Below are 57671 nucleotides of genomic sequence, written 5' to 3' on the forward strand. Positions count from 1 at the left end.
GTGAAAAAGGCCACCGAGAAGGTGAATGCCATCGCACAGGAAGTGGAGGCGTTTGAATGGACCAAGTTCCCGCGCCCTGCGGGCAAGCCACTCACCGAATCCGACGCGATCAAGCTGCCAGGCAACCTGCCGAGCTACATCGCGAAGACGGAGCCGAAGAATCGAGGCGTCGATCCACTGCTGGAAGCGGTGAGTTACTTCAAGGAAAAGGACGCTGAATACTCGAAGCTGCTGCAAAAGCTGCTGGCGGCAGTGCGGGGCAGGGTTTCCGCGAGCAACAATGTCACCAAGGTCATGGTGATGGACACGCTACCGAAGCCGCGGGAGACCTTCCTGCTGGAAAAGGGCGCGTATGACAAGCCGACGACCACGAAGGTCAGTTTTGCGGTTCCAGCGAGTCTGCCGCCGATGGCCCAAAATGCGCCGAAGAACCGGCTCGGCCTCGCGCAATGGATCGTGAGCCGTGACAACCCGCTTACGGCACGGGTGACGGTGAATCGCTTCTGGCAGGCATTTTTTGGCGTGGGACTGGTCAAAACGGCGGAGGATTTCGGTGTGCAGGGCGAGGTGCCGCCGCATCGCGAGCTGCTCGACTGGCTGGCGGCGGAATTCATCGAGAGCGGCTGGGATGTGAAGGCGCTGATGCGCTTGATCGTGACGAGCGAGACCTACCAACAGAGTTCGCGGTTCGCGGTTCACGGTTCTCCGTTGGCGGAGGTTGATCCCGAGAATCGTTATCTTTCACGCGGGCCGCGTTTTCGCATGCCAGCGTGGATGATTCGTGATCAGGCGTTGTTTGTGTCCGGTTTGATGAAGGAGCAACTCGGTGGGCCGTCGGTGAAACCGTATCAACCCGAGGGCATCTGGGAGGAGGCGACTTTTGGCAAGAAGAGCTACATGCAGGATCACGGTGATGCACTTTATCGCCGCACGCTTTACACGTTCTGGAGGCGGATCGTGGGGCCGACGATGCTCTTCGACAACGCGGCGAGGCAGGTCTGCGCGGTGAAGACGACGCGCACGAACACGCCGCTGCACGCGCTGGTGACTTTGAACGACATCACCTTCGTCGAAGCGGCGCGTGCGCTGGCGCAGCGTGTGCTCCTGGCGAATCGTGGCAACGAGGACGCGGCGCTGGAGCAGGCGTTTCGGATGTCGATCTGCCGAAAACCCGATCAAAGCGAGATCATGCTGCTCAGGCAGCAATTGCAGAAACTGAAGTCTCAATATGCCTCGAATCAAGAGGCCGCGACGAAGTTTCTCGCCGTAGGCGAGTCCAAACGTGATGAATCCATCCATCCAACAACGCATGCCGCGCTGGCCGGGGTGTGTCTCACGCTCTTCAACCTTGACGAGGTCATGACGAAGGAGTGAGCCGTTTTTCCGGCGGCCGCGGTTGAATCAACCCGCAACGCCTCAATTTCGATTGGCTTGGGTTTTGCATCATGCTATCAACAGCCGGAAATTAGTCAGAACGACGGTCGCCGCCGTTGACCAATTTCCACACACAAACTCAGCACCCAAATCAACACATCCATGAAAACATCCACACAGCGCCTCCTCCTCGTGCTCGCCGCCGCCACCGTCTGGACCTTGTTCGGCACCAGCTGCCGCACCATTCGTGGCCTTGGGCAGGACATTCAGGCCGCAGCCAGCGGCGAGTAATCACACGAACAGGTTAATCTTTTCCATTTTGGGCGTTGTCTGCGTTTGATCCGCGACAACGCCTTTTTTCTATGCCGTGGCGCGAAAGCGGGCACCCAAAGGCGCTGACTAAAAGCTGATGTAGCTGGACGGCACGTCCGAGGCGGGCTTGAGCTTGAAGTCCCGGTCAACGACACAAGGCACCTGTTCGAGAGCGTCGATCTCCTTGGTGAACTTTGAAGTGCTGTCCGGGCTTGACTCCACGAACAGCACATTGCCGGCGCTGTCACGAATGATCAGGACGTAGCCATAACTTTTCACACCATATGCCGGGGTGCCTTGATAGTAGGTGAGGCGGACAGGGGTGGTGGAATGCACCATCTTCGACTGGGCGGGTATGTTCACGTCGAAAATCTCCTTTTGCAGCACGATCAAATCGTTTCCGGTATCTCTGGTGTTCTTGGCAAGTGTGACGACGATGCCCGTGGCCTTCTCCAGGTCGCGGCGAACCTCGCGGTTGCTGAGGTTGAACTTGTAGGAAAGCTCGACAACGCGTTCTCCTCCGTCAGGAGGTCCGCGGTTGCTTTTGGATGGGAGCGTCTGGCAGGCGAGGCTGAACTTCTGGATTGGGGCTGGAGTTGAGGCCGGCATGGCTTCTGGGGCGAGGGCCTTTTCCGGATTTTGCTCGATCCAGCGAGTGATGAAGGCGTTGTCCTCCTTGCAGAGGGTTTTGCGGCTCACGACGAGAGGCTGCTCATCGCTCACTCGCTTCAATGTGACATTATCCCCGGCCACGGCGGTAATTTCCGCCTCCAGCAGCGTTCCGGCGAGGCTGACAAAGATGCGTGTCTCCGCCCGGGCCGTGCCGGTGATCAAAAGAATGGAGAGCAGCAAAGGCAGGAAACGCATGGGGGATGCAGGAAGGATACGAGCCTGGGCCGGTGAAGTTGCAGTCGGGATGGCAGATGTTCAAGCCTCGCGCAGCAGGATCGCATCGACATTGACGCCGTCGTAGAGAGCGTCGCTGAGGATGACGAGGGGATCGCCGGCTTTGATGAGGTTTTCATCGCGCAGGAGGTCGAGCGCCTTGCGAATGCTGTCCTCGGGCTGGCCTTCGGTGAACTGGAGCACGAAGGGATGCACGCCGCGTGCCGTGACAAGCGTTCGGGAGACGTGCAGGTTTGGCGTGAAGGCGAAGATGGGCGCGAATTCAGGCCGCTGGTGGGCGAGGAGATGCGCCATCACGCCGCGAATGGTGAAGACGAGCAGTTTGGAGCCGGGGATGCTGTTGGCGAGCAGGATGGCGGCCTTGACGGTCTTGTGCTTGTTTGTTTTCAGCGGGGCGTCGCTGGCGAATCGGCCGGAGGGATACTTTTGCTCGATGCGGCTGATGACGGTGTTGAGCACCTCCACGCATTTGTCGGGATAACGGCCCACGCTGGTTTCGCCGCTGAGCATGACGCAATCCACCTGCTCGATGACGGCGTTGAAGATGTCCGTGACCTCGGCGCGGGTGGGCACGGGGTTTTCGATCATGCTTTCGAGCATCTGCGTGGCGACGATGACCTTGCGGCCATGGTAGGAGCAGCGCTCGACGATCTGGCGCTGGATGAGCGGCAGGTCTTCAATGGGGCATTCGCTGCCGAGGTCGCCGCGGGCGATCATGATGCCGCCGCTGGCTTCAACAAGGGCGTCGAGGTTGTTGATGGCCTGCTGGTTTTCGATCTTGGCGATGACGCGTGCCTTGCTGCGTTTCTGCTCAAGGAGAAGCTGCAGATGCTGGATGTGACCGGGCTCGCGGGCGAAGCTGAGGGCGAAGAAATCGACGCCGAGTTCGACGCCGAGGTCGAGGTCTGCGTAGTCTTTCTGCGTCAGCGGCGGCAGGCGGACAGGGACGCCAGGAAGATTGATGTGGCGGCGGGACTTCATCTCGCCCTTCGTCATGACGTTGCCGATGACGCGGGTGGTGGAGACTTCGGTGGCCTTGATTTGGATCATGCCCCCATCGACCATGATGGTGTCGCCGGCCTTGAGATCCTTGCCAAGCTCCGGGTAGTTCACGCCGACGGAGTATTGCGTGCTGGCGGTGATCTCAGGTTTGCAACGGAACTCGACCACATCGCCGACCTGAAGCTGCCAGGGCTGCTCGACATCGCCGGTGCGTATGCTGGGGCCGGTGAGGTCCATGAGCACGGCGATCTCGCGCTTTGAGGCGGCGGCGGCCTCGCGCACGCGGGCATAGACGGCGCGGACCCAGTCATGCGAGGCGTGGCTCATGTTCAGGCGGATGACGTCGGCGCCTTTGGCGATGAGGGAGGAAATGACTTCAGGACTCTCCGTGGCGGGGCCGAGAGTGCAGAGGATTTTGGTTTTGCGCATGGAAGGCATGTCTGTGGAGCAAATGGCGGGCCAGAGCGGGGACGCAAGCCGGGAATGGAGCAATGACGAAACCGGAATGGCGAATGAGGAATGATCTCAAGGGCCGAACAGGGTTCGATAATTCGTGGCGACGGCCATTTGCAGCTCATGCGGCGGCATTTCGCGAATCTTTGCGAGCAAGGCGTAGCTCACCGTGAGATTGGCGGGATGGTTCAAGGAGCCGCCATCGGGTGTTTTGAGCGGATGCGTGTTCAAATCATCCGGCGGCCACATGTCCGGCGCGTCAGTCTCGGCGAGGAGGCGTTCCAGCGGGACGTGCTTGAAGACGGCGAGCTGCGCGGCCTTGCGCGGGTGGCCGAAATACGGGCTGAGGGAAAAATACGCGCCCATGGCAGCGAACGACGGAATCATCTCCGCAGGACCGCCATACGAGTGCAGTAGAAAGCCGCGCCGTGGCAGCGTGATGGAGTGCAAGGTTTCCTCCAGCAGCCCGAAGGCGCGCAGACAGTGAATGGTGGCTGGCCGGTCGAGCTCCACGGCGAGTGCGATCTGATCTCGAAAGCACTCGATCTGGGCGTCGATGTCGGGATTTTCGATCCAGCGGTCGAGGCCGATTTCACCAACGACTGCGCTTGGATGGGCTTCGAGGTGTTTACGCAGCGTATCGAGCCAGTTCGTTGCGCGCTCTTTGACATACCATGGGTGCAGGCCGAACGCTGGCCGAACCCAGGCATGCTCAAGAGCTAGCGCGGCGACCTGCGGCCAGTCTTCCTCGCACGATCCATTCACGATCATCTCCGCGAGGCCGGTCTGAGGCATCGTGGCAATGATTTGATCGCGCCAAGGGTCGAGGCGCTCGTCCTGGAGGTGATTGTGGGCGTCGAAGAGCATGGGTGGAATGACGAAAGCAGAATGGCCAATGACGGATGAGGCTCAAATGCCGGAATGACCGGGAGGATTTTCATCACTCAGGCTTCGTCATTGATTCGTCATTCTGGTTTCTGATTTCGTCATTTGCACGTCTTCATCGGTACAAAAAAACCCGCGCACACCACTTGGCATGCGCGGGCTGAAGAAGCTTACGTCCGTCAGTTGTTTCCGATCATGAGCAGCATGGTGTCCCCTTTGCGCCAGACGCGCAGGAGCACGGTCTTGTCGCTTTCTTTGGCGAGTGTGCGGGCCTCGGCGGCGGTGGTGACGGGCTTGCGGTTCACATGGGAGATCACGTCGCCTTCCTCGACGCCCATGGCGGCGGCACGGCTGTTGGGATCGACCTTCGTGACAATGACGCCGTTGACGTTCTCCGGCACATCGTGGCGCTCACGCAGGGCTTTGGAGAGGTTCTGGACGGTGACACCGGTAACGAGATCGGAGACATTTTCCTGCTGTTTCGGCGCTCCGGGGCGGGGGATGGCACGGGAACCGGCGCCGGTCTCCGCGAGCGCCTCTTCCGGCAGTGTTTCGAGCGTGGCGGTGACGGTCATGGGCTTGCCGTTGCGCAGCAGCTCGATCGGGATCGCGGTGCCCGGCTTGGTGCCGCTGACGATGAGGCGCAGACGGCTGCTGCTGTCCACTTTTTGACCATTGATGGATGTGATGACGTCTTCGAGTTGGATGCCGGCTTTCTCGGCCGGAGAGTCAGCGCCGACCATCATGACGACCGCGCCGCCCTGCTCCTTCATCTTGAGGCGCTCAGCCATGTTCGCATCAAGGTCGGCGATTTGAACGCCGAGGAAACCACGCTGCACGGCACCGTCATCGAGGAGGTCTTCCACGATGCCGAGGGCCATGTTGACCGGGATGGCGAAGCCGATTCCGGCGTTCATGCCTGAGCGGGAGAGGATGGCGGTGCTGATGCCGATGACACGGCCCATGCCATCGACGAGCGGGCCGCCGGAGTTGCCGGGATTGATCGAGGCGTCGGTCTGAATGAAGTCTTCGTAGCCTTTCACGCGGCCTTTACCGACGATGCCTTCGTCGCTGCGACCGAGGGCGCTGACGATGCCCTGCGTCACGGAGCGGCTGAGTTCCATCGGCGCGCCGGCGGCGAGGACGATGTCGCCGACACGGATTTTAGCGCTGTCACCGAGGGTGGCGGGCTTGAGGCCGGTGGCGTTGATTTTGATCAGGGCGACGTCGGTGAGCGGATCGGCGCCGATGACCTCGGCGGTATAGTTTTTCTTGCTGCCGTCCACATCGACGGAGACCTCGATTTTCTTCGCGTCGGCGATGACGTGGTTGTTGGTCATGATGTAGCCGTCCGCGGAAATGATGAAGCCGGAGCCGACCCCGCGCTGCTGGTTCTGCTCGTCTTCCGGTGGTGTCTGCGGACGCTGTGGCTGGCCCCGACGGCCGCGGGGATTGAACGGGGGCTCGTCGTCCTCGTTCATGCCGCCGAAGTCATCCGGCGCGCCGAAGAAACGGTAGAAGAAAGGGCGGAGCTGCGGCGGGATCTGGTCGATCTCAGGGGTTTTGATCGGCGCGGAGGAGTAGATGGTGACGACGCTGGGGAGGATCTTGTCCACCACGGTGGCGTAGCTCATCTGGAGCTGGCCGTTGTTCGGCAGCGGCGTGCCGTCCTTGACGATCTTGGCCTGGAAGTCAGCCGCCGAGGTCTTCGGAGGCGCTGTTTCGGCCAGGATGGTGCTCTGCTGGAATCCTGCGGCCAGCATGTTGGCGCAGACGAGTGCGGTGCTGAGGCGGGCGGGAGTTTTCATGTCGGTGTTGGGTTGGGTTTTGTTTGCATGTCCCGCACACAGGTCGGGACATGCGCTGACAGACGTATGCACGGGAGGAATGTTGAATGAATTTCCCGCGCTGCATAGCGCATGTGTGGAATAATTTACGCCGCACACAAAACTCCGGAGGCGCGGCGTTTAGCGCGGTCACTTCCGTGCCTCGGCCAGCGCCTTGACCATGACCTCCTTCAGCGTCACTTCGGCCCCGCCACGGCGTTTGCTCTCGTCGGCGGCTTCCATGAAGGCATAGATTTCGAGCGTTTCCTCGGGCGTGACGGGCGCGATGCCGGTGCGGAAGAAATGCACAATGGAGAAGAGCAGCGGGTCGTAGCCCTCGTATTTGCCGACGGTGTCGTCCGCACCTTTGTCCCCCACGGCCTTGCCGCCATAGCCTTTGCCCTCGGTGTAGGTGCCGGTGCGCGCGCCTTCCCACGTGCCGGTGACGGTGATTTTTCCGTCGGCGGTGGTGCCGCGTTTCACGCCCTGGCAGCCGGTGCCCATGAGGGTGAAGAGCGACTCAACGCCATGGATGCCATACCAAAATAGATCGGGATGATGCGGCTCCAGGCTGGCAGGGCTGGTGGTCTCCGCGCTGCTGACGCGGCCGATGCTGCCTTTGCGCACGGCGAGGGTGCTCTTGCCGAAGCGCAGGGATGATGAGGAGAAGACAGGAATGCCGGTTTTCTTTGAGGCGTCGAACATCTTGATCGCATCGACCAGCGTTCCCGCGATGGGCTTGTCGATGAACACGGGCTTGTGCGCCTCCAGGCACTCCAAAAGCTGCTCCAGGTGCGGGCGGCCGTCGTTGGTTTCGAGGAAGACGACGTCCACTTTGTCGAGCAAGGCGTCGATCGATGGCACGATCTCGACGCCGAGGGCTTTGACGGTCTCGGTGTATTCGGGCACGCGTTTGGTGCTCGACTCGATGTCTTTCGAGCCCTGGGGATAAGCGGCGACGACACGCAGGCCCATGACTTCCGGCTTCTGCGGCGTGGTGTTCAGCGTCTTCGTGAATGCGACGGCGTGCGAGGTGTCGAGGCCGATGATGCCGGCGCGGATGTTTTGCGCGGAGGCGTGAGTGGAAAACAGCGCCAGGGCGCCGGCGGCGAGAAGCAGGGAGCGAATCATGAGGCGATGACTACGCTACCTGCGGCACGGCCTTTCGCTGCATGAACGAACTTACTTCGTGCCGATGCAGTAAACGGCCTTCTCGCTGCGCAGGAGCAACTGGTCGCCGCTGACCGCAGGCGTGGCGTTAAACTGCGAATTGTCGAGCGAGAGCACGTTGTGGCCGATGAGCTCAAACTTTGGCTTCGCGGCGATGATGTAGGCGCCGTTTTTGCGCGAGACGCAGACCAGCTTGTCGCCGATGAGCACGGGCGAGGCATAAAACGGCTTCCCACCGCCGCCACGACGTCCGCCTCCCGCTCCACCGCCGCCGCCTTCGATCACGCGCTCACGGAACACATCCTGTCCTGTCTTCGCGTCGATGCAGGTGGCGAAGCCCTGGTCGTTCACGACGTAAAGATGGCCGTCCTTGAGGATCGGCGTCGGCACATACGAGCTGGTGTTGCTGCTCCACAGGATCGCATTGGCGGTGATGTCGCCCTTGCCGCCGAGTTTGATCGCCGTGCTGCGCGTGGCGGGGTAGCCGCCGAAAACGTAGGCTGTGTCGCCGCCGGGGATCACGCTGGGGGAGACATTGCCGCTGAGGCCATGCACGGCATACCAGCGCAGCTTGCCGGTTTCTGGATTCAGACCCCACAATTCCTGCGGCACGGCGATGACGAGGTCGGTCACACCATCGCGCTGAAACACGTTCGGCGTGCCGTAGGCCATGCCGAACTCGCCCTCGGCCTTCCAAACGATTTTGCCGGTCTTTTTGTCGAGGCCGATGATCGCCTGAGCCTCGTCGCTTGCGTTTACCACAAGCACATCGCCAGCCAGAATGGGGCTTGCCGCCGACCCCCAGCGCATGCGGCCGGAGCCTGTGCCGCAGGAGGTCTGCCACAGTTGTTTGCCCTGCATGTCAAAGGCCAGCGCGCCGCTCTTGCCAAAAAACACATAAACGCGCTCGCCATCCGTCACCGGCGTGTGCGTGGCGTAGCCGTGCTCGGTGATGAAACCCTGCCACGGATCTTCCGCGGCGGCGGAGGGCACCGGGGCGTCCCAGAGCACCTTTCCATCGGCTCGATTGAGGCAGATGAGATGTCGCGTGAGCTTGCTCATGTCATTCGCACCCTCCTTGTCGGCGTAGCCCGTCCAGCAGGTCACGAAAACCTTGTCGCCATGCACGATCGGGCTGGAGGAACCGGGGCCGGGCATCTCCGCCTTCCACACGATGTTCTCCGAGTCGCTCCATTTCAGCGGCACCTTCGATTCCGTGACGATGGCCGCACCTGTGGGGCCGAGAAAGCGCGGCCAGTCGGTCGAATTGGCGGCGTGGACTGTGACTGAGGCGAAAGCGAGGGCGAGAAGCGATTTCATGACCGCCGAGAAACCCCGCGCGTCGGGAAAAGTTACGCCGTGCGCTTCCACCACAGCACATAGCCGCTGAAAATCTGCAGGAGCAGTGCCGCGCAGACGAAGAACGCGATCCATCGCGTGGCCGTGCCACCGACGGCGCCGATGTGGAGCGAGAGCTGGAGATTGTTGTAGCGTTGCAGCCATCCGCCTTCGCGGGCGCTATGAACGGCGAGCGCTTTGCCGCTCCACTGATCGACAAACACCACGCTGCGGCCCGCGGGCGATCCGTCCTCGGGAAACGCGAGTTAGATGCGATAGGTCGCATGCGGGTTCGGCGGCGGTATTTCCACGGCGGCGGCCCTGGCTCCGGGCAGAGCGGCTTCGGCAGCGTGAACCGCCGCATCGACGCTGATTCGTCGTGCTCCGGCCTGCGGAGCGTGCGATCCGGGCGAATGCGGATGCTCAAGATGCAGATGCCGCATGGTGAGGCCGGTGATGCAGACGATGATGAGGAACAACGACGAATAAAGGCCCGCTACACTGTGCAGATCGAGATTGAAGCGGCGGAAGTTTGCGCCTTTGCGGAAACCGAAGATGCGAAGTGGCCACCACAGCCACAAACCGGTGAGTGCGAGGCCTAGCGTTGTCCAAGTGGCGATTTCGACGATCAATCCGCCCGTCGTGCCAAGCATGAGGTTCACATGCAGCTTTACCAACGTCTGCCACCACAGGCCCATGCGCGGGCGGATGCCCAGAATCGCGCCGGAACTCGGATCGCAGTGAATCATGCGGTTTCCGCCCATCAGGACCAGCGCGTCGTGCTTGTCCCGTGGCAGCCTGATGCCCTGGACGCGCATGTCCGGGTGCTTCCGGGCCACCTCCTCCAAAGCCTTGCTCACAGGCGCATGATTTCCCGTCTGATGCGGAAACAACCCTGGATTCAACCAGCGGTCCTGCGTGTGCTGGAAGACCAGCATTCCGCCGGTGATGGCGAGAAACAAGATGACCAGACCGGCAACGACACCCACCCAGCGGTGCAACCAGAGAAGAGTGCGGCGGATTTTCACGAAGAATGATTTTCATCCTTCAACAGGGCAAGCCGCGCATCGTTGCGGAGAAACCCGCACTCAAGCCGTCACCGGGGCCGTCTGGAAGCGCTCCATGCTGAAACGTTTCATCAACGAACCGGCGGCCACATAGCCGAAGCCGCCGAAGAAGAGCAGCAGGAAGGGGATCGAGCCCCACTGGCCGCGCTGGGCGGCAAGGGCGATCATCCAGGCGAAGTAGCCGGTGAGCGCGACCTCGATCCACAACGCGATGGACTTGCCGGCCTTGTAGTGCGTTTTTTTCTTCGCCGCCTGCGCCTGTGTGGCGATGCCATACTTCGGCGTGCGCACAAACTCGCTGTCCTGGTTGAGCAGCGCCTCGAGAACCGCCCTGCCATTGTTGATGCTCATCCCGATGCCGAGAGCGAGCAGCATGGGCACGTAGGGGAGAGTTTTCAGCCAGCCCCATTTGCTCTGCGAGCCCTGGGCGGTCATGTAGAAGACAATGACGCTGAGCGAGGCGAAGAAGAACACCGGCACATCGACGAAGACCGCCTTGTGCCACGAACTGCCCATCACGAAATTCGCCGGATACATGAGCACCAGCGTGCAGAGCGTGAGCAGGTAGGCGAAGTTCGAGGTGAGGTGAGCGGTGGCCTCCAGCTTCAGCGCCAGCGGGATGTCGCTGCGCCAGATGTCACCGAGGATTTTTTTGCACACCTGGATGGAGCCCTTCGTCCAGCGGTGCTGCTGGCTCTTGAAGCCGTCCATGTCCGGCGGCAGTTCGGCAGGAACGACGACATCCTTCAAGTAGATGAACTTCCAGCCCTTCAACTGGGCGCGGTAGCTGAGGTCGAGGTCTTCCGTGAGCGTGTCATGCTGCCAGCCGCCGCCATCCTCGATGGCCTTGCGCCGCCAGATGCCGGCGGTGCCGTTGAAGTTCAAAAACTCGCCGTGGCGGCTGCGGGCGGTCTGCTCCAGCACGAGATGGCCGTCCAGAAAGAGGGCCTGCAGGCGGGTGAGCAGGGAGAAGTCCTTGTTCGCATGCCCCCAGCGCGCCTGGACCATGCCGACCTTCTCGTCGGTGAAGTGGTGGATGAGTTTCTTGAGGTAGTCCGGCTGCGGCTGGAAGTCGGCGTCGAAAATGCAGATGAACTCGCCCTTCGCGGAGGCCATCGCCTCGTCGAGCGCCCCGGCCTTGAAGCCATGGCGGTTCGTGCGGTGGCGGTATTCGATGTCGAGTCCCTGCGCGGCGTGCCCTGCGGCCAGTTTCTCGGCAAAGGCGGCGGTTTCATCGGTGGAGTCGTCCAGCAGTTGGATTTGCAGCTTCTCACGCGGATAATCCAGGGCGCTGACGCAGCGCAGGAGGTTTTCCACCACGTCGTATTCGTTGAAGATCGGCAGTTGGACGGTGACGACCGGCAGTTCGTCAAACTCACGCGCCGGACTCGGCACGTCGGAGCGATGCTTCCAAAAATGGTATAGCACTTTGATCCTGTGGGCTCCAAAGCCAGACAGGGCGGTGAAAACAAGGATGTAGCTGGCAAGCCAGAAAAAATTGTCCCAGGCGAACATACGGGGAGCCGTCCAAGGGAAACGGGCGGCATTCATCGCCGCCAGAACGCAGGATTCAAGAGCAAATACTGGGCCTGTTTGTGGCTAAATTTCAGGGCAGGCTGCCACCTTTTCGGAGGCGCGCCGGATTCGTGGTCAACCGGCTCTCCTAACTCAAGCAGGATTTCACGAGGCTGACGAGCGCACCCGCATCCAGCAAAATGGCCGCGATAAGGGCGAGCCAGAAGAGGCGCTTCAGGAGCGGTGCCTTCCCGCGCCAGAAGACGCGCAGTCCGAGCGGAACGCCTGCGGCTCCGCCGAGCCAGAGGCCCAGGGTGAGCAGGCCGGCCCACACGGACTTGTCACTGTTGATGATGATCTCGCGGGATTCACCGGGGAACAAAATGGATCGTGCGATGCCCAGAAAAAGCTCCAGCAAAAAGCTGCTCACGAAGACGAGGTAGAACAACATCACATGAGCGAGAGCCCAGACGGCGATGAGGCTGAGGCCCGCCAGGATGCGGCCAAGACCAGGAGAAGATGATTCGGGCACGGCGGGCGGGTTCATGGGCGGATCAATCGGAGTGTTGCTCAGTGCCGCTCCACTTGAGCTTGGGAGCGCCGCCGTTTTCATCGGGGATGAGTTTGAAGGTGATGGTGGTGTCAAAGTAAGCGCCGTCTTGATCGCTCTTCGGGATCTGGCCGCTGGCTTCAACGACCACAACCGTCGAGGCGCCGCGCTGGGCGATGTTCACATCGTGCAGGGTGACGGTGAAGGCGTCCTTGTCGAACTTCTTGAAGAATCCGCCATTCTCCAAGTGCTCAAAAGCGGCCTTCTTCGCGGGTTCAAGCAGGTCCGCCGCTTCGGACAGGCCGTTCCCGTCCGGCGTGAGTTGATAGACGGCGGCGGTGTAGGTGGCCCACTTGCCGCTGCATACCTGAACAAAAGCCGTGTCAGCGGAACCCCAGGCGACCTCGTGGGTGTAGTGGCCAAAGTCAGGGCGGTCACCGGCATGCTGGCCGGTCGTTTTGCCAAGAATGGCTCCGCTGCGGAGATCGATGGCGTAATTGGTGATTCCCTTGGCTTCCGGGTCCGCGGCGGAGAGCGTGCCGTCCTCGTCGGCTTCACCATCGGGCGTGGATTTGCCCTGCATGCCCCAGGCGAGGGCGAAACGGCCGTCGCGGGACTGTGAGCCGCGGATGAGGCGCCAGCCCTCGCCGACGGTGGCCGCACCTGCTTCCGCCACGCCGCCGCCAGGGGCCTCGTCGGAGGCGATCTGCCGGGCCTTGGCGATGATGGCCCTGACTTCCTGCTCGAGTTCGCCGAAGAGCTCTCCAGCGCCTTGGACTTCATCAATGGGGATGTCCTTGTTCTTGAGGGCGGTGGTGTCCGTGGGCTTGCCTGCGGCGAATTTGCCTTCCTTGGTGAGCATGCGGATGAGGCTGCCGTTGGCGAAGTAGAGACGCTTTTCGACGACGCTCGTGGCCGCCTTCTCCTGCATCGGCGTCATCTCGGAGCGGTCGAGCACAAAGAGCAGCTCGTCGCCCTGGATGAAGAACTGCTTCTTTCCCTCGCCGTGATCGTCATAGGTGAGCGATTCGACGCGGTAGAGAGGCGGCTCGTCCTCGCTCTTCCAAACGTGGTGCTCGAAGGAGAATCCGCCCTCGAGTCCCTGTGCGCTGTAGCCGAGGCAGGGCCAGCTTTCATAGTTCTGCTCCACGGACTCAAAGACGGTGGAGATGCGCTTCAGCGCCGCTTTGTCCTGGGCGAGGAGCGAGGTGGCCGTGAGCAGCACGGCGAGCAGCAGCGGTGTTTTCATGGGAGCTCGGGGTTTGCAGGTCACCACACCGGCTCAAAGAGCGGCCAGGGCGCCTTGGGGTGGTTTTCGCGGGCTTCCTCCATGACGCTGGTGTCTCCGGCAAAGCCCCAGTGGAGCGTCTGCCAGTTTCCTTCGGCGTCCTTTTGGAGCAGCGCGGCGAAATCGAGCTCCATCGTGGCGGCGATGTCCTCGTTTCGCGGTTTTTTGCCATCAGCGGGAGCCACGCTGCCGGTAAAGCTGGCCCAGTTTCCCACCTGGCGCACGGTGCCGGTGAACTGCACCGCCTTGCCCGCATACCCGGTGACGGGCACTCGCATGGAATCCATGATGGCCTTCCGCTCCGGGCTGCCGGCCTTCGGCTCGGTATAAGGCACTTTTTTGAGCGAGGTGGTGAAGGCCACCTTGTTCGGCTCCTTGAGGTTCATGCGGCCGTTGCCGCCTTCGACGAGCTCGCCCTCGCCGATCATGAGCTGCCCGCCATCGAGTTTGAGCACCATTTCCTCGCTCTGCTCGCTGCCCTCGATCTCAAAGGTCCACAGCACTTGGATCACATCGCCATTCACGATGCCATCGAGGTGGCCGCGGGCCCCGTGCCCGTCCTTCGGCAGCCAGGCTTTGGTCCCGCTGACCTTTTCACCGTTCTCGATGCTCAGGGCGATGCGAGTGGAGTCCGTCTTGGTCTCCCTGGCAAAGAAGACCACCTGCGTGTCCGCACGGCCCTCCGCCACGGGAAGCAGGAAGGCGAGCGCGAGCAGGGCGGTCTTGTTCATGGGCGGAAGATGGAGCCAGTCTGATCTCAGATCTTCTTGAGGGACTTCAGCAGCGCGTCGATGGCCGCGCCGTGCATCTCCGAGCCCTTTGGCGATGCGGCGATGAAGACCATGAAGAGCTTGTCGTTGTCACCATTGGTCACCATGATCGCGTTGATGTTTGCCATGCCCTGATCGTCCTGGCCCTTGCCATTGAGAATGTAGATGCCGACGTTGTTGCTGCCGCCTTCCTGCATCGGCTTCCACTCCACGTTCTTGAAAGCATCCTGCACCACGGTCTTCATCTCCTCCAGCGCCTTGGCCCCTTCCTGTTTCGTGGCCTTCAAGGCGGAGACTTCGACGACCACGTTGTCATCATCATCGGCGCGGAGGTAGAGCAGGTCGTCCTCCCATTCCGTCTCCCAGGCCTCCGGCACGGACAGGGAGATCATGGGCTCCGCCTTGGGGTAGGTCATGTCTTTGGAGAAGGCATTGAGGGAAAGGGCGAAACAGGCCAGAAGGATGTGGAGGCAGCTTTTCATGGGGTGTGTTGAGTTGTTTGTGGTAACCCGCGGGCTTTCCGGCCGATAACCCTTCTTGTCAAATGTGCCCGACTGGAATGTTGGGCTTCAAACAGTGGGGGCAGGCTGGCTGCGGCTCCTCACGTTCCTTGCCCTCTCCCTGGCATGCGGCGCAAGTCCGGCATCCGCTTTCCTTGCACATCATCGTCCCGTCCGCATCATGCCCGCATGCCCACCGAACAGCGCGACTGGTATGACACGCCTCTTTATTACGACATCGTCTTCGACGACGGCACGCGGCAGGAGGCCGACTTTCTCGAAGGGGCCTTCGTGAAACATGGAGACGGGCAGGGGAGAAGGCTGCTCGAACCGGCCTGCGGCAGCGGCCGTCTGGCGTTGGAGATGGCCCGCCGCGGCTGGGACGTGAGCGGATTTGACGGAAACGCGAACATGATCGAGTTCGCGCTGGAGCGCATGGCTTCCGCCGGCCTCAAGGCGCGGTTGTGGGAGGACTGGATGCAGAGCTTCACGTTGCCCAAGGGCGTGAAGGGCGGCTTTGATCTCGCCCACTGCCTGGTGAGCACCTTCAAATACCTGCATACGGAAAAAGACGCCGCCGAGTGCCTGCGGCGGGTCGCGGCGGCTCTGCGGCCCGGCGGATTCTTCTTCCTCGGCCTGCATTTGACGGATTACGACCGCGGCGGCCCCGAGCATGAGCGCTGGGTGGCGAAGCGCGGCAAGGTTGAGGTCGTGTGCAACACCCACACCTGGCCTGCGGACCGCAAAACGCGCCTGGAACAGCTCCGCACCCGTCTGCGCATCACCGACTCCGGCCGCACGCACATGCAGGAGACGCGCTGGCAGTTCCGAACCTATGACGCGGCCCAGTTGAAGGCACTGCTGCGCAAGGTGCCGGAACTGGAGTTCGTCGAGTGCTACGATTTCACCTACGACCTCGCCGAGCCGCTCCGTTTGGACGACAGTTACGCGGATGTGCTGCTGGTGCTGCGCAAACGCGCCTGAGCCCGCTTTGCACGCTGGACAATTCCCGCCGCCTCCGCTCCAATACATCCCGCATGAATCTTCGCCTCCTCGCCGGTCTCATCGCGCTCAGCAGCGCGGCTTCCCTTTGCGCCCAGACGACAGACGCGCCCGCCGCGCCGTCCCAGCCCGCCACGTTCGAGTTCAAGGATGGCGACCGTGTGGTTCTGCTCGGCAACACCGTCTTCGAGCGCGAGCAGCGCTATGGTGCCTTCGAGCCGAGGCTCGCCCTCGCCCTCGGCGACACGAAGGTCAGCGTGCGCAATCTCGCGTGGAGCGGCGACACGGTCTTCGGTCATGCGCGCTCGTATTTCGGCCCGCCGGAGGAGGGCTTGCAGCGTCTCTCCGGCCATCTGGAAATGCTCAAGCCCACCGTCGTCATGCTCTGCTACGGCTCCGAGCTCGCCTTCGAGCGTCTCGGCGGCCTGCCGGACTTTTTGAGCGGCTACCGCAGCCTCATCGAGCTCATCCGCGCGAAATCTCCCGGCGTGCGCATCATCATCGTCTCGCCTCCGCCGCTGGAAACACTCGCCCCGCCGCTGCCGGACCTCTCCGAGCAGAACGCGAACCTTTCCAGCCTGCGCGACGCGCTGCGGAAGTTCGCCGGCATGCAGAACGCCTACTTCATCGACTGGTTCGAGCTCATGGGCGGCCTGCCGAAGCCCGGCCGCACCGCGAAGCCGCTCACGGAGAACGGCGTCCACTATACGCAGGAAGGCTACGAAAAGCTCGCCGCGAAACTCGTCGAAGGCCTCGGCCTGAAGATGCCTGACGCGCCCTCTCCCGCGCTTGAGAACCTCCGCCGCGCCGTCATCGCCAAGGACACGCTTTTCTTCAACCGCTGGCGTCCGCAGAACGAGACCTACCTCTTCGGCTTCCGCAAACACGAGCAGGGCCAGAACGCGAAGGAGATCCCCATGTTCGACCCGCTCATCGCTCAGGGCGACGAGGCCATCCAGAAGATCAAAAGCGAGGTGCTTGCGCAGTCCCGGCGGCCGTGAGGGGCGTCTCAGGTGGGGCCCCAAGATCGTTCTCGCCTTTCGCCGCCGTATTTGGGACACTCCGCCCATGAACTCGCCCCTCCTCTCCACCGCCGGGAAACTCACCAGCCGTCGTGACATCCTCCGCACGCTTGGTTCCGCCGCCTTCGCCGCGTTTCCATCGCTGCGCGCCGCCCCCGCCGCCGGCGCGTCGAAGGACTCGCTGGCCATGCAGTTCTACAAGAGTCTCACGGAGGAGCAGCGGGCGAAGATCGTCCTGCCGCGCGACCACGCGAAGCGCGGCTTCGTCAGCAACTGGTGGTACATCTGCCCCGAGCAGCGCCTGCACACCTTCTACACGCCGGACCAGCAGGACCTCGTGAAGCAGATCTTCGAGTCCCTGCATCACCCCGACCATCGCGAAAAGATGAACTGGCAGGTGCAGAAGGACCTCATGGGCCAGATCAAGAACACGCCCTCCGTCGGCTTCTTCGGCACGCCGGAGGATGACGACTTCGAGTTCCTCTACACCGGCCACCACGTCACCCGCCGCACCTTCGTGCATCCCGCCCACGCCGCGGGCTTCGGCGGCCGGCCCATCTTCTACGGGAACTTCGCCAAAGCCTTCCGGGAGGAGAAGGACCACGCCGGGAACCCCTTCTGGTATCAGGGCCTCGCCTTCAACGAGTTCGTCAGCGCCCTCGACGGCAAGCAGCGCGAGAAAATCCTCGTCGCCCGCGAACCGCGTTCGGAGAAGCCCGCCGAGGTCATCGCCCGCCGTGCGAACGACCTCCCCGGCCTTGCCGGAGCCGACCTCACGAAGGACCAGCAGGCGAAGCTGCTCGAAACCATGCGCCGCATGCTCGTCTGCTTCCGTCCTGCCGATGTCGAGGCCACGCTGAAGACCATCGAGGAAAAGAAAATCATCGAGCGCCTCTTCATCTCCTGCTACGGCGGCGAATACGACATCGGCGGCGACCAGGTGTGGGACACCTGGCAGATCGAAGGCCCCGACATGGTCTGGTACTTCCGCGGCTTCCCGCACATCCACGGGTATTTCCATCTCGCGGCGTGACGGCGTCAGCCCAATCGTCCTCGTCCTCCCACTCGAACTCGTCCTCGACTCTGCCGCCTGGGATGCTGGAGTGATGGAGTGGTGGAGTCTTGGAAGGGGAGCCCGGCCGCCCTCCCATTCTTCGAAGCCTCTGCGAAGGATGAAGCGTTCGCTTCCTCAGGGCTTCAGATGCCGGGCGATGAACTCCTCCGGTCTCATCGGCTGGGGTTTATAGCCGGCGTTTCGCAGCGTTTGATAATCGCCGTCATCCGTCAGGATGAAATAGGCATGCGCGGCGATGGCGCAGTCCGCAAAGGCGTTGTCATCAGGGACGGATGGAATGGTTTGAAAGCGGAAGGCCGGGTTCGTGTGTATGATCGTCCCGTGCGCGTTCGAGACGAGCGTGAAGAGCTTTTGCAGCTTCTCCCAGTGCCCCGGGCTCCGCAGCTCCTGGCACACCTCCTCATACTCCAGCCAGATGGCGGGCGACAGCGCCACGCTGATCTCCCCATAGCTGACGGCCTCCATCAGCCGCCGCAGCGTGCTTTGCCGTCCGAACATGCGGATCACCACATTCGTGTCGAGGACGATGGTCACGTCCCGGCGGCATGACGTTCCCGCACCTCGTGGATGATCCCGGGCAGCCTCTCCATCAGGCCGTTCGCGCGCAGGTCGTCGGTCAGGTCGTCCAGCTCGGCCACCGTCCGGTTGATCTCCAGTTGCGTGAGCACGCGTTCGATCACCGCCATGTCCTCCGGGGACAGGCGTTGCAGACGGTCCATGACCTCGGGCATTGAAACAGCCGTGCTCATGACCGGATTATGCCCGTTTGGTCATGCTGGTGCAAGAGCCTGTTGAGCGGCGGCGGCTTGGAGACAGGGAGAGGGCGAGACTTGGAGACAGGGAGAAGGGGAGACTGGGAGACTGGGAGACTGGGAGAAAAGGAGCGCGGAGATTCGCTTCGCGGCTCCGCCGCTTCTCCGCCTCTGGAGTGGCGACGAGTCTTCACCATGGAGTCGCGCTTCACGTCTTGAAGGCCTTCTCAGACTAGGGCGGTAGTTTGTATTTTAGAGTTGAGGCATCACTTTGGCTGCGAGCGCTGCCCTGTTGGCTCGCTTCGTGGTTCATACGCAGCTGTTTTTTAATATACATCCGTTCATCACCTCAACTTGCTCGCTATGAAGTTGTGAAAGTTCACTGGTGAGCGGAAGGCTTGCAGCCATGGTAAGGTCTTCTCCCGTCTTAGCTCAGACTTCAGTATTCTAAATTTCCGAGGTCGTTTGGTGCAGGCAGCAAAAAGTAATATTCAATTAGTTCGGCAACTAATCGCTGAAGGTACTGGCGACTAATAGGGTTAACCCATTAATCAAAAATGGGTTACCACTAACGCTGGTTACCATTTCAGTCAGATGATTGTGAAATTTAGCATCTGTGAAATACAGATGGAGTTATTATTTCAAATGGCGGCCAGCAATCATGGCCATGCTTATTGCTACCCCAGCACTTTCACAGATGGCTTCTACTGAAGCTTTACGCCTTTCCCATCATCATGCTACAGAGGCCGTGCGTGCGGCGCAATGGGTCAGTTATTATTCAGATGTCGCGGCGCGTAATCCGCAGCATCAATCAGCAGTGTCGCTCGCCTGGCAGTGGAAACATTATGAGACACAGCAGCAGCAGTGGTCGAATTATTATCAACAGTTTGCTCCTTACGAGGTTAAGGCGATTTCAGAGCCGCCAAAGCAGACTTTATACTCCATGGCGGAGACATCCCGTTTGACGCCTATCATCATTCGTGGAGGCTGTGCATACGGTCTGAGCACTTTGCCAGCTGCGGTGCATCGAATTATAGACGCCGGAAATGTGCTCCAAGATAAGCCTTATATGCTTGGCGGTGGGCATCGAAGACTCGAGGATGTGGGTTACGATTGTTCCAGTTCAACCTCTTACATGCTCATCAAGGCGGGTTTGCTACAAAAGGTGCTTAATTCAACGCTTTTAGCATCATATGGCGAGGCCGGGCAGGGGCGTTACATCACTCTGTGGGTGAAACCTGGCCATCATGTTTTCATCACCATCTGTGGGTTGCGTCTTGACACCTCAGGCGGGCGAGTGGCCGAGGGGCCCCGCTGGCGGACAAGCTCCCGCAATGTCACAGGATTCATGCCGCGTCATCCAAGGGGACTTTGATGCCGTATCCAGATAGCTGGTTTGCCCTTTCATGCGCCGTCCCACAAAAACACACTCTCTGCTCTCCGTATCTTTGTGTCATCACATAGGCCTGTTGATTCTGCGCTTGGGTTTTGGTCTCACGATGCTTTTGAATCATGGTTTGCCTTATCTTGCCCATTACGAGCAGGAGGCGTCCCATTTTCTGCCTCTCTTTGGCCTGGATGCCCGACAAACATTGGCGCTCGCAGTTTTTGTCGAAGTGGTGGCCTCTTTACTCGTGATCGTGGGGCTTTTCACTAGGCTGGCTGCTGCTGCTCTGTCCTTCACTATGGCGGTGGCTTTTGTGATGGTGCATGGAGCTAGCTTTGTGGGGGAGCAGTCGGGAGAACTTGCGTTCCTCTACTTTATTGGCGCTTTCGCCATATCCATTATGGGCCCCGGACGGTTTGCATGGGACCGACAGGACACCGTTTGACGGCGGTTTGCCTGCGCCGACAGTGGCCAGGATCTCTCTGAGACCAGTGAACCTAGGATACCATGCATAACCAGCATCTCATGTAGATGGACGATTCGAAGCGACCGTCGTCAGAATCCAAGAACCGAAGCTCTGAATCTCATTCGAAATCGTAATGGCCCCGTCCCGCATATCGTTGCTGTTACCTCCGAGCCGATGCCCAAACGTATTGCTTCGATCGCCCGAGAAAGCAGTGATCTGGACTGTGTTTATCACATTGCGCTGCCGGAGCTTCGAGGAGCTGTGAGCGAAAGCATGGAGGGACGGCGGAGCGAGCAGGATCAAGATTTGGAAATGCTAATTTCCGCCAAGAGGCTGCGTTAAATTGCGGATTTGCCATTGGATCTCGCGATTTGAAGACTGGGGCCGGTTTTGGGCAGCGCGGCAGTGATTTTTTGAGTCCCCGAAGCCTTTCATTTTCAATGGCCGACGAAACACGGCCGGTGCGGACGAAAAATAGGCTGGAGTCAAACCTTCATTCCGGGTATAAACGCTTAAATTCATTCATGGAACGGATGAAAACATGCAAGAATGAATGCTGTGACCTCCAGTATGACTTTGCTCCCGCCAAACCTTTTTGGCGCTTTATTCGGCCTAAGCTGATGGCAGTATAAAGACCGGGTCAAAGGCTCGGAACGTGGTTTTGCCCGAGTGGTGGGGTGGGGCCGGGCCTCGGGAAAGGGGATTTCCTGGGCTGAGGAGCGGCGGGAGGGCTCAGGTGACCGTTTTTCTTGGGATGCGGGAGGTTCCTTGGGGTCAGGTGGCGGCTTTTCTTGCGGTGTGGAGAGGCCGGGAGCCTCGGGATTTTGTTTTTCCGGGGCAGTGGAGGCGCTCAGGGCCTCAGGATTTTTTTTCCGGCCTCTGGAGTCGCTCCTGGCCGGAAGATTTTCTTTTTCCCGGGCCGGGGAGACGTCCTGCCCGCCAAGTTTTTCCTTTTCCTGCGGTGCCGATGGGCGGCGCACGGCGGGAGAAGGCCAACCAACCGCTGGCCATGCGAGTCCTGCGCTGGGATGACGCCATTGGTTTGGACGATCCCAATGCTCGTTGGGGGGGATTCTTCCTACGTGCTGGAGCCGGGCGATCCGGGCTACGTGGGGCCGGCATCGCCCCAACCTGCCGCCCCTCTGTCATTGAAGAAAGGAAAACGCATCATGAACTCGAATGCCACCCCTGACAATCTGTAGGTCCTGCGCTCACTGGCGCATGATCTGGCCGACGGCCTGCACCACATCGAAACGACGATCGGGATGAAACAGAACAAGGAGGCGGATGTGCGGGCGGCGCTGCTGCCGCTGGAGGTGGACCCGGCCGCCGCGGCGGGGAGCGCGGAGATTCGCTTCACGGCTCCGCAGCTTCTCCGCCTCGGGAGTGGCGACGACTCGTCGCCATGCGGATCGAGCCGCCCGCTTCAAGCCGCGCACGTTTCGGAGACTTCCTCTGGAACTGGCACTGACTGGACACTGCCCGCCGCCTGTGCCGGGCCTGGACTTGACTCATCGTCCCTAGACTCATCGTCCAAGGTGGCGGCATGTCCTCCCGCCACCGTGCCCTTGATCATTTCGGGCAGAACGTCCGCAAACACCGAACTGAAAAGGGCCTCTCTCAAGAAGCCCTCGCCGAAAAGGCCGATCTCGATCCCACTTACATCAGCGGTATTGAGCGAGGGGTGCGGAACCCCAGCCTTCTGAGCATCGTGCGCATCGCCAAGGCGCTTGGAATGAACAGCGGCAGCCTTTTTGAGGGGGTGAAAGCGTGAAGCTAAGCGCTGTCGAAATATGTGCGGGCGGTGGCGGTCAGGCTCTCGGGCTTGAAATGGCCGGTTTTGATCACGAAGCGGTGGTTGAATACGAAGCTCGGTTTTGTGAGACCTTACAGAAAAATCGCCCGCAATGGCATCCTATTCATAAAGATATTCGCGATTTTAACGGCACTCCATATCGAGAAGTGGATTTGCTCGCAGGTGGTGTGCCGTGTCCGCCTTTTAGCATCGCGGGCAAACAACGTGGAGCAAATGATGAACGGGACATGTTTCCGACCGCTCTCTCACTTGTGGAACAGATCAAGCCACGTGCAGTCATGTTGGAGAACGTGCCAGGGTTCGCCTCGGCGAAGTTTGAAGATTATCGAAATGAACTTTTACTTAAACTCAGCAAGCTCGGTTATCAGCCAGAGTGGCGCGTCCTTAACGCATCAGACTTTGGCGTGCCTCAGCTTCGTCCGAGATTTGTGCTCGTCGCTCTGCGTCCGATAGATGCTGAATTCTTTCGTTGGCCTGCCCCAAATAAAAACATGCGGCTGGTTGGAGAAACGCTGTTGGACTTAATGCAGGCAGATGGGTGGCTGGGCGCGGAAGCTTGGGCACAAAAAGCGGCTGCCATCGCACCAACTTTGGTTGGAGGATCTAAGTTGCACGGAGGACCGGATCTTGGTCCAACACGCGCAAAGCGGCAATGGCAGGAACTCGGAGTAGATGGCATGGGGATTGCAAATGCTCCTCCACCTAAAGACTTCCCAATCGGCGCTCATCCGCGGCTGACGCTGCGCATGGTGGCCCGTATTCAAAGTTTCCCTGACGATTGGGAGTTTGCTGGCGGGAAGACAGCCGCTTATCGACAAATCGGGAATGCGTTCCCGCCACTTGTGGCAAAGGCAATGGGGCGGGCGATCAAAAGAGCAATTCAACATTCACGGAAGGATATGCTGGCAAGCGCGGACACAGCTTTTGAAGAGCGTCTTCTCGACGAACCAAAGAAATACATCACGGGAACTCGAAAAAAGTCCAAAAGATGAATCCCCATTCTCTCATATCCCTCGCGCGCCAAGAATTTCATCGCGGCCTCCTTAAAGACGGAATCCTCACTATCGACAAGGATGGCATTCCAAACATTGCTGACAAAGGCAGTAAACAAAGCATTGGCATAGCCCAACAGATGGTAAAGGCTGTTGGCTCTGCCTCCACTTCAGTGAAGGCTGCGGGCCAGACATCGGGAAAGGAGTTTGAATCTGCAGTAGCAGACTTTTTGAGGAACACTTTCCTCAAACTGGGCCATTTGCGCCCGGGTTCATGGGAGGTTTCAGATCAAACAACGGGTGGAAGCGTTGAAATCTCAAACTTCGAGCAATACGAGCATCTGCGAAAGCTCCGTGAGGTGATTGAGGCAGACCCTCACCTCGCTGCTGCCTTAGGCTCTGATTATTTGATCACCCCCGATGTTGTAGTGCTTCGGAGTCCAGAACCAGATGAAAGGATTAATGCTGTATCGACCATTGTTGATGACGAAAGCGCCCGGCACACATCTTTGCGTGCCAAAAACCACGGTGTTAAAACTAGATTTGTTAAAGGTAAGCCGGTTCCGCACGAAACGGTGATTCTGCATGCGAGCGTTTCATGCAAATGGACACTTCGCAGTGATCGAGCTCAAAACGCACGAAGCGAAGCGCTTAACCTTATTCGTAACCGCAAGGGGCGTGTGCCTCATATTGTTGCTGTAACTGCTGAGCCTCTCCCTTCACGGATCGCCTCACTTGCCTTGGGGACAAGTGACCTTGACTGTGTCTATCACATCGCGCTCGCGGAACTGTTGGAGGCCGTCAAAGACCAAACGGGCGGAGTGGAGAGCGATCAGTTCGTGGACCTGAACACTCTGGTGAATGGGAAGCGCCTGCGGGACATCAGTGACCTGCCGCTTGATCTCGTGATCTAACCCTCAGAGCAAAACGCGGAGATCACGGATGAATGGCGGCCAGGGATGGCCGCTTCACCTGGGAAAAGGGCCGGATTGTGTTCCCGCCCTCCACTGGGGCGCTCAGGCGGCGGAGGGGGCAGCCTCGTCCTTGCGGGTCCAGAGCTTCCAGAGCGGTTTGCGGGTGGGTTTGGCCTTGGGAGGCGGGAGGCCGGTCTCGAGGATGTGCCAGCGCTGGTGCCAGGCATCGGAAAGCTGGCGGATGAGTTCCTCATGCTGATCGATCTCGTCCAAAGGCAGCCGCAGCAGTGGCAGGCCGATGGCGGCGAAGATGTCGTTTTTGTCCCTGTCTGCCTTTTGGCGCTTTTTGCTGTCGTGGCTGCTGTCGTCGAGCTCGATGGCGAGCATGGGCATCCAGTCCTCATTCCGGCAGACGAGGAAATCGACATGCTTTTTGTCGATCTTGTTGCGGTCGCCGATGGACCCGGTGACTGGGGTGGCGATGTCAGCCAGATTGACCTTGGCGAAGAGCTGGCAGCGGCCTTGGGAGAGCTCGTGCAGAAGGCTGAAGAAGCGGGCCTCGTTGTCCGTGAGCAGGGCTTTGGAGGCGTAGATGTTTTGGAAGCGCAGTTGTGTGCCTGGGAGGGGAGCGATCAACTTCATGGCGAGAGACTTAATTATGGAAATTATATAAACAGCCTTTGGGGTGGCTTCAATGGGCCTTTGAGGGGCATTTTCGGGGCTTTCTGGCCCTCCGAGGCCGTTTTTGGGGGCACAGAAGGGTCTATGTCACCCGACATGAGGGTGTATGTCAGCCCACAGAAAGGTGCATGTCACCCGACATGGTGGTGCATGTCAGCCAACATAACGGTGCATGTCAGCCCGCAGAGGAGTCGATGTCAGCCAACAGAGGGGTGTCTTTGACCTCAAAGGGTGGTGTGTTTGGCCTCAAGGGACGGTGTGTTTGACCTCAAAGGGTGGTGTCTTTAACCTCAAAGGGCGGTGTCTTTGACCTCAAAGGGTGGTGTGTTTGACCTCAAGGGACGGTGTGTTTGACCTCAAAGGGCGGTGTCTTTGACCTTAAAGGGTGGCGTCTTTGACCTCAAAGGGTGGTATCTTTGACCTCAAAGGGTGGTGTGTTTGACCTCAAGGGATGGTGTCTTTGACCTCAAAGGGACGGTGTCTTTGAGCTTAAACAATGGTGTTTTGAGGCGGCGCGAGAAGCCATTTTCAACAGAGCCGTGTTCAAAGTCATTCGTGAATTTCGCAGGCGGATGCCGGAGATTCTTTCCCAAGGGGAGCGGTGGTGCTGGGAAACAAGGAATCCAACCGCCCTCGGGGAGTGCGGGCGGTGCTGGCTTACTGGAGCGTTTCAGCGAAGACAGTGCTGGGACGTTTGGGTGCGCCGTTCTCCTCGAAAGTCCCGAGGTCGAGCATGTCACGCAAGTGATCACGAACGACGTAGGTGCTTCTGCCGCTGACGATGGCTCCGACGGCCTTCATGCCGGAGGCGCGGCCCAAAAGGATGTTCAGGCATAGTTTGAGGCGCTTCCAAAGGCCCAACTTCTGCGGTAGCAGCGGGATGCCGAGATTGGGCACGACACCGACAGCGCGGTCATCCCAGATGGCGATCATGGCGTGGTCCTTTTTACAAGTCACTTCCAGAGGAGGCAGACCATGCTGCTCGCACCATTCGTGAATCTTGCTCACCTCGAACGGGTCGTTAGCGCGCGCGGTGAAGATTTTCACTGTGCGTCCGGTGCGCAGCCAGTGCTGCACGCGTAGCAGCATGTGTGGCACGGGGGGACCGATCTTGAAGTGTTCCTGTGTGGGGCTCTGAGTGGCGAGCGTGCCATCCAGATCCACACCAATCCACCCGCGGCGCGGGTACTTGGGATAGATGACGGAGGTCGGATCGTGTCGAAGGTTTCTGGCCACTTGTGGTCTAATATCCTGAAAATGTGTGATTTAGGGGAGGTAAATAACGGGTTACTCCATGTTAAATGTGTGGCTTTGAGTTCGTGTAATGCCGGGTGCCGTGGCGCAGATTACGGTGGTGCGGGACAGGGAGGAAAAAGTAAACGGTCAGGAGTTGGATGCGTGGTAGTTGCAGTGCGAGGCGGACCTCTTGGATGCGGGCAGGATTGGCGTGGTTTCGGCCAAGGGAGGCGAGGAGGTGGGGCCGGGGCGGGGCGTTGGTGGAGCATGCGCTTCGCTGCCTCCATCCCCGGCGTCCGATCTGTGGTTGCGGGATGGCTGCTGGGCGCGTGCGGCGTGGCACCGGCGGCGACGACGGTGTTCTTCGACGGGTCGCAGAGCTACACGCTGGTGTCGTCGGCGACGAACGCGGACACGATCGAGAGCGAGGGCTATCTTTTCACCTACACGATGGACAAGCTGTTCACCGGCGGGGTGGGGATGACGGTGCCGATCGGGCGCACATCGCTGGTGTCTTGGCCTGCGGGGCTGCATGCGCAGGCGATCACGACGGGGCCGGACACAGGCGTGGGAGCGAACCTGACGGTGCGCCGGGTGGACGGGGCGGCCTTTGACATCCATGCGCTCACCTTCCAACTGTGGGCGAACACGGCGGGGGCGGGAGGAACGATGGAGATCATGCCGCAGCTCAACGGGGAGGATTTGTACAATGACCCGGTGATGTTCGGGGCGACGGGCTTTTACTCGCAGTCCTTCAGCTATGCCGACGGGGGCGGGTATCAGGGCAGCACGAGCACGCTGCGGGGCGCGGACACGTACAAGATGCATCTCTACGTGGACTGGGCGCTGCGATCCCTGACGGTGGACGGGCCGGAGATCCCGCCACCAGTGGTGCCGGAGCCGGCGCGTGCGTCGCTTCTGCTGCTGGGGATGATGGCCGTGTGTCTGCGGCGGAGCCGGCGCGGGAGCATTCCATTGCCGGATATGCGGGGATGCTGAAGCTGGGAGCGGGCTGGAACACGGGACTGAGCACGGAGAACGCCACGGGTCTGCCGGTGCATGGGAACGGACACGCCTACGTGATGCTGGATCAGACCCTGATGCCGGGCTTGGGTGCGCAAGCGCCGGACCGGCTGACGTTTTTCACGCGCATGGGCCGGGTGTTTCATCCGGGCCGCAGCATGGTGGACCTGACGCTGGAAGGCGGCTTCACGGGACGCGGTTTTCGCACGGCGGACCAGTGGGGCGTGGCGGTGACCTATTCGCGTTTCAGCCGCAGTTTTGTGGAGGCGGCGCGTGCCGGAGGCGGCACGACCTCGAGCACGGAGACGGCGCTGGAGCTGACTTACAAGGCGCAGATCACTCCCTGGATGGTGCTGCAACCGACGCTGCAACGCATCTACCACCCGCAAATCGGCGCTCCGACGGCGACGGTGCTCGGTGCGGTGATGACGCTGTCGTTTTGGCTGCATCACGCGCCAAGGCCGAGCACGAGTCAGGTCATCCTGAGGGTTGACAATTTTGAGGCTGGTGGAGACACTGAAGCATGACTGTGACGCTGCCCGCTTCGTTGGAATCGTTCGTGAGCCAGAAGATCGCCTCCGGCCTGTATGACAATGCGGATGAGGTGGTGGTGGAATCGCTGGGACTGATGCGGCAGCAGGAACGCTGGAAAGCCACTGCCTCGGTGAAGATAAACGAAGGTCTGCGTGATCTGAATGAGGGCCGTGTTTTGACCGATGAGCAGTCCCGCGGTGAGATGGCGGCATTCAAGGCGCGGTGGCGTGCGGGCGCATGAAGGGACCGGTTTACAGCCGGGCTGCCCAAGGGGATCTGCAGGACATCTGGATGTTCATCGCGGAGGACAATCCCGAGGCGGCGGATGTCTTGGAGTCGGACATTCGCGCCGAGGTGCAACGCTTGGTGGAACTGCCGTCACTGGGCCATCGTCGGCGTGATCTGACGGCGCACGATCTGTGGTTCCATACGGTGAGGAAGAATTATTTGATTGTGTATCGTCAAGGCGAGGCGCTGGAGGTCGTCCGTGTGCTGCATGGCGCACGAGACGCGGTGCATGAGCTGCAATGAACCTGGCGATGCGATGCAATCGAGGACGAGTTCGAGTAGGATCACTTGGTGGGCTGGGGCTTGACCGCTTGACCACACCTTGACCATCCCCTACCTCCGCGCATGGCCCTCAAAGCAACCATTCACAAAGCCAGCGTGTCGTTTTCCGATCTGGACCGGAACGTGTATGCGGATCACGAGATCACGATCGCGCAGCATCCGTCGGAGACGGCGGAGCGGATGATGGTGCGGCTGCTGGCGTGGGTGCTAAACACGCCGGAGAACAACGATCAGGGCACGCTGGAGTTCGGGAAGGACATGTTTGAGCCGGAGGAGCCGTCGCTGGTGCGAAACGACCTGACGGGCCTGCGGATGCACGAGATCGAGATCGGCCAGCCGGAGGAGAAGCGGCTGGTACGGGCCTGCGGGCGCTCGAAGGAGGTGACGGTGTACACTTTCGCGAACACGGCGGCGGCGTGGTGGGCGGGCGTGGCGGAGAAGCTGGCGAAGGTGCGGAACCTGACGGTGTGGCAGCTCCCGCCGGAGCAGACGCAGGCGCTCGGGGCGCTGGTGGATCGCACAATGACGCTGCAGATCACGGTGCAGGACGGGGTGATCACGGTGGATGGCGGCGGGAAGAGCGTGGAGGTTGTGCCGGTGCGCTTGGTTTGATGTTTTTGGTTCGTCGTTCTTGGTTCTTGGTTCTTGGTTCTTGGTTCTTGGTTCTTGGTTCTTGGTTCTTGGTTCTTGGTTCTTGGTTTGGTGGGAGGCATGGCGAAGGATCGTCGCCACTCCAGAGGTGGATGGAAATGACAAGGCCGCGCGGATGGCGCGGCCTTGCGAGGGGATGGATGCGTTATTTTGAGGGCGTTCCGCTCAGCTCACGGCGTCGCGATGGAGTCGGTGGTCTCAACGTTGCGCGTGGGGGCGTAGGTGGATCCGGACAGGGTGAGGCCGGTGACGGTGAAGGTGAAGGTGCCGCGGTTCCTGGTGCGGACGGAGGTGAGGGCGGCGGTGCCGTTGCGGCCGGTGGTTTTCGAGACGGTGCCGGTGGTGAGGCCGCTCCATGTGCCGGTGACGGTGGCATTGGGGACGACGACGCCATTTTGATTGCGGACGGTCACGGTGGCGGTGGCCTGGTAGCCTTGCTTCGTCGAGCTGAGGCTCATGGCGATGTTGGCGACGTAGAGGATGTTGTTGGTTTGAACGACGATGGTGACGGTGTCAGCAGCGGATGCGAGACCGCTGAAGTCGGTGACGACGAGGGAGGCGGTGTAGGTGCCGGGGGTGCTGTAGGTGTGAACGGGATTGGGCTCGGCGGAGGTGGTCCCATCGCCAAAGTTCCAACTGTAGGAGGCGATGCCGCCGTCCGGATCGTAGCTGCCGGCGCTGGAGAAGTTCACCGCGAGCGGGCCGACGCCGGTGGTGGGCGCGGAACTGTCAGCGACGGCGATGGGCGCCTGGCCATTCGCGGGAACGATGCTGCCGGTGAGGCTGAACTGGCCGAGGCTGCCGTAGTCGTTGTAGGCGGTGAGGGGATCGCCGGTGCCGACGCCATCGACAGCGAGGTAATAGGTGCCTTGGGCAAGCGTGGCGCTCAAGGAGGCGCCGAGGGTGCTGGGATTGGCCGAGGTGACCAGATTGCCGAGGCCGTCATAGAGGGCGAGCTGGATGTCGAGGTTCGGTGAGACCGGAGCGGGGGCGACATTGAAGCTGACCGGTCCTGGGCCCGTGGTGAAACCGAAGAGGTCGGCGTCCGTGCGGCGCTCGATGATGCCGCTGGCGCTGACGGAGGTGCCGGAAAGCAGCGTGGCATTCACAATGGTGTCGCCATGCTGATCGGCGCGATAGCCGACGACGTTGGCGATGATGGCGGTGTCGTCCTGGAGGTTGTTCGCGGAGGGGTACTCGCCTTTGCTCCACTGCGCGACGTCCTTGTAATAACCGACGCCCATGATGGGAGCCCAGTTGGCGTGGCCTTGATAGTATTCGGTGATGTTGGTCTGGCCGTCGTGGCTGAGGTTGAAGGTGTGACCGGCCTCGTGGCTGGCCGCCTCGGCGGTGTATTTGGCATTGCCGCTGCCGAGATGGTCGGGGAAGACGAAGCAGGGCGTGTCGGAGTTCCACGAGAAGGAGTTCAAGTAGGCGACGCCACCGGCCCCCGCGCCATACCAGTCGTAGCTGCTGCCGCCGATGCAGACGCGGATTCCGAACTGGGTGTCGGAGGTGGTCGTTTTCCGCAAGGACTCAAGGCCGGGATCCTCGGTGGTGACATCGACATCAAAGGGCGCGAAATCCTCCGCCACGCGCTGCCAGATGGAGTAGATGTTGTCGAGTTCGGTCGTGGTGTAGGTGGTTCTGTCCGAGTCGGCGCTGTAGGGAGGGGTGACGATGTTCGCGCCCCCGGTGAAGCTGCTGTTCCAGGAGGTGCCGCTGGTCGTGTGGCCGTCGAAATCGAGGTAAATGACCTTGGAAGCCCCCGGCTTGCTGTGCAGCAGGAAGGTATCGGTCACGGAGAGGGTGCCTGAGGGCGGTGTGGTGCCGCCGGTGGTGGCGGTGCCTTTGACGACGGCATTCTGCAGGGGGAGCAGGCCCTCGCAGACGTAATGGAGGCGGCCTTGGCGGTCCATACGGAGGGTTTTGTCCTTCTGGCACAGATCCTTCAGCTCCTTTTCGGTTTGGGAATACCACGCGGCGATTTGGGGCAGTTTTGAGCCGAGCAGGACGGGGATTTCTGCTGCTCGGCTGTTTCGGCCGAAGTTCTGTTGCGGAAAGGCCTCGCCGCGGTGGTTGGTCTGGGCAGAGGCGACCAAGGAGAGGCAGAAGAAGAGGCGAGGGAGTGAAGGATGGTCGAGCGCATGGGAAGATGTGGTTAAAACCAACTTTATAATAATTACCATAAATTAAGACTTGCCGTCAAGCATCCTGGTGAGTCGTGCCATTTTTAACCTCAGGTTATCGGCTTGCGGCGGGGGATTGACTCGGAGGTTGACCTCGTGTGTCGGCTTCGGCTAAACGGGTGGGATGAATTTGCTATGCATGGGTTTCTGTGTGGGCGGGGCGGTGTTTTTGCTGGCGAATTGCTCGCCGATCCGGACGGAGACAATGTCGGTGCATGCGGCGCGGCGGTGTCTGAACAACACGGTGGATTTTGGTCACGATGGCGGCGTGGTTCGGCCCGATGTGCTGCGCACGGCAGGTGTGGAGCTCATGATCCATCGCGCCACGGCGGGCGGCCGGGCGGATACCGATTACGGGCGGCGGGCCTGAAGTGGGGTGCCTATCACTACATGAAGCGAAGCATGAGCCTTGAGGGGCAGCTCGCGCAGTTCATGAGCACGGTGGCGGCGGCCGCGCGGCGTAACGGGACGACGGCGTATCCGCTGCTGCTGGTGCTGGACAACGAGGGCCGCGACCGCGTGTCGTGGAGCGAGCTGGCGCGCGCGGCGCGGATCGTGAAGGCGCGCACGAACGCGTGGCCGCTGCTGTATTGCAGCGTGCCGATGCCAGGCACGAGCGAGTTTGCCTGGCAGTGTCGCGAACTAGAGGCGCTGACGGGAGGGGAGCGCGGCGTCCTGCGCGCCTGCGGCCTGTGGATTCCGCGTTACGGCGAGCAGCCGGGCACGCAGGTGCGCTTCAGCATGCCGCGTGTGTTCGGCAGATGGACCTTCTGGCAGTACTGCGGTGACATCAGCGGGCGGCCGAAGACGGCGTTTCTCGATCCGGAGTTTTCCGGGAACGTGGGAGCGGGCTTCACGCGCAGCGGGGGCGGCGCGGCGCTGCGGCATTTCTGCGACCGCAATCTCTTCAACGGATCGCACTCGAAGTTCGAGCGCTTCTGCCGCGAGCATGCGTCGGCGGTGCTGCTGTGGCGGTGATGGGTTCGTGGTCGCCGGGTCTCCTTGGCAGCAGCAGGCGCGGGAGTTTCCGTTTTCATGTTTTAGATTCCAGCTTTTGATCTCCTCTCCATGCCGGATGTCTTTTCCAAAGCGAAGCGCAGCGAGGTGATGAGCCGCATCCGCTCGCATGGGAACAAGGGCACCGAGCTGCGGCTGATGGCGGTGTTTCGCGCGCAGGGAGTCACCGGATGGCGGAGGCAGATTCGATTGAGTATTTCGCAAGGCGGAATGCGGAATGACAGAGGCGCGGTGCGGCCGGATTTTGTGTTCCGGCGGGAGAAGGTCGCGATCTTCGTCGATGGCTGCTTCTGGCATGGTTGTCCGGAGCATTTTCGCCGGCCGAAGTCGCGCCAGAAGTTCTGGGACGCAAAAATCGCGCGGAACATCGCGCGCGACGTGTCGGTGACGAAGGCCCTGCGTAAGGCCGGCTGGCGTGTGCTGCGCCTGTGGGAGCATGAACTGGCGAAGCAACGCGAGAAGCGGCTGCTGGCGCGCTTGCGGCGGGCGCTGGCGCGAGCTTGAGCACAGAATTCGTGGAGAGAACACTTGCCAAACCGGCGCGGTGGCGGCGTAATCTACGCTCTTTGTTTTACCCGCATGCCGAGTGTCTTCACCAAGAACGGCTTCCGTTTTTTCTTTTACAGCAACGACCATGAGCCGCTGCATGTGCATGTGCGCAAAGGCGGTGGTGAGGCTGTTTTTGAGGTCGAACCACGGGCTGCGGCTGCGCGAATCCGCAGGAATGAAAACAACGGACATTCTGCGGGCGGAGGAGCTTGCCCGCGAGCATAGGCCCCTTATCATCTCCAAATGGCATGAGCACTTTGATTGACCAACCTTTGACCGCCTCGTATGCGCGTGGACGCGTGTCGGTGAAGATGCGCAGCGGGCTGGACTTCAGCTTTCCTGTGGCGGGTAATCCGCGTCTCGAAGGCCAGCCGACGGCGAAGCTGGCAGTGATCGAGGTGTCGCCCTTTGGTCTCCACTGGCCCTTGCTCGATGAAGACCTCTCCATCCGTGGCATTCTGAAGGGCGACCTTGGTGTCCGCCTTCCCAAGCCAGCTCGGGCTAAGCGCCGCGCTGCTGCCTTTGCCTGATAACCTTTTCAAGAACCCGACTCTCTCCCATGATCCCTCGTCTTGCCTTGTTTTCCCTCGGATGGTGCGGCCTCGCTTTCGCATCGCAGCCTGCCTCGGTCGCTGATCTGCCGGATGCGAACCCGGATGCGGAGTTGAAGTCGTTTGTGGTGCCCGAGGGCTTTGAAGTGAATCTCTTCGCGTCGGAGCCGATGATCCAGAAGCCGGTGCAGATGAACTGGGATGCTCAAGGGCGTCTTTGGGTCGTGTCGAGCACGACGTATCCGCACATCAAGCCGGGCGAGGCGGCCAAGGACCAAGTGGTGGTGCTGGAAGACACCGATGGCGATGGCAAGGCGGACAAATCGACGCCCTTTGCCGACGGCCTGCACATCCCGACGGCACTGGCGCCGGGTGATGGCGGTCTTTATGTGGCGAACTCGACCGAGGTTCTATTTTTGAAGGATAAGGACGGCGATCTGAAGGCAGACGAGCGCACGATCCTGCTGAGCGGCTTTGGCACGGAGGACACGCACCACCTGCTGCACACCTTCCGCTGGGGGCCGGAGGGCATGCTTTACTTCAACCAGTCGATCTACATCCACACGCACATGGAGACGCCGTATGGGGTGCGTCGCCTGATGGGCGGCGGCATTTGGGAGTTCCGTCCGGAGACGCGGCGGGCGGAAATCATCAGCAAGGGGCTGATCAATCCGTGGGGTTTTGAGTTCGACCGCTGGGGCCAGAGCTTTGCCTGCGACGGCGCGGGCGGGGAAGGGATCAATTTCATCTTCCCAGGCAGTGTTTTCGCCACGTCGCCGGGGGCGAAGCGCATCCTGCACGGCCTGAGCCCCGGTCAGCCGAAGCAGTGCGGCATGGAGGTGATCGAGGACCCGCATTTCCCGGCCGACTGGCAGGGTTCGTTCGTCCTGAATGACTTCCGCGGCAATCGCGTGAACCGTTTCACCCTCACGCCGAGTGGCAGCAGCTACATCGCCAAGCAGATGCCGGATGTGCTGGCGAGCACGCACCGGGCCTTCCGCCCGATCGATGTCAAAGTGGGGCCGGATGGAGCTCTTTACATCGCGGACTGGTATAATCCGATCATCCAGCACGGAGAGGTCGATTTCCGTGACCCGCGTCGCGACCTCGTTCACGGCCGCATCTGGCGAGTGACGGCGAAGGGCCGTCCGCTGAGTCCGAGGTTGAAAATCGCCGGGGCGAGCACGGCGGAGCTGCTGGCGATGCTGAAAAGCGACCGCAAGTATGTGCGGACCTTTGCGAAGCGTGAGCTGAGGGATCAAGGCGCGGTGAAAGTGACCGCGGAGCTCGACGCCTGGGCGGCGCAGCAGACTGACGGGCATGCCTTGCTCGAGGCAGCCTGGGCTCGCGAGGGTGTGAATTCCTTCTCGGCGGCGCTTTGGCGGAAACTTTGGGAAAACAGCGATGCCCGCATCCGCGCGGCGGCGCTGCGCATTCTGAGCCATCGCTGGAAGGAACTGCCAGACGCGATGAAAGTGCTCGAAAAGGCCGTGGCGGACGAAAACGCCCAGGTGCGTCTGTGGGCTGTGGCGGTGCTGGCGGAGATGCGTAAGCCGGGGGCGATCAATCTGGCCCTGCGGGTGCTGGACCTGCCGATGGATGAAAACCTCGATTTCCTGCTGGAACTCACCTGTCGCGAGCAGGCGGAGGTCTGGATGCCCGCCGTGGTGAGCGGCAAGCTGAAGCTGGAGGACCGCCCGAAGCAGTTCGTCTATGCGATGAAGAGCACGAGCCGCTCGGATGCCCTGCCGCCGCTCTTTGCCTCGCTGAAAGCAGGCAAATTGAGCCCGGAAGATGCCGCCGCTGTGCTGGCGATGGCGGGCGACGCGGCGGACGCCGCCCAGGCCAAAGTGATGGTGGACATGGTGAACGACGCGGCAATGGCCCCGCACTACATCGGCCTTCAGGACGCCCTCGTGAAGGCGGCCACAGATCGGAAAATCGTGCCGGAAGGCGCGGCGGAGACCGTGACGGCCTGGTTTGCCCGTCCGGAACCGCATGTCGTGCATCGCACGGCCATTTTGGCCGGTCTTTGGAAGGTGGAACCGGCCCGCGAGAAGCTGGCCAGCCTGCTGACTGACCCGAAAACGATCCCGGCGATCCGCGACGGTGCCACCCGCGGCCTAACGGCCCTCGGCGGCGTGAAGACGCGTGACCTCTTCGACAAGCTTTTCGTCGAAGCGACCGATTTGGGCCTCAAATCGCTCATGATCGACGGTTTGACCTCCGTGGGGCCGCAACTGGCTGCGAAGCGTGCCGTGGAGTTTTTGGCCACCGCCGAGGTTGGGGCCGCGAAACCGGTTTTGGGTGCCTTTTTGAAGAACAAGCAGCTTCCGGGCGTGCTGGCGAAGGAGTTGGCTGGCAAGACGATTCCTGACCTCGTGGCCGTGGAAGGCATTCGCATGGTCAGCACGCGTGGCATCCAGGGACCGCTGGCCGAAGCCCTCAAAAAGGCCGGCAATGTGAAGCAGATGGACAAGCCGCTGACCGCCGAAGAAATGACTGCGATGGTCGAAAAAGTGAAGAAAAACGGCGATCCGGTCCGCGGCGAGGCCGTGTATCGCCGCCAGCAGCTTTTGTGCATGACCTGCCACGCAATCGGACAGAGTGGCGGCATTTTGGGGCCGAACCTGGTCAGTATCGGCGCCTCCGCGCCGGTCGATTACCTCATCGAGAGTCTGCTGGAGCCGAGCAAGAAAATCAAAGAGGGCTATCACATGATCATCGTGAGCAAAATAGACGGCGGCGTGGTCTCCGGCGGCCTCGTGAACGACGGTGCGGATGAGTTGACGATTCGTGACCCGGCCAACCAGATCGTGAAAGTGGCCAAATCCGCCGTGGCAAGCCGCCAGATGAGTCCCGTAAGCATGATGCCGGCCGGTTTGACCGCCAGCCTGCGGGAGGACGAGTTCGTCGATCTGGTGCGCTTTTTGAGTGAGCTGGGCCGGGAAGGGGCCTTCAAAACGCAGCCGAACCGCTACGTCCGCACCTGGAAGGTCATGGGCAAGATGGAGCAGAAGGACATCGATCATGTGCGGCACGTGGGCAGCTTTGCCCTGAATGACGAGAACCATCCCTACCCCTGGCAGATCTCGCTTAGCCAAGTGAATGGCGACCTTCCGCTGGCTGACATTCCGGCCGCGCAGCGGATGTATCCGTGGTTTCCAAAAATCGCCCAATTCGGGCTGAAACTGGACGCCGCCGGGAAAGTGAAGCTGGGCTTCAGCTCGGTGAAGGGAATCGTGGTGGCGGTGGACGGGACGGAGTTGAAGGAACTGAGCAGCCAGCAGACGCTCGATTTGGGTGCTGGAACTCATCGAATCAGCGTGCTCATCACTCGTGATGCCGGGGATTTGGCCGCATTCCGCGTGGAACTCCTAGAAGGCGCCGCTGTGGCGGTGCCGTGAGGCTTGGGAAATCTGAAAATTGGTATGGGCCATGTATTTGCGTTGACGCTGGGCGAGCAACTTCGCTATTCTGTGAACGCAATGGCCGGAAATCTTGTCTCAACGCGGCAAGATTTCAGGTTTTGTTCACAAGATCGCTCATGCACCGCCCTTTCATCGTCGCCCAACTGATTCCAAGTCCGATTTGGATGCCCTTGTGCGGCGCTTTGTCACAGTAAACGCCCGTCAGGCTTTTCCCTGTTGTTGCTACTTTTTTAGTCTCTCTCCCGCCGCCTCTTCACTTCGATGAAAACACTCCGCCGAAACCGCCTCTTGCTCGGATGGTTCATGACCGTTCTGGTGTTTAGCATGCAAGTCGTCACGCCACTGCGTGGAGCGACGGTTTTGTGGAATCCAGGAGGTTCGCCTATCAGTTCTGGAGACTGGGACACAACGTTTGCGAACTGGGGGGCAGGTGGTGCATCTGTCTGGAATAATGCCAACAACGATACTGCCAAGTTTGGAGACACGACCAACGGTCCTCCTTCCTCCGTATTTCTCACGAATGCTGTTTCAGTAGGGGGACTCACAATAGAGGCCCAGACGGGTGCCGCAATTGACTTCAACTTGACGGCATCAGGCCTGACACCCCAAGCCAACACGCTGAACTTCGGAGGGACTTCTCCTCCGACTGTGAAACTGATAGGGAGTTCAGCGCTGACTACGGACCATGTGGCGAGGATTAACGCCAAGCTGACGGGCAACCAGGGTTTGATCGTCGAATTCGAAGACACGGCGGGGACTCCGGGGGCTGCCTACGGGGTATTGAAACTGGGCCAAGCTAATTTCAATTATGCCAGCACCTTGTCCGGAAACATCACCGTGAAAAACAAAGCGGGACTGGCGGTGGATGTTTCTCCTTCTGACTTGGCCGCCGGAAATCACCCTTTGGGAGCAACCAACACCATCATCCTTGAAGGTGGATCAAAATTTGAAATCAGTGGCGCAAAGACCTCTCTCGGGCTGTCGGGGCGTGAATTCGCAACCAGTGGAACGGGCAACACCAGCCGGGTGGACTTTACCGGAACAGCGGCTGACATCCGTCCCCCCGACGGGCAGCTCAACAACCTGAACATTAATCCCAATCCACAGGTCAACAATGTCATTAACACCGCGATTCAATGGGTCGGCAAGGTGGAGATCAATGCGGCGGGAGCCTACACTTTCTTTGCCAGCTCTGATGACGGCAGCAGAGTTTTCATCGACGGACAACTCGTGCTCAACAACGATGGTGGCAAAGGCAGCACCGACCTTTCCAGCAAACCAATTTTTCTTTCGTCGGGGTTGCACGACATCCGGGTTGATTATGTGCAGGGTGGTGGCGGAGCGAACATTAATCTGGGCTACGCCGGACCCGACACGCAAGGTGCCAACGGGCAGGTGCGCGTGGCGATCCCCCCTAGCGCGCTGTATCAAGCGGATGTGAATCAACTGGCCAGGGCGAGCAGCGCCTTGCAGCTCGGAAATCGATTGAATGTGACCGGGAATGCCCTGGTTGACATGCGCAACGCGAACTTCAGCTCAGCGCAGCTTGGTCGGTTGCAAATCAACAATGGAACAACACTGACGGTGAAGTCCACCACACTTACGGGGAACGAGGTAGTGGGTGACGGGGCGGGTTTTGGCAGGACTTTGAGATTTGGCGAAACGTCGGGCGATCCGACCATCTTTGGCACACCCTTGTCCGTGGGCACCCAAAGTGTCACAATCGCCTCGGACGTGAATGTGGCGTTTGACGGCGTTGTCTCCGACGAGGGACGTGCGATGACGATCCAGAAAACGGGGGCGGGCTGGCTTTACTTCAACCAGACCGCAAGCGCGAACACCTTGGGAAGCTCCAGCAGCATTCTGATGACGGGGAATACAGCGACCCAAAACGCATCGTTCGGCAGCTATGACAGCACCTTCTATCGCAGCACGCTGACCACTACGGGCGGCACTGCGGGTCTTTCGCTCGGCATGACGGTGAGCGGCGCTGGCATACCCGCCGGCTCGGTCATCATTGATATCGTGGACTCTTCGACATTCAAAATTGCTGGCAACGCATCGGCTCTGCAGCCGGGCACGAGCCTCACCTTCTCCAAGAATCCCACCTTGGTGCTCACGGGTGCTCCCGGCGGCAATAATCCGATCGGCTCCGCAGGAGTGGTGCTGGCGGGCGGAAATCTGGTGCTGGACTCGAAGGGGGCGACCGCCGCAGGCATCGGGCCGGTGTTTAACAACCAGATCACCGTGAATCAAAACGCGGTCATCCAGTCCGTGGCGAACGCGTCCACCCTCACGCTCGGGGGCAACATCGCCATCGCGGCAAGCAAGACGCTGGTGCTGGATGCGATTGCCGGCGGACAGCCAGCGACCGATCCTGGTGCGAATTTGATAGTCTCCGGAGGCATCACTGGAGACAACACCACGTCTCTGGTGATCCGCTCCACCCAGATGAATGCGGGCACAACCATCAGCGCGATCAACGCTTTGGCAAGGGGGGTGGTGCAGCAGACGGGTTTTGCAGCGCAGGGCGGCATCGTGACGCTGACCGGCAACAATTCCGGCTTCAATGGCACGCTAAACTTTGAGGCTGGATCAAATCTACGAGTGGAAGGTGTCAGCGCCTTGTCAGGCAAGACATTCGTGATGGCGGGCGGCACCCTGCAGCTTCTTGACGACGCCGATGGAACGGGAAGCACGCAGAATCTTGCCTTCAATCACGCCATCACGATGACGGGAAATTCCACGCTCACGATTGGGCGAACCGCCACGTCGCAGGCGCCTTTTTTCCAGCAGGCATCGAACAAGCGGGCGCAAATCGCCAGTCTGAGCATCGGGCGGCAGGCCTTGACCGTTGCGAACAACAACGGTTATGGACTTCAGGTGACCGGGACCACCACTCTCACCGGGACGCCCACCTTCACAGTCAACAACGCCACGGGTTCCAACGTGCTGCAAGGACTGCATCTCGCCGGTCAGGTGACGGGGGCAGCCAGCATGCTAAAAAATGGAACAGGCACACTGGTGCTCGGCGATGCCGCCAATTCTTTTGGCGGAGCGGTGAGTTTTTCCGCTTTCGGTTCCGGCGGGACTTTGACCGTCGAAAGCGTTAACAATCTTGTGACAGGTCAGCGGCTGCAGACCAGTGGCGGCATCAGCGCCGGAACGAGCGTGACGGCGATCAATCTTCAGAATTTCGCAGGTAGCGCTGCATCGGGCGCCACCGTCATCACGCTTGCGGCGGCGGGTGCTTTTGCGGTCGGCATGCCGGTGAGCGGTGCTGGCATTCCTGCGGGCACGACCGTCATCGCCATCGATAATAACGTCACCAACACCACCACGGGAGACACCTTCTTCAATCCCAACCAGGTTTCTACTGTCCAAGGCGGAACGGGTAGTTTTCGGGTGGGCATGCCAGTGACCGGCACCGGCATCCCCGCAGGCACGGTGGTGGCTGAGATCATAGACGGAAGCACGTTGAGGCTTAGCCAGAACATCACCCAAGACAATCCCACCTTGGTTCGCCGGCAGGTGACACTCAGCCAGGCCGCCACTGCAAGTGACCCGACTTTGGTTCGCTCGCAGCTGACGCTCAACCAGGACGTTGCCGCCGGGGGTACCCAAACAGTGAATGCCAACTCGATGGTGAATGTGTCCGGAGGCGTGCTGGCGTTCAGCAGTGACGGAGCCTTGGGGGCCGCGACCAATGAAATCCTGGTCAATACGAATTCCGCCACGGCCGGTTTGAGGGCGGACGGCACGTTCTTCATCCCAAACACACGCACGATCATTCTCAACCAGGCCAACAACTCCTTCGAGGTGACTGCTGGAAACACCGTGACGATGGATGGAGCCTTCACGATCCCGAATGCAATTAACAACCTGCAAAAGAACAACCGGGGGACGTTGCTGCTCACTCAGTCACAAGGTGCTTGGAATGGCAATCTCACCGTGGGGCAAGGCGTGGTCCAGATCAACAACGCCGCAGCGTTGGGGAGCACCGGATCGTTCAACTTGTCCAACAACACGGCCACATCCGCCACGCTGATCGCCAACGTCGCCGCGGCACTTGAATTGACGGGTGGCATCACCGTCTCGGAGGCCTTGGTCTTCACGCCGGGCAATAATAACACCTCCAACGGCATCAATGGCAACGGAGCGCTGCGCAGCGTTTCTGGTGCCAACATCTGGGGTGGCACTATCAGCTTCTCCGGGGCCAGCGGTGCTGACAACCAGATGCGTGCGGCAACCATTGGGGTCGATGCAGGCTCCACGCTGGCCATCAACGGGGTGATGACCGGTCGCGTGGGCACCACAGGCGGCGGGCGCGGCGCTTGGTTTGGCCTGGTCGGGTCGGGTGACGGCACGATCAACAGCGCAATGGCTTTTGACGGCAATCTTGCCAACGGCGCTTTCTCCCTTGTCAAAGCCGGTTCCGGGACATGGACTCTGGCGTCGGCCAATGCCTTCAATGGACAGAGTGTGTATGTCAACCAAGGGGTTCTCTCGGTTGCATCCACCCTGGGTGTTCCTGGGGCTAATGGCGGAGCGGGAACCGTGTTTGTGACACCTGGTGGCACGCTCCTTCTGAACTATGATAACAACGGCTCAGTTGCCGTCGCCAGCAGTTCAACTAGCAGTACCATTGTAACGCTGGGCAGCCCCGCCGGCTCTAATCTCATGGTGGGCACGTCTCTGCTCGGTTCCACTGTGGCGTCCATCTCAGTGGACAGGTTGACAGTGACGCTTGCGGCCAATGCCAATGCCAACATTTCTTCATCGACATCGACACCTTTTAGCAATCCAGCCAACCGCTTGAGCAACCGCGCCCTGAATCTGTACGGCGGCACCCTCAGTCTGGTTGGAAACAGTGGAGTGGCGACCAATGAAACCACCACAAGCACGCTGACCTTGAACTCTGGTCACAGCATCATCACGCTGGCGGCTGGAACAGGACAGCAACTCAACCTCACCACCGGGGCGGTGACGCGGAATTCCGGCAGCACGGTGCTGTTCCGCGGCAGCAATCTGGGGGGCGCAGCAGGTGCAAACACAGCGACCATCCAAGCAACGGGCACGGGTTATGTCTTCGTCGGTCAGACCGGCGCGGCCGGAACCACCAACAAAGGCATCCTGCCCTATGCGATCATTGACGCGACGGCGGGCGGTTCGGGCACCTCTTTTGCCACCGCCGACACTGTGAATGGCTTGCTGCGACCGCTGGCCGCCGGCGAAATGGTCACCACCCTGAGCAACAACCTGGGTGGCGTGGCGACTCCGCTAAATGTTTCCCTCACCAGCAGCACCCCCGGAGTGGCAAATGCGTTGACTGGAAACACCATGACCATCAACTCGCTTACGTTGAACAGCGGCGGCGGCACCTCCATCACCTCCGCGCAGAGCCTCATCTTGGACAGCGGTGGCGTCCTCGCCTTCGGTGGCAATGCGGGCATCAGCGGGGGCCGGCTCTCCACCTCCAGCAATCGCCAGTTCATTTTCCATGTGCTTGGGGATTTGACCTTATCCTCTGTCATGCATGGTTCCACCGGAGGTCTGGCGAAGTCCGGAACTGGGGTCATGACGCTGACCAGCCAGCAATTCTACAGCGGCCTGACATCAGTCAATCAAGGGACGCTCAAGCTGGCAGGTGGCACGAACACCTTGTTTTTCAATAATGAGCTCTTGCTGCAGGGCGGCTCGCTTGACCTCAACGGCAACGCGCAGGTGGTCAATTCGTTGCGTTTGGACACCGCTGTCGCCCAGAATGCCAACTTAGCGCCTGGACTTGGCGGCAGCGTGGTCAACAACGCTGGCAGCCAGGCTATCCTGGGGATAGTCCATGGAGGGTTGAGCGATAACAACGCCGCTAGCTTTTCCGGCACGATCAACGGCAATGTGGCTTTGGTTCGTTCGACCAACGGCGGCACCACCCCTAACACCGGTACCTTCACCGACTGGAACCTGTACACCGCCAACACCTACACGGGTCCCACCATTCTCAATGGCGGACGCACCCAGTTGTTGGGCACTGCAACGCTCGGAAGCACCGCCTCCTCATCCTCCATTGAGATCAGCCAGGCCACGCTGTTGATCGCCAACAACAACGCCACCAGCATCCTCGATCAGCAGGTGGACAACCGGGTGAGCGACACGGCTCCAATTCTTATGCGGGGCGGCATGCTGCAGTACCGCGCTCGCAATGGCTTTGAGGCGACGGAGGCGTTTGGCGCTCTGACATTGGGGCAGGGCAACAGCATCATCGACGTCGCCGAGCCTGGCACGGGCATCAACAGTTCCACCGCCACCTTCACCAGCCTGGCACGGCAGGCTGGATCGCGGGCGACGCTGCGCTTTTTCAATGTGGACGGTGCGCCTGGCAGTCTGGCCCGGGTTTTCGCTGCCAGCCTCAACGGGGTGCCCACAACGAATGTCGGGGACGGTTTGAGCAATCATCTCATTGGCGGCTGGGCTGTGTTTGAGCGTGAATTCGCCAGCTACACACCCGGAACAGGCGTGGGAGCGCTGAATGGTTCGGGGTATGCCGGATATTCTCCCAACACCCTCAACACAGGAACAGCCACTGAAAATATCCGTCTGACCTTCCCTGATATTGCATCAACCGGGGCGGTCGGCACCAATCTGCTCACCATCGCCAGCACCACGGGATTGAGCGTGGGTGATGCTGTCTTGGGCAACGGCATCCCTGCCAACGCAAAGGTGGCATCCATTGTCAACGGAACCCAGTTCACCATCGACACGACCTTGGGGAGCGCCAATCCAACGTTGAATCTGCCAAAGACTGTGTCGCTCACAGCGGATCGCACGATCAACAGCCTGGCGATGGTCGTTTCAGGTGACAGCACGCTTGATCTGGGCGGCTACACTCTCAATCTTTCCAGCGGCGGTCTCATTGCTTCCCAAGGCTTCAGCACCACAAACGCCCAAGTCAACGTCGTCACCAGTTCGACCTCCAGCAACCTGGTCGAACTGGCCAGCGTGCCACAGAACTTGGTCGTCGGATCCACCTTGCTCGGGCGCACGGTCACCGCCATCAACGGATTGAATGTGACGCTTGATGGGAATGCGAACACCACGAGTTCAACACCGACATTGCGTGACTATGTCAGCGGCCTCGTCATGCCGATTACCATTCAGAATGGCAATTTGACGGCGGGGTCAGGAGCCGCCGATCTTTATTTACATGCGATCGGTTATGTGAACGGCAACGGCAATGTTCAGAATCGTGATGTGTTTGTTGACGCAAATATCGTCAACAACGGCACGGGTGCCGTGACGCTTGTGCTCAATGGCACGGAAGGGCGCGGTTCCTTCGCGGGGATTAGCGACTTCCGCACGAATGAGCTGGTGCTGCGGGGCAACAACACCTACACGGGCGGCACCTTCGTGAACGCGGGTTTTGTGGTGCTCAAGTCGGCCGGACAGGCCCTTGGCACCGGGGATGTGACCATCACCGGCGGTGCCAGCACCAACGGCACAACTTTCCAGGAGCGGTCCACCACCGTGGTGCTTGGCGCATCAAGCCAGATGGCCAGCACGGCCACGCTGACCATGCTTGGCGGTTCAGCTTTGGAGTTGAACGGTTTCAACCAGACACTGGGCGCCCTCATCTTCGACAACACAGGCGGAAACACGCCCTGGTTGCATGCGGGGTATGGTGCGCTCACTCTCAACGGGAATGTGACCGCGGACTCGTCCAATCTCGGCAGCACCTCGACCATCACTTCAGGCATCGTTTATTCCAGAACTATAAACGGCAGCGCCACGGTCTCCGTGGACAGCACCGCAGGGCTGGCGCTCGGCACCGTGGTGACCGGAACAGGCATCCCCGGCGGTGCCTACATCACCGCCATTAACAGCGCGACGTCTTTCACCCTCTCCTCCAACGCCACGACCACTGGAAACAATCCGCTGACTTATGCGGGGCTGGGTTCCGTCAATCTGGGGGCCTCCACTCGCACTTTTGATGTGGATGCTGTAAAAGCCAATGGGGTCAGCCTTGCTCCGTTGCTGCCCACTTTGAACGTCTCCGCTGTCATGACCGGCACTGCCGGCATCACCAAGACCGGAGATGGACTGCTGCAGCTTGGAGGCGCCAGCACCTTCAGTGGCGGGGTTAATGTGTCGTCCGGGGGCATTCTCGTCGCCGCCAGCAGCATCTTCAACACCGGCACCGCTGGCGGCGTGTCCGCAGGGCCGCTGGGCACCGGGACGGTGACACTCACTGCCGGCACACGCCTTCTTTCAAACGGGAACTTCACCATTGGCAACAACGTGACGGCCAACGGAAATTTCAACTTTGACAGCACGGTGGCCGCAGGCACCAACCTGACCCTCAGCGGCACGGTGACACTTCCAGGCACGCTCACCATTGATGTCAACAATCCCGGCATGACCGCCGCTTTGGGCACCATCAGCCGCTCAGGCGGGGCGGGAGTCATCAACATCACAAAGACCGGCCTTGGAACGCTGGCCTTGGGAGCCATGACAGCCGGCAACACGGTCAGTCTGGCCCTCAATGGCGGTAGCCTCTCCCTGCTTCACGATGGTGATGGCACCGGATCTCGACAGACAATCAATTCCGGTGTGACGCTCACGCCTTCCGGGGCGGTGAACCTGACCGTGGGCCGCCTCGGTGGCACCTACGTCCCGCTTTTCACCAACGCATCGAACAAGACGCTGCAGATGGCCGCTTTCACGCTGAACGGCCCGCTTTCCGTGACCAATAACAACGGCTACGGCTTGGAGATCACCGGTGCTGCCACCTTGGGCTCTTCACAGATCATCAGTGTCGCCAATGCATCGGATTCCAATGTGGTCGCAGGCCTCACGTTCTCAGGGGCGGTCGGTGGCTCTTCTGGAATCGTGAAAACAGGCTCGGGAACGCTGGCCCTGACTGGAACGAATGGCTTCACCGGTACGCTGGACGTTCAGGGCGGTGTCCTGGCTGTCAGCAGCGATGCCGCGCTGGGTAATGCGGCCAACCAAGTGGCGTTGAACATCAATGCCGCGACTGGCGCGGGGCTGCGGGCCACTGGAACGTTTGCAACCAGCCGTTTGATCCAGCTTAATCGCGCCAGCAATGCCATCGAAGTCACGGCTGGCAACACGCTGACATTAAACTCCACCTTCACCTTGGGCGCGGTCAGCAATGCCCTGCGCAAGAATGACAACGGCACCTTGGTGCTGGCTGCCGCGAACAGCACGTGGACTGGCACGTTGACCATCGGTGCCGGTGCTGTCCGGGTCAACAACGCGAGCGCCTTGGGGACGACTGCTGGCAACACGGTGGTAACTGGCACCGGGGCGGCCCTGCAACTCGGCGGGGTGACGATTGCGGAGCCTGTTGCGCTGAACGGTACCGGGATCAATGGCGCCGGGGCTTTGCAGGCTGTGTCAGGAACGAGTACGGTCAGCGGCGCCGTCACCCTGCAGTCTGCGACGACGATCGGCGCGGATGCTGGAACGACGCTGAATCTCACCGGTGCATTGAGCAGCGCGCAGGCGTTGACCTTTACCGTAGGCGCGGGCGGAACGATCAACAAAACTGGCACGGCCATCGGTGCGGTCAGTTCCATCACCAAGCAAGGCAACGGCACCCTGACGCTCGGTGTGACCAGCGGGTCCTTTGTGGGCGCGCTGACAGTCAACGAGGGAACCTTTACGATGAACTCGGGCGTCACCATTGGCGGAACAAGCACGATCACCGTCCAAGGCCCTTCCGGCGTTTTGAACTGGTTGGGCGGGCTCGACCATGTGACCGGTGCCCGCCCGCTGACGCTCGCTGGCGGGACATTCACTGTGTCTGGTGGCACCGGCTCCACCGAGACGATGGGGGCGCTCACCACGATCCGCGGAGCTACGAACGTGTTCAACTTCAATCCGGGTGGCACCAGCACTCTGACTTTTGACCGGTGGAATAACAACGGCGACTCAAGCACCAGCTTCGTCGGGGCATCCCTCGGCACGGCGACGAACCAGATCCTTTTCAGCAACGCCCCCGGAACGGTGAACACCGCGGGCATGATCAACAACTTGCTGCAGCGTGCCACGATCACGGTCGGAGGAGCCACGGACTTCGCCTCCTACAACCACAACGGCACGGCCGCCAATACGAACGGCATCCAGGCGTTCACCGGTTACAACATTGGCAACAACATCGACACCGCCGCCGCCGCCGATACTCTGAACATCACCGCCACTCCGACTTTTGCCGGGACGACCAACCGGACAGTCAATGCGATCAAGATCAGCGGAGTAGGTGGATATACGATTGGGAATGGAATCACGGCGCAAGGGGCGACATTGACGCTGACAGCGGGTGCGATTTTGAACGTCGGTGGGAATAATACTCTGGGGGCCGTCAGCGCAGCCAGCCCGCTGCGTGTGCAGTTCAACACCCAGGCCTATCTGGCGGTGGAGTCCGGAAGAACACTCACCAGCAATGCGTTGCTCACCGGCACGGGTGGTTTTGTCAAAGACCTCGCGGGCACCCTGATCATCAACGCGCCGGGTAACCGCGCCGGTCTTGCCAACATCAGCGGACAGACCCTCACGGGCAACTTTGTGATCAACGCCGGCACGGTCAGACTTGGCGGCGGTAACAACACCCTCACGCCAAACCAATTCCTCATTGTTGCGCCGGGCGCGACGCTGGACTTGAACGGAACCGCTCAGTTCATCTTTGGCACGCGTGGCGACGGGGCGGCCCTCAGGGGCAATGCGGGCACGATCACCACCACGGGCGGGGCGTCGGCGCTGATCATCGGGGCAGACAACGGGGGCGTGAACTTTGGCGGACAGATCACGGGCAATGTCGGGCTGCTCAAGGGTAGCGGGCAGACTTACAATTTCCTCAACGACAACACCTACGCGGGTCCGACTGTGTTCGCCGGTGGTACCAATGTACTGATCGACGGCGGCAGGCTCAGTGCCACTTCCTCGATTGGCGTGAACTACGCCCAGTTGCAGTTGAACGACAACGCGAATTTCGCGACTGCTGGCCGTCTGAATTCGGCACAGATCACCCTGCGCGGCGGTTCTCTTGTTTATCAAGGTCGTGTGCAGGCCGAAACATCCCAGTCCGTGGGGAATGTGATCCTGGCGGAAGGTTACAACATGATCCAGTCAGCCGTGGGCGGCACGGGCATTAACTCAGCCACCTTGAATCTTGCCGCGCTTTCCAGATCCTTTGATTCGACGGCCACTGTGCGCTTCCCTGAGAATGGCGCGACAGGCCTTGGAGTGATCGGCAACAACGCGCGCATCCTGATCACCACCCTCAACGGGTCCTCCACTAGCACCGTCGGCGGCGGATTGACCAACAACCTCATCGGCCCTTGGGCGGTGGTGGACCGCGAATGGGCCAGCTACATCCCGGACCTTGGAGTCGGCAATTTGAACCGGGCAGGTTTTGCCGGTTATTCAGTCAACACCCTCAATGGCACCCCCCTGGCCACGGACAACATCCGCGCCACAGGCAGCATTGGTCCGCTTTATTCCGACGTCACCATCAATACCTTTGCGCTCGTAAACCCTGGTGCCGCGCAGACGACTGTGAATCTGGGTGGCCGCAAACTCACCCTTCAGGGAGGTGGTTTGCTGCTGGCGCACAGTGGCGACAACCGCAACATCAGCATCACCAGCGGTACGGTCACCAGCGGCCTCTTGAACAACGCCAGTGACCTGTACATTCACGCCTTGCCTTATGGTGGCACCAATCGCACGGCGATCATGGACGCGGCGATTATCAACAACGGCTCTGGAGCGGTCCGCTTAGTGTTCTCCGGCAGCGACGGCGCGGCCAATTTGACGCTCAACGGGACGAACACTTACACTGGCGGGACCGTCGTCAATGGCGGTGTCTTGATTGTCGGATCAACGGGGACCTTGGGCACCGGCGGCATCATCATCAATGGCGGTCACCAGTCCGGCAGTGGCATTCTTGCCCAGCAAGCGGGCGGGGTGATCAGTTCCACCAACACCGTGACCGTCAACGGCACCGGATTGATGGTGCTTGCCGGAGCCCAGACTCTGCAAGGACTGGTGTTCAATGGCAATGGCGGAGGCGGGGCCTCCCCCACGGTCAGCACAGGCGAAGGCCTGCTGACCATCGGGTCCGGCGGCATCGTGTCGAATCCATTCAACCCGGCTGCTACTCCGCTCGTGGTCGGACGCGTTGATTTGGGGACCTCTGCGAACATCGTCACGGTCAACACCTTCGATTTCAACGGTTTCACCAACTACGCTCCCACCACTGCCGGACTCATCCTCGGCGGGCTTCTCGGTTCCTCTGGAGGCTTTACCAAAAACGGCGCTGGCTTGCTGCAGATCAACCAATCCACCTTCACCGGGGCGGTCAATGTGACGGCGGGTGGCATACTTTCCGGCGCGGCCAACAGTGGATCGCGTTTTTCCACACTGCAGCTCGGGGCGGGGACAAACCTCAATCTCAATGGCCAGAACACCATCTGGGGCGCCCTGTCTGGAAGCGGCGCGGTGATCAACAGCGCTGCGAATTCTCCCACGCTGACGGTGGGCTTCAACAACGCGGACACCACCTTCTCCGGCCAGATCAACCGTTTCAACGACGCCACTCCGAACGCGGTGAATCTCACCAAGACCGGCACCGGCACGATGACCGTGGACGTCACCCAGAGCGCCACGGCAGCATCCACCGGCACGGTGACCGTTGCTGGAGGCGGGATCACATACTCCGGAGCCAATGGCAGGGCCTTGATGCCCACCCAGACTGTCATGGAAGGCGGTGTGCTCACGCTCGACAATACCGCCACCGCAGTCAGCGGCCGTCTGGCGTCTCCGCTTACAGGCGGAGCCAACACTCTGAACATCAATGGCGGTCAGTTTGTCATTTTGCCGAACGCCAGCACCAGTGTGACCGAAACGCTCTCGACCCTGACTGTTGGCGCGGGAGCAGGTGAGATGTTGCTTGATGCGGTGACAAACTCCGGGATCACCCTGAACGTGACGACTCTCACCAACGTGCAGACGGGTGGCACGCTCTGGCTTCGGGGAGATTTTAATCCGGCCGGTGGAAACACGGTCAATAATTTCGCTCGTGTGTTCGTGACCAACTTCAACACCGTCGGCGGCCAGGGTGGGGGCGCCAATGGCAGCACGACGATGACGATCCGTCCGGACATGATCGGCTCGGCAGTGGACGGCAGCGGCCTGTCGTTCATCACGAGGGACTCGGTGACAACCAACCTGTTGCGCCCGCTGGCTTCCAATGAGGTTTCCGCGTCCCTCATCAATAGCTCGATCACCAACATTTCCCTCAGCAGCAATGCAACGATGTCTTTTAGCCAGAACATCAACAGCCTGATGCTCAACAGTGGCGGCGGCATCAGCAATGGCAACGTGGCTGCTTTTGGCAAATTCAATTCGTCTGCAACGCTGCTCACTGAAAACGTCCGCACGGGTGGCGTGATCGCCTTTGAAGGAAACGCCGGCCTCAATCTGCCCGCCATCAACAGCCTCAGCGGATTCTTCGTCTTCCATACGATCGGGGACGCGACCACACTCGCCGTCAATGGTCATGTTGGCAATGCGAACGGAGGCGGTTTGTGGAAGTCAGGCACGGGAACGCTGCGGCTCAATGCACGTTCTTTCTACACCGGGCAGACGACGGTCAATGAAGGCACGCTGGTGCTCAATGGCGGTGACAACACCATCGTGTTGTCGTCCAGCGCCACGGCGGGCATCTACCAGAACCTGCTCATGAACGGTGGCACGCTGGACTTGAACGGCACGAATCAGATGTTGGGCACGCTCTTCACCACCAATCCGCTGGCCGTTGGTGGCACCGTGACCAACACTTCCGGCACCGCTGTGACCCTGCGCACCAACACGGGGAACAACACCTTCGCGGGCGTGCTCGCCGGGAATCTGAGCTACGAGCAGTCCGGCGGCGGCTCCCTCGTCTTCAGCAACCAAAGCACCTACACGGGAACCACGGTGGTCCGTGGCGGTGCCCTGATCCTGCGTGACAACGGCGCGCTTGCCGGCACCAGTGCTGTCGCCGTGAACTACGCCACCTTGGACTGGGACAATACCGGCCTGAATCCTCTGGGCGGTGACAATCCAGAACGCCTGGGCGCCTCGAAGCCTGTTTCCTTGCAGGGCGGCGCGCTGACCATTCGTGGCGGCGGCTCGGCGGACACCGCGGTATCGCTGAACAGCCTGGCCATCCTTCGCGGCGGCAGCACGGTGAACATTGTTCCCACCTTCAATGCGGGCAGCGCGGTTCAACTGACCCTCGGAAACATCGTCCGTGCCTCCGGTGACCATGGTGTGGTCAACTTTGTGGCTGGCAACGGTTTCGGCATGGGCGGATCGGGCAACAACAACAATGCCCGCGTGCTCGTCTCCGCCATCAACGGCGCCGGTTTCGCCGCCAGCCAGATGACCAACAATCTCGTGGGCGGATGGGCTGTGGTGAATGGCGACAGCTTTGCCACTTATCTCGACGGCGTCGGTCTCGGCGCCCTCGGCAGCACGGTGGGTGGAAATGCGTTTGCTGGTGGCAATGTATTCCCCGGCTACAACGGCGGGGACATCACCGCAACGGGCACCCAGGCCTCCTGGAACATCAATGATGGCAGCAACCGCACGCTGACCGCCTCCAAGACCATCAACTCGCTGCGCATGGCTCCTGGCGGGGCGCAGACCATCACGCTCGGCAACGGCACGACTCCCGTCACGTTGACTTTTGGGGTTGGTCTGCTGACAAACTCCGGACAGGCCATGGCCATTACTTCCGGCAATGTTTCTTCCGCGATCACCGGGGCCGGGTCGGAACTTTTTGTTTTCACCAATCAGGGAGCCACGGCGATCAACACCCAGATCACCGGTGCGGTTGATCTGGTGAAGAGTGGCGGCGGCACCCTGGTTCTTGGCACTGCCAACATTTCGGGCACCGACACGCCTTCAAACAACTACACCGGGGAAACACATGTGAATCAGGGCACCCTTTTCCTGAATGCGGCGGCTTCGCGCATCATGATCCCGGGGGATCTCGTCATCAACAACGCCACGGTTGCCTTTGCCAACGCCAACATGTTCAATGCGACCACCGGGCAGATCGCAGCGACCAGCAATGTGACTCTCAATGGCGGTGCGACACTGAGTTTCTTTGGTTACAACGGGGCCACGACCACGACGCTGAACAGCCTCACCTTCAACAATGATGGCGGCACCACCCAGCCGGGCGTTCGTTTCAACTCCCCCACCGCGCTGCATACCTTGGTGCTCTCGGGCGCGAATGCCATCACCGTGGTCAATGACAACCTCGGCACCAGTCCCATCATTGCTGCTGCCGCCACAGCGGCCAATTCTGCCTTGCAGTTCAGCAATGTGGCACCGGTCATCAATGTTTCTGGTGTTGCGCCGGTTGGCCTCGTGATCTCCGCGCCCATCACGAGCTCCGCGGGTGCGCTCAGCAAAACGGGCGTTGGATCGCTCTCTCTCACGGGTGCCAGCACCTACGCCTCCGGGTTCAATCTGAATGCCGGCACGCTCATTCTGGGCATCAACTCGGCCGGAGTGCCGGGCGCGCTGACCAGCGGCGCGGTTGGCACCGGAACGCTCGCGATCGCCGCAGGCACCACCGTGCAGGGGGGCAGCCTGTCGTCGTTGACGAACTCCACGACGGTTCTCAATTCCCCTTACGTCACGGTTTCCAGCACGGCGGCGCTTTCGGTGGGGCAATTGGTCTTCGGCAACGGCATCGTGCCTGGGGCCTACATCACGAGCATCACGAACGGCACCCAGTTTGTGTTGTCCGCGAACGCCAATTTCGCCGCAACGACATCGACCTTGAGTTTCTCGAATGTCACGGGCAACGCCATCTCGATCAACGGAGACTTCTCCATCGGCGGCGTGGATGCCGGCCAAAGTCTGGCGCTGACGGGTGCGGTGAATCTCGGATCAGCGACACGCTCCATCAATGTGGCCAATCCTTACGCCACGGCTGTCATCAGTGGAAAAGTGTCGGGCGCCGGCGCTGGACTCACCAAGACGGGCAACGGAGTCCTCATGCTGACCAACAACACCAACGACTACACCGGAGCCACGACGATCAATGGTGGTGTTCTGCGTCTTGGCATGACCAGCAACAACGCCTCCGGCGCCGGTGCCGGCAATGTGCTGCCCTCCGGCACTGCCGTCACGGTGGCGCAGGGCGGGGTGCTCGACCTGGGCGGCCGAAACCAGACCATCGCCTCGTTGTCGGGGGGCGGTCTTGTGACGAATAGCGCCACCGTCACGGGAACGGGGTTCCTTTCCAACAAAGGGGTGCTGAGCACGTTGACCGTGGGCGATGCCAACAATACCACCTTCTCCGGGGTGCTCACGGCGGCCAACACCGGCAATTTGAGACTCGTCAAAGTGGGCGGCGGTGAATTGCAGCTCACTGGTTTGAGCAACTTCTCCGGCACCGGCCCGGGCGATCTGTCCACCCCGGGTTCACTGCGTATCAATGCCACCACCACCGCGGGCAGCGCGGTTGTGAATCTGACGGGCGGATCGACGACGGCGGGCCTTTTTGTGGGAATGTCCACCACTGGGGACGGCAACCCCAACACCCCGGATGGTCTGACGATCGCCAGCATCCAAAGTGCCACGCAGTTCACGCTGAATTCCGGCGTTGGTGTCACTGGCGGAAGCAGCACCTCGACATTGACTACGGCCAGCACCGCGAACGCGGTGAGCTTCAAGGCCACCACCAACGCAGGCAACGCTGTGGTCACCCTCACCTCCGGCACCACCGCCGGCATGTTTGTCGGCATGTCCTTGGCCGGCAGCGGCAATCCCAACATTCCAGAAGGAGCCACCATCGCCAGCATCCAGAGCCCGACGCAGTTCACCTTGAGCACTGGAACCGGGGTTCTGGCCGGCACGGGGGTGGACACGGCCGCCAACGCGCTACAGCTCAGGGCGACCACCACATCGGGCAATGCGGTGGTCAATCTCACGAATGGAACGACAACGGCCGGCATGTTCGTCGGCATGTCCCTTGCCAACAGCGGCAATGCGAACATCCCGGGCGGAGCTACCGTGGCCAGCATTCAAAGCGCAACGCAGTTCACCTTGAGCGTGAATGCGACTGGAAACGGCACGGGCGTGGTCACCAACGTGGCTCCTTTGGCTTACAGGACCATCACCACCGCAGGCGACTCTCTCGTAACGTTGACCTCAGGGTCCACGGCGAACTTCTACGTCGGCATGCCTGTGTCGGGAAATCCGAACATTCCGGCCGGTGCCACGGTCGCCAGCATCATTGATTCCACCCGATTCACCATCAGCGCGAATGCAACGGGCTCCAGCATCGGTCTGGCCACCACGAGCATCTTGGGCGGCACTCTCAGTGTCAGCAGTCTGGGCAACGGCGGTGCCGCCAGCGGCATTGGTGCCGGCAGCACTGCTGCCTCGGCCCTGCTGATTGATGGAGGCACTCTGAAATATACTGGAGGCGTCACCAGCACGAACCGCAGTTTCACCATTGGCAGGAACGTGGCTGGCGCGACGGCCACCATTGATGCCTCCGGCACCGGGGCGCTAACCTTCACATCAGGCGCGCTTGCCTATGGCAACCCGAACCAAACGCGCAACCTGGTTCTGACGGGCACCTCGGCGCCTGGCATCATCAACACCTTCGGCCGGACAATTGCCAACAATGGCACAGGTGCCACATCCCTGACCAAAAACGGCACCAACACCTGGGCGCTGACGGCTGCGAACAGCTACACAGGGGCCACCAATGTGAACGCGGGCACTTTGGTGCTTTCGGGTGGTTCGCTTGGCAACACCGCCATCAGTGTCGCCTCGGGCGCCACCCTCAGTCCTTTGGCTGCCTCCTACAATGCCGGCACCACAACGGCCGGCTCTGCCGGGGCCACGCTCAATCTCGCCGCTGGCTCCACCCTGAGCATGGCCAACAATGCGGTGGGAACCTTCAATCTCCAGCAACAGACGACCTTTGCCGGCACCGCCATGACCATCGGCGCGGCCAGCGGCGCGCCGGTGAACATGTTCTTCGACATCGGTGGTGCCAATAACAATGACATCGACCGCATCATCGTCACCAAAGGGGTCACGCTCAACGCCAGCGGCGTCGAAATCACTGTGAATCCGCTTTCCACGATCACCAGCATCGCGGTGGCCGGGCCTCCAGGGTCTCCGCAGAACTACAACCTGATCTCGGGCCTGAGCTTCACGGGCTCGGCGTTCAGTCTCAGCAGCAACGGCCTTCTCCTTGGATCCCAGGATGTGCTAGGCAACATCAGTTCAACGATTAACCCAATGGTGATCACGGGTCTGGCCAGCACCGCTGGTTTGAACATCGGCATGCAGGTCACAGGCAACGGGATTCCTGTCGGCACCACCATCACGGCTGTGGGCGCGAACTCGGTGACGATCTCCCAGGCGGCCACCAGCACGATCTCCAACAACGAATTGAACTTTGCCAATGCTTACAGGCTCACACTCAACACAACCGGCACCCAACTGCGCTTGGGTGTGGAGACGACAACGTCAACCAGCCGCTACTGGACTGGCGGGTTGAGCGCCACCTGGGACACGCCTAACAACTGGAACACGCAAGCCAATGGGCTCGGTGTGACCGGTGTGCCCGGGGTGGTGGACAGCGTCTTTATGACGGCTGCTACCGCCACGCGGCTGGCCACCACGCTCGGCGCGAACATCCAGATCGGCAGGCTCACCTTTACCGGCACTGGTACTTCCGCAGCCACCGGTTCAGTGTCGATCAGCGGCGCGCCTGGGGCGGACAGGCTCCTCATCGGCGCGGGCGGCATTGTGGTGAATGCTGGTTCGGGCGCTCACACCATCAACTCCAGCGTCAATGTCAGGCTGGCTTCGAACCAGACTTGGAACATCGGCAACGCGGCCGCCAACGCACTCACGGTCAACGCGCTCGTCAGCGATATCGGCGCGGGCATGGATCTCACCAAGGCCGGCACGGGCACCCTGAAGCTCAACAACACAGCCAACACCTACCGCGGCATCACCCGCATCAGCGGTGGTGTGCTGGAGGTGATGGCTTTGGCCAACGGTGGCACCAGCAGCAGCATCGGCTCCGCGGCGGATGACGCTGTGAACCTCGTCATCACGGGTAATGCCACCCTGAGCTACAAGGGAGCCGGTGGTACCACCGACCGCCTCTTCTCCATCGGCACCGGGGGCGGCACCATTGACTCCTCGGGCACGGGAGCCGTGATCTTCAACGGCATCGGTGCCATGGGCTTCGACGGCGTCACCACCGCCCGCACCCTGACCCTCAATGCGGCCGCTGGCACGGGGAACAACACTCTGATGGTGGCCCTCGGCAACAACACTGGCGCCACCTCCCTCACCAAGACCGGTGCGGGCACCTGGGTGCTCTCTCCCGGCAATGGTCTCACTGGAGTCGCCGGAACCATCAATGGTACCGCCACCGTTACCGCCGACGCCACCGGTCTGGTCGTGAACCAGCTTGTTTCCGGCGCGGGCATCAAGCCTGGTTCTATCGTCACGGCCATCGCCGGCGACTTGCTCAGCTTCACCTTGAACCAGACCACCGAGGCCATGGCTCCGGCTGAGACGCTGAATCTCACCCTGCCTGGCCACACTCTCGTGGTGAACGACAAGACCGATGCCGACGGCACGCTCAATCCGGAGGGTGAGTACACGGTCACCGCGGTCAACGTCAACGACGTCACTCTCTTCAAGCCTGCCGAGACCAGCCGGAGCATCGCCTTCGACGCCGCGGCCGGCAACGGCTACACCGGCGTGACAAACATCAATGGCGGTGTGCTGAGTGTCGCCGACTTGAAGAACGGCGGCATCGCCAGCACCATCGGCGCTTCCAGCAACGCGGCGGCGAATCTGGTGCTCAACACAGGCACGCTGCGCTACACCGGGGCTGGGTCCACCACCGACCGCCTCTTCACCCTCACCACCAGTGGCACGATCGAGGCCAATGGCACTGGCGCGCTCGTCTTCTCCAGCACTGGAACACTTGGAGGCAGTGGCACGCTGACCTTGAGGGGTACGAGTGATGTGGCGCTGCTCAACACGCTCACACCGGTGCTCGCCGGTACCAGCTCAATCATCAAGACCGATGCCAATACCTGGGTGCTCGCCGGCAACAATACCTACACCGGCACCACGACCATCTCCGAAGGCACCGTGAGGGCTTCCAAGATCGTTGTGAGCAGTGGCAACAGCAATCTGGGCAACGCGACATCCGCTGTGGTGCTCGGAGGAGCCGCCACACAAGGCACGCTGGTTTACACCGGCACCACCGCGACCTACACGCGTGGCTTCACGGTGAACGCGGGCGGCGGTCGCCTCGATGCCGCCACCAGCGGACAGACTCTGACTGTTGGCACCGGCGGCGTCGCCACTGCTGGAGTCTTCACTGTGGGCGGGGCGGGGAACACGACGATCAACAGCACCATCACGGGTGCTGGCAGCCTCGTCAAGGCAGACGCCGGAGGCCTGATCCTAGGCAGTGCCACCAACAGCTACGCCGGGACCACCACGGTCAACGGTGGCGTTCTTCAAGTCGGTGCAGGTGCCCGCACAGGCAGCGGAGCCACCATTGTGAACAACGGAGGCACTCTGGCAGGGAACGGCACTGTCAATGGCACCGCAGGCACCTTGGTCAACAGCTTCCTCGACGGCACCAACCATGTGTTCAACAGCGGTGCTCTTCTCAGCCCGGGAACCAACTTTGGCGCGGACCGCAGCACTTTGGCCTTCACGGGCAACCTGGTGCTCAACGACGGCTCCTCCGCGCTTTTCCAAATCAATCAGGCCA

At 60.8% G+C, this 57671-nt stretch carries 42 protein-coding genes (2 of these 42 running past the window's edge); 23 read left to right on the plus strand and 19 right to left on the minus strand.

Annotated features, from left to right (window positions below):
- Both ACILSE_RS00270 and ACILSE_RS00275 read left to right on the plus strand, forming a co-directional pair.
- On the plus strand, nt 1-1374 hold the 3' portion of the coding sequence (locus tag ACILSE_RS00270) for a PSD1 and planctomycete cytochrome C domain-containing protein (RefSeq protein WP_395715330.1). The gene continues 1092 nt to the left of window position 1, outside the view; only the last 1374 of its 2466 coding nucleotides appear in the window; the start codon falls outside the window, past its left edge; it ends in the stop codon at nt 1372-1374.
- A 162-nt stretch (nt 1375-1536) separates the two neighbouring features.
- Entirely contained in the window at nt 1537-1665 is a 129-nt protein-coding gene (locus ACILSE_RS00275) for an entericidin (RefSeq protein ID WP_395715331.1), read from the plus strand.
- Nucleotides 1666-1773: 108 nt separating this feature from the next.
- Here the strand turns inward: ACILSE_RS00275 and ACILSE_RS00280 are convergent, their stop codons facing one another.
- The 13 genes from ACILSE_RS00280 to ACILSE_RS00340 all read right to left on the minus strand — a co-directional run bounded on the left by ACILSE_RS00280 (nt 1774) and on the right by ACILSE_RS00340 (nt 14938).
- Nucleotides 1774-2553, minus strand: coding sequence for a hypothetical protein (locus ACILSE_RS00280; protein ID WP_395715332.1), 780 nt, complete (start codon nt 2551-2553; stop codon nt 1774-1776).
- Nucleotides 2554-2613: 60 nt separating this feature from the next.
- Nucleotides 2614-4023 carry a pyruvate kinase gene (pyk, locus tag ACILSE_RS00285; RefSeq protein ID WP_395715333.1) on the minus strand — a complete coding sequence of 470 codons (1410 nt, stop codon included), beginning with the start codon at nt 4021-4023 and terminating at the stop codon, nt 2614-2616.
- 96 nt (nt 4024-4119) lie between these two features.
- Nucleotides 4120-4914 (minus strand): TatD family hydrolase, encoded by a 795-nt coding sequence (locus ACILSE_RS00290; protein WP_395715334.1) that lies wholly within the window; start codon nt 4912-4914, stop codon nt 4120-4122.
- Nucleotides 4915-5111: 197 nt separating this feature from the next.
- Nucleotides 5112-6740: a Do family serine endopeptidase gene (locus tag ACILSE_RS00295; protein WP_395715335.1), complete on the minus strand. Its 1629-nt coding sequence runs from the start codon at nt 6738-6740 to the stop codon at nt 5112-5114.
- Nucleotides 6741-6908: 168 nt separating this feature from the next.
- Entirely contained in the window at nt 6909-7889 is a 981-nt protein-coding gene (locus tag ACILSE_RS00300; RefSeq protein WP_395715336.1) for a Gfo/Idh/MocA family protein, read from the minus strand.
- A gap of 51 nt (nt 7890-7940) precedes the next feature.
- Nucleotides 7941-9248, minus strand: a complete 1308-nt coding sequence (locus tag ACILSE_RS00305; RefSeq protein WP_395715337.1) for a PQQ-binding-like beta-propeller repeat protein — start codon at nt 9246-9248, stop codon at nt 7941-7943.
- A gap of 32 nt (nt 9249-9280) precedes the next feature.
- On the minus strand, nt 9281-9493 hold the full coding sequence (locus ACILSE_RS00310) for a PepSY domain-containing protein (protein WP_395715338.1): 213 nt from the start codon (nt 9491-9493) through the stop codon (nt 9281-9283).
- A gap of 39 nt (nt 9494-9532) precedes the next feature.
- Nucleotides 9533-10294, minus strand: a complete 762-nt coding sequence (locus ACILSE_RS00315; protein ID WP_395715339.1) for a PepSY-associated TM helix domain-containing protein — start codon at nt 10292-10294, stop codon at nt 9533-9535.
- A 60-nt stretch (nt 10295-10354) separates the two neighbouring features.
- Nucleotides 10355-11848 (minus strand): cellulose synthase family protein, encoded by a 1494-nt coding sequence (locus tag ACILSE_RS00320; RefSeq protein ID WP_395715340.1) that lies wholly within the window; start codon nt 11846-11848, stop codon nt 10355-10357.
- Nucleotides 11849-11996: 148 nt separating this feature from the next.
- On the minus strand, nt 11997-12395 hold the full coding sequence (locus ACILSE_RS00325; RefSeq protein WP_395715341.1) for a hypothetical protein: 399 nt from the start codon (nt 12393-12395) through the stop codon (nt 11997-11999).
- Nucleotides 12396-12402: 7 nt separating this feature from the next.
- A complete protein-coding gene (locus tag ACILSE_RS00330) occupies nt 12403-13647 on the minus strand; it encodes a hypothetical protein (protein ID WP_395715342.1) in 1245 nt (414 codons plus the stop codon).
- A 20-nt stretch (nt 13648-13667) separates the two neighbouring features.
- Nucleotides 13668-14417 carry a hypothetical protein gene (locus ACILSE_RS00335; protein ID WP_395715343.1) on the minus strand — a complete coding sequence of 250 codons (750 nt, stop codon included), beginning with the start codon at nt 14415-14417 and terminating at the stop codon, nt 13668-13670.
- Nucleotides 14418-14443: 26 nt separating this feature from the next.
- A complete protein-coding gene (locus tag ACILSE_RS00340) occupies nt 14444-14938 on the minus strand; it encodes a hypothetical protein (protein WP_395715344.1) in 495 nt (164 codons plus the stop codon).
- Between the two features lie 207 nt (nt 14939-15145).
- On the opposite strand from ACILSE_RS00340, the gene ACILSE_RS00345 reads away from it, so the two are divergent.
- The 3 genes from ACILSE_RS00345 (at nt 15146) to ACILSE_RS00355 (ending at nt 18013) form a co-directional block, all read left to right on the plus strand.
- Nucleotides 15146-15940 (plus strand): class I SAM-dependent methyltransferase, encoded by a 795-nt coding sequence (locus ACILSE_RS00345; protein ID WP_395715345.1) that lies wholly within the window; start codon nt 15146-15148, stop codon nt 15938-15940.
- A gap of 53 nt (nt 15941-15993) precedes the next feature.
- Nucleotides 15994-16959, plus strand: a complete 966-nt coding sequence (locus ACILSE_RS00350) for an SGNH/GDSL hydrolase family protein (protein WP_395715346.1) — start codon at nt 15994-15996, stop codon at nt 16957-16959.
- Between the two features lie 67 nt (nt 16960-17026).
- Nucleotides 17027-18013: a DUF3500 domain-containing protein gene (locus ACILSE_RS00355; RefSeq protein ID WP_395715347.1), complete on the plus strand. Its 987-nt coding sequence runs from the start codon at nt 17027-17029 to the stop codon at nt 18011-18013.
- A 156-nt stretch (nt 18014-18169) separates the two neighbouring features.
- Here the strand turns inward: ACILSE_RS00355 and ACILSE_RS00360 are convergent, their stop codons facing one another.
- Nucleotides 18170-18589, minus strand: coding sequence for a putative toxin-antitoxin system toxin component, PIN family (locus ACILSE_RS00360; protein ID WP_395715348.1), 420 nt, complete (start codon nt 18587-18589; stop codon nt 18170-18172).
- Nucleotides 18586-18804 (minus strand): hypothetical protein, encoded by a 219-nt coding sequence (locus ACILSE_RS00365; protein WP_395715349.1) that lies wholly within the window; start codon nt 18802-18804, stop codon nt 18586-18588. The genes ACILSE_RS00360 and ACILSE_RS00365 overlap by 4 nt, the downstream gene beginning before the upstream one ends.
- 664 nt (nt 18805-19468) lie before the next feature.
- Here ACILSE_RS00365 and ACILSE_RS00370 point away from each other — a divergent pair.
- The 3 genes from ACILSE_RS00370 (at nt 19469) to ACILSE_RS00380 (ending at nt 21002) form a co-directional block, all read left to right on the plus strand.
- Nucleotides 19469-20182 carry a hypothetical protein gene (locus ACILSE_RS00370; protein ID WP_395715350.1) on the plus strand — a complete coding sequence of 238 codons (714 nt, stop codon included), beginning with the start codon at nt 19469-19471 and terminating at the stop codon, nt 20180-20182.
- Between the two features lie 31 nt (nt 20183-20213).
- Entirely contained in the window at nt 20214-20639 is a 426-nt protein-coding gene (locus tag ACILSE_RS00375) for a DoxX family protein (RefSeq protein WP_395715351.1), read from the plus strand.
- Nucleotides 20640-20732: 93 nt separating this feature from the next.
- Nucleotides 20733-21002 (plus strand): NgoMIV family type II restriction endonuclease, encoded by a 270-nt coding sequence (locus ACILSE_RS00380; RefSeq protein ID WP_395715624.1) that lies wholly within the window; start codon nt 20733-20735, stop codon nt 21000-21002.
- 869 nt (nt 21003-21871) lie between these two features.
- Here ACILSE_RS00380 and ACILSE_RS00385 read toward each other — a convergent pair.
- Nucleotides 21872-22099 carry a hypothetical protein gene (locus ACILSE_RS00385; protein ID WP_395715352.1) on the minus strand — a complete coding sequence of 76 codons (228 nt, stop codon included), beginning with the start codon at nt 22097-22099 and terminating at the stop codon, nt 21872-21874.
- 107 nt (nt 22100-22206) lie between these two features.
- Here ACILSE_RS00385 and ACILSE_RS00390 point away from each other — a divergent pair, with 107 nt between their 5' ends.
- Genes ACILSE_RS00390 through ACILSE_RS00400 form a run of 3 tightly spaced genes read left to right on the plus strand, consistent with a single transcriptional unit; the run spans nt 22207 to nt 24382 of the window.
- Complete coding sequence (locus ACILSE_RS00390; protein WP_395715353.1) at nt 22207-22434, plus strand: helix-turn-helix domain-containing protein; 228 nt, start codon at nt 22207-22209, stop codon at nt 22432-22434.
- Nucleotides 22431-23468: a DNA cytosine methyltransferase gene (locus tag ACILSE_RS00395; protein WP_395715354.1), complete on the plus strand. Its 1038-nt coding sequence runs from the start codon at nt 22431-22433 to the stop codon at nt 23466-23468. Before ACILSE_RS00390 ends, ACILSE_RS00395 begins: the two co-directional genes overlap by 4 nt.
- The gene (locus ACILSE_RS00400; RefSeq protein ID WP_395715355.1) at nt 23465-24382 is read left to right on the plus strand and encodes an NgoMIV family type II restriction endonuclease; all 918 of its coding nucleotides are present in this window, start codon (nt 23465-23467) and stop codon (nt 24380-24382) included. Before ACILSE_RS00395 ends, ACILSE_RS00400 begins: the two co-directional genes overlap by 4 nt.
- A gap of 102 nt (nt 24383-24484) precedes the next feature.
- On the opposite strand, the gene ACILSE_RS00405 is transcribed toward ACILSE_RS00400, so the two are convergent.
- Nucleotides 24485-25024 carry a DUF2726 domain-containing protein gene (locus tag ACILSE_RS00405; RefSeq protein WP_395715356.1) on the minus strand — a complete coding sequence of 180 codons (540 nt, stop codon included), beginning with the start codon at nt 25022-25024 and terminating at the stop codon, nt 24485-24487.
- Nucleotides 25025-25720: 696 nt separating this feature from the next.
- Nucleotides 25721-26299 carry a hypothetical protein gene (locus ACILSE_RS00410; protein ID WP_395715357.1) on the minus strand — a complete coding sequence of 193 codons (579 nt, stop codon included), beginning with the start codon at nt 26297-26299 and terminating at the stop codon, nt 25721-25723.
- A gap of 267 nt (nt 26300-26566) precedes the next feature.
- Here ACILSE_RS00410 and ACILSE_RS00415 point away from each other — a divergent pair, with 267 nt between their 5' ends.
- The 5 genes from ACILSE_RS00415 (at nt 26567) to ACILSE_RS00435 (ending at nt 29038) form a co-directional block, all read left to right on the plus strand.
- Complete coding sequence (locus tag ACILSE_RS00415; protein WP_395715358.1) at nt 26567-27298, plus strand: PEP-CTERM sorting domain-containing protein; 732 nt, start codon at nt 26567-26569, stop codon at nt 27296-27298.
- Nucleotides 27241-27849, plus strand: coding sequence for a carbohydrate porin (locus ACILSE_RS00420; RefSeq protein WP_395715359.1), 609 nt, complete (start codon nt 27241-27243; stop codon nt 27847-27849). Before ACILSE_RS00415 ends, ACILSE_RS00420 begins: the two co-directional genes overlap by 58 nt.
- Nucleotides 27846-28097: a type II toxin-antitoxin system ParD family antitoxin gene (locus ACILSE_RS00425; protein WP_395715360.1), complete on the plus strand. Its 252-nt coding sequence runs from the start codon at nt 27846-27848 to the stop codon at nt 28095-28097. Before ACILSE_RS00420 ends, ACILSE_RS00425 begins: the two co-directional genes overlap by 4 nt.
- Nucleotides 28094-28387: a type II toxin-antitoxin system RelE/ParE family toxin gene (locus ACILSE_RS00430; protein ID WP_395715361.1), complete on the plus strand. Its 294-nt coding sequence runs from the start codon at nt 28094-28096 to the stop codon at nt 28385-28387. Before ACILSE_RS00425 ends, ACILSE_RS00430 begins: the two co-directional genes overlap by 4 nt.
- A 102-nt stretch (nt 28388-28489) precedes the next feature.
- Nucleotides 28490-29038, plus strand: coding sequence for a YaeQ family protein (locus tag ACILSE_RS00435; protein WP_395715362.1), 549 nt, complete (start codon nt 28490-28492; stop codon nt 29036-29038).
- A 209-nt stretch (nt 29039-29247) separates the two neighbouring features.
- Here the strand turns inward: ACILSE_RS00435 and ACILSE_RS00440 are convergent, their stop codons facing one another.
- A complete protein-coding gene (locus tag ACILSE_RS00440) occupies nt 29248-31179 on the minus strand; it encodes a PKD domain-containing protein (RefSeq protein ID WP_395715363.1) in 1932 nt (643 codons plus the stop codon).
- A gap of 226 nt (nt 31180-31405) precedes the next feature.
- On the opposite strand from ACILSE_RS00440, the gene ACILSE_RS00445 reads away from it, so the two are divergent.
- From ACILSE_RS00445 to ACILSE_RS00475, 7 genes are all read left to right on the plus strand, one after another.
- Nucleotides 31406-31636, plus strand: a complete 231-nt coding sequence (locus ACILSE_RS00445) for a hypothetical protein (RefSeq protein WP_395715364.1) — start codon at nt 31406-31408, stop codon at nt 31634-31636.
- A 20-nt stretch (nt 31637-31656) separates the two neighbouring features.
- Nucleotides 31657-32244, plus strand: a complete 588-nt coding sequence (locus tag ACILSE_RS00450; RefSeq protein ID WP_395715365.1) for a hypothetical protein — start codon at nt 31657-31659, stop codon at nt 32242-32244.
- 90 nt (nt 32245-32334) lie between these two features.
- On the plus strand, nt 32335-32787 hold the full coding sequence (locus tag ACILSE_RS00455; RefSeq protein ID WP_395715366.1) for a very short patch repair endonuclease: 453 nt from the start codon (nt 32335-32337) through the stop codon (nt 32785-32787).
- Between the two features lie 75 nt (nt 32788-32862).
- Nucleotides 32863-33057: a DUF4160 domain-containing protein gene (locus tag ACILSE_RS00460; RefSeq protein WP_395715367.1), complete on the plus strand. Its 195-nt coding sequence runs from the start codon at nt 32863-32865 to the stop codon at nt 33055-33057.
- 23 nt (nt 33058-33080) lie between these two features.
- The gene (locus ACILSE_RS00465) at nt 33081-33362 is read left to right on the plus strand and encodes a DUF2442 domain-containing protein (protein WP_395715368.1); all 282 of its coding nucleotides are present in this window, start codon (nt 33081-33083) and stop codon (nt 33360-33362) included.
- A gap of 29 nt (nt 33363-33391) precedes the next feature.
- Entirely contained in the window at nt 33392-36790 is a 3399-nt protein-coding gene (locus ACILSE_RS00470; RefSeq protein WP_395715369.1) for a PVC-type heme-binding CxxCH protein, read from the plus strand.
- 843 nt (nt 36791-37633) lie between these two features.
- On the plus strand, nt 37634-57671 hold the 5' portion of the coding sequence (locus ACILSE_RS00475) for an autotransporter-associated beta strand repeat-containing protein (RefSeq protein WP_395715370.1). 12215 nt of this gene lie beyond the right edge of the window; 20038 of the gene's 32253 nt are visible here — the first part of the coding sequence; its start codon is at nt 37634-37636; its stop codon lies off the right edge, out of view.

The organism is Prosthecobacter sp. (genome assembly GCF_044236155.1).
GTDB lineage: Bacteria > Verrucomicrobiota > Verrucomicrobiia > Verrucomicrobiales > Verrucomicrobiaceae > Prosthecobacter.

What these genes read in the sequence shown, in the direction of transcription:
- ACILSE_RS00460 (WP_395715367.1), top strand. Translation starts at nt 32,863, where the DNA reads ATGCCGAGTGTCTTCACCAAGAACGGCTTCCGTTTTTTCTTTTACAGC.
- ACILSE_RS00275 (WP_395715331.1), top strand. Translation starts at nt 1,537, where the DNA reads ATGAAAACATCCACACAGCGCCTCCTCCTCGTGCTCGCCGCCGCCACC.
- ACILSE_RS00365 (WP_395715349.1), bottom strand. Translation starts at nt 18,804, where the DNA reads ATGAGCACGGCTGTTTCAATGCCCGAGGTCATGGACCGTCTGCAACGC.
- ACILSE_RS00375 (WP_395715351.1), top strand. Translation starts at nt 20,214, where the DNA reads ATGCGCCGTCCCACAAAAACACACTCTCTGCTCTCCGTATCTTTGTGT.
- ACILSE_RS00425 (WP_395715360.1), top strand. Translation starts at nt 27,846, where the DNA reads ATGACTGTGACGCTGCCCGCTTCGTTGGAATCGTTCGTGAGCCAGAAG.
- ACILSE_RS00430 (WP_395715361.1), top strand. Translation starts at nt 28,094, where the DNA reads ATGAAGGGACCGGTTTACAGCCGGGCTGCCCAAGGGGATCTGCAGGAC.
- ACILSE_RS00325 (WP_395715341.1), bottom strand. Translation starts at nt 12,395, where the DNA reads ATGAACCCGCCCGCCGTGCCCGAATCATCTTCTCCTGGTCTTGGCCGC.
- ACILSE_RS00455 (WP_395715366.1), top strand. Translation starts at nt 32,335, where the DNA reads ATGCCGGATGTCTTTTCCAAAGCGAAGCGCAGCGAGGTGATGAGCCGC.
- ACILSE_RS00340 (WP_395715344.1), bottom strand. Translation starts at nt 14,938, where the DNA reads ATGAAAAGCTGCCTCCACATCCTTCTGGCCTGTTTCGCCCTTTCCCTC.
- ACILSE_RS00330 (WP_395715342.1), bottom strand. Translation starts at nt 13,647, where the DNA reads ATGAAAACACCGCTGCTGCTCGCCGTGCTGCTCACGGCCACCTCGCTC.
- ACILSE_RS00305 (WP_395715337.1), bottom strand. Translation starts at nt 9,248, where the DNA reads ATGAAATCGCTTCTCGCCCTCGCTTTCGCCTCAGTCACAGTCCACGCC.
- ACILSE_RS00320 (WP_395715340.1), bottom strand. Translation starts at nt 11,848, where the DNA reads ATGTTCGCCTGGGACAATTTTTTCTGGCTTGCCAGCTACATCCTTGTT.
- ACILSE_RS00280 (WP_395715332.1), bottom strand. Translation starts at nt 2,553, where the DNA reads ATGCGTTTCCTGCCTTTGCTGCTCTCCATTCTTTTGATCACCGGCACG.
- ACILSE_RS00300 (WP_395715336.1), bottom strand. Translation starts at nt 7,889, where the DNA reads ATGATTCGCTCCCTGCTTCTCGCCGCCGGCGCCCTGGCGCTGTTTTCC.
- ACILSE_RS00390 (WP_395715353.1), top strand. Translation starts at nt 22,207, where the DNA reads ATGTCCTCCCGCCACCGTGCCCTTGATCATTTCGGGCAGAACGTCCGC.
- ACILSE_RS00470 (WP_395715369.1), top strand. Translation starts at nt 33,392, where the DNA reads ATGATCCCTCGTCTTGCCTTGTTTTCCCTCGGATGGTGCGGCCTCGCT.
- ACILSE_RS00415 (WP_395715358.1), top strand. Translation starts at nt 26,567, where the DNA reads ATGCGCTTCGCTGCCTCCATCCCCGGCGTCCGATCTGTGGTTGCGGGA.
- ACILSE_RS00355 (WP_395715347.1), top strand. Translation starts at nt 17,027, where the DNA reads ATGAACTCGCCCCTCCTCTCCACCGCCGGGAAACTCACCAGCCGTCGT.
- ACILSE_RS00370 (WP_395715350.1), top strand. Translation starts at nt 19,469, where the DNA reads ATGGCCATGCTTATTGCTACCCCAGCACTTTCACAGATGGCTTCTACT.
- ACILSE_RS00295 (WP_395715335.1), bottom strand. Translation starts at nt 6,740, where the DNA reads ATGAAAACTCCCGCCCGCCTCAGCACCGCACTCGTCTGCGCCAACATG.
- ACILSE_RS00345 (WP_395715345.1), top strand. Translation starts at nt 15,146, where the DNA reads ATGCCCACCGAACAGCGCGACTGGTATGACACGCCTCTTTATTACGAC.
- ACILSE_RS00290 (WP_395715334.1), bottom strand. Translation starts at nt 4,914, where the DNA reads ATGCTCTTCGACGCCCACAATCACCTCCAGGACGAGCGCCTCGACCCT.
- ACILSE_RS00435 (WP_395715362.1), top strand. Translation starts at nt 28,490, where the DNA reads ATGGCCCTCAAAGCAACCATTCACAAAGCCAGCGTGTCGTTTTCCGAT.
- ACILSE_RS00445 (WP_395715364.1), top strand. Translation starts at nt 31,406, where the DNA reads ATGGGTTTCTGTGTGGGCGGGGCGGTGTTTTTGCTGGCGAATTGCTCG.
- pyk (WP_395715333.1), bottom strand. Translation starts at nt 4,023, where the DNA reads ATGCGCAAAACCAAAATCCTCTGCACTCTCGGCCCCGCCACGGAGAGT.
- ACILSE_RS00350 (WP_395715346.1), top strand. Translation starts at nt 15,994, where the DNA reads ATGAATCTTCGCCTCCTCGCCGGTCTCATCGCGCTCAGCAGCGCGGCT.
- ACILSE_RS00335 (WP_395715343.1), bottom strand. Translation starts at nt 14,417, where the DNA reads ATGAACAAGACCGCCCTGCTCGCGCTCGCCTTCCTGCTTCCCGTGGCG.
- ACILSE_RS00450 (WP_395715365.1), top strand. Translation starts at nt 31,657, where the DNA reads ATGAAGCGAAGCATGAGCCTTGAGGGGCAGCTCGCGCAGTTCATGAGC.
- ACILSE_RS00465 (WP_395715368.1), top strand. Translation starts at nt 33,081, where the DNA reads ATGAGCACTTTGATTGACCAACCTTTGACCGCCTCGTATGCGCGTGGA.
- ACILSE_RS00400 (WP_395715355.1), top strand. Translation starts at nt 23,465, where the DNA reads ATGAATCCCCATTCTCTCATATCCCTCGCGCGCCAAGAATTTCATCGC.
- ACILSE_RS00405 (WP_395715356.1), bottom strand. Translation starts at nt 25,024, where the DNA reads ATGAAGTTGATCGCTCCCCTCCCAGGCACACAACTGCGCTTCCAAAAC.